Annotated in this window: 47 protein-coding genes, 1 pseudogene and 1 riboswitch (2 of these 49 only partly in view); of the genes and pseudogenes, 30 read left to right on the plus strand and 18 right to left on the minus strand. The window is 52.3% G+C overall.

Annotation, left to right across the window (positions count from 1 at the left end; genetic code table 11):
• The 3 genes from ppx to GZ59_RS15305 form a co-directional block, all read left to right on the plus strand.
• Positions 1 to 994, plus strand: the 3' portion of a protein-coding gene (ppx, locus tag GZ59_RS15295; RefSeq protein ID WP_011094687.1) for an exopolyphosphatase. The gene continues 542 nt to the left of window position 1, outside the view; only the last 994 of its 1,536 coding nucleotides appear in the window; its start codon lies off the left edge, out of view; it ends in the stop codon at positions 992 to 994.
• 235 nt (positions 995 to 1,229) lie between these two features.
• Positions 1,230 to 1,418 (plus strand): YjfB family protein, encoded by a 189-nt coding sequence (locus GZ59_RS15300; RefSeq protein ID WP_011094688.1) that lies wholly within the window; start codon positions 1,230 to 1,232, stop codon positions 1,416 to 1,418.
• Positions 1,419 to 1,653: 235 nt separating this feature from the next.
• The gene (locus GZ59_RS15305; protein ID WP_039292957.1) at positions 1,654 to 1,869 is read left to right on the plus strand and encodes a YfgG family protein; all 216 of its coding nucleotides are present in this window, start codon (positions 1,654 to 1,656) and stop codon (positions 1,867 to 1,869) included.
• A gap of 190 nt (positions 1,870 to 2,059) precedes the next feature.
• On the opposite strand, the gene GZ59_RS15310 is transcribed toward GZ59_RS15305, so the two are convergent.
• Both GZ59_RS15310 and GZ59_RS15315 read right to left on the minus strand, forming a co-directional pair.
• The gene (locus GZ59_RS15310; protein WP_011094689.1) at positions 2,060 to 2,485 is read right to left on the minus strand and encodes an organic hydroperoxide resistance protein; all 426 of its coding nucleotides are present in this window, start codon (positions 2,483 to 2,485) and stop codon (positions 2,060 to 2,062) included.
• 192 nt (positions 2,486 to 2,677) lie between these two features.
• Positions 2,678 to 3,127: a MarR family winged helix-turn-helix transcriptional regulator gene (locus tag GZ59_RS15315; RefSeq protein ID WP_039292959.1), complete on the minus strand. Its 450-nt coding sequence runs from the start codon at positions 3,125 to 3,127 to the stop codon at positions 2,678 to 2,680.
• A 219-nt stretch (positions 3,128 to 3,346) separates the two neighbouring features.
• Between GZ59_RS15315 and mgtE the strand changes: the two genes are divergently transcribed.
• On the plus strand, positions 3,347 to 4,825 hold the full coding sequence (mgtE, locus tag GZ59_RS15320; protein ID WP_011094691.1) for a magnesium transporter: 1,479 nt from the start codon (positions 3,347 to 3,349) through the stop codon (positions 4,823 to 4,825).
• Between the two features lie 65 nt (positions 4,826 to 4,890).
• Here mgtE and galK read toward each other — a convergent pair whose 3' ends face one another.
• Positions 4,891 to 6,054 carry a galactokinase gene (gene galK, locus GZ59_RS15325; RefSeq protein WP_011094692.1) on the minus strand — a complete coding sequence of 388 codons (1,164 nt, stop codon included), beginning with the start codon at positions 6,052 to 6,054 and terminating at the stop codon, positions 4,891 to 4,893.
• 9 nt (positions 6,055 to 6,063) lie between these two features.
• Positions 6,064 to 7,104 carry a galactose-1-phosphate uridylyltransferase gene (galT, locus tag GZ59_RS15330; RefSeq protein ID WP_011094693.1) on the minus strand — a complete coding sequence of 347 codons (1,041 nt, stop codon included), beginning with the start codon at positions 7,102 to 7,104 and terminating at the stop codon, positions 6,064 to 6,066.
• A gap of 460 nt (positions 7,105 to 7,564) precedes the next feature.
• Here galT and galR point away from each other — a divergent pair, with 460 nt between their 5' ends.
• Positions 7,565 to 8,575, plus strand: a complete 1,011-nt coding sequence (galR, locus tag GZ59_RS15335) for an HTH-type transcriptional regulator GalR (RefSeq protein ID WP_011094694.1) — start codon at positions 7,565 to 7,567, stop codon at positions 8,573 to 8,575.
• A 485-nt stretch (positions 8,576 to 9,060) separates the two neighbouring features.
• Complete coding sequence (locus tag GZ59_RS15340) at positions 9,061 to 10,368, plus strand: maltoporin (RefSeq protein ID WP_011094695.1); 1,308 nt, start codon at positions 9,061 to 9,063, stop codon at positions 10,366 to 10,368.
• A 502-nt stretch (positions 10,369 to 10,870) separates the two neighbouring features.
• Here the strand turns inward: GZ59_RS15340 and GZ59_RS15345 are convergent.
• On the minus strand, positions 10,871 to 11,953 hold the full coding sequence (locus GZ59_RS15345; protein ID WP_011094696.1) for an ABC transporter ATP-binding protein: 1,083 nt from the start codon (positions 11,951 to 11,953) through the stop codon (positions 10,871 to 10,873).
• Between the two features lie 493 nt (positions 11,954 to 12,446).
• On the opposite strand from GZ59_RS15345, the gene GZ59_RS15350 reads away from it, so the two are divergent.
• The 6 genes from GZ59_RS15350 (at position 12,447) to GZ59_RS15375 (ending at position 19,984) form a co-directional block, all read left to right on the plus strand.
• Positions 12,447 to 13,679: an extracellular solute-binding protein gene (locus GZ59_RS15350; protein WP_011094697.1), complete on the plus strand. Its 1,233-nt coding sequence runs from the start codon at positions 12,447 to 12,449 to the stop codon at positions 13,677 to 13,679.
• An 87-nt stretch (positions 13,680 to 13,766) separates the two neighbouring features.
• Positions 13,767 to 15,083 (plus strand): carbohydrate ABC transporter permease, encoded by a 1,317-nt coding sequence (locus GZ59_RS15355; RefSeq protein WP_043878082.1) that lies wholly within the window; start codon positions 13,767 to 13,769, stop codon positions 15,081 to 15,083.
• Between the two features lie 12 nt (positions 15,084 to 15,095).
• Positions 15,096 to 15,944 carry a sugar ABC transporter permease gene (locus GZ59_RS15360; protein ID WP_011094699.1) on the plus strand — a complete coding sequence of 283 codons (849 nt, stop codon included), beginning with the start codon at positions 15,096 to 15,098 and terminating at the stop codon, positions 15,942 to 15,944.
• 35 nt (positions 15,945 to 15,979) lie between these two features.
• The gene (locus tag GZ59_RS15365; protein ID WP_039292966.1) at positions 15,980 to 17,200 is read left to right on the plus strand and encodes a glycoside hydrolase family 53 protein; all 1,221 of its coding nucleotides are present in this window, start codon (positions 15,980 to 15,982) and stop codon (positions 17,198 to 17,200) included.
• 229 nt (positions 17,201 to 17,429) lie between these two features.
• Positions 17,430 to 19,490 (plus strand): beta-galactosidase, encoded by a 2,061-nt coding sequence (locus GZ59_RS15370; protein WP_011094701.1) that lies wholly within the window; start codon positions 17,430 to 17,432, stop codon positions 19,488 to 19,490.
• A gap of 152 nt (positions 19,491 to 19,642) precedes the next feature.
• Positions 19,643 to 19,984: a PTS sugar transporter subunit IIB gene (locus GZ59_RS15375; protein WP_011094702.1), complete on the plus strand. Its 342-nt coding sequence runs from the start codon at positions 19,643 to 19,645 to the stop codon at positions 19,982 to 19,984.
• Positions 19,985 to 20,115: 131 nt separating this feature from the next.
• Here the strand turns inward: GZ59_RS15375 and dld are convergent, their stop codons facing one another.
• Positions 20,116 to 21,873, minus strand: coding sequence for a D-lactate dehydrogenase (gene dld, locus GZ59_RS15380; protein WP_011094703.1), 1,758 nt, complete (start codon positions 21,871 to 21,873; stop codon positions 20,116 to 20,118).
• Between the two features lie 70 nt (positions 21,874 to 21,943).
• Positions 21,944 to 22,909 (minus strand): aldo/keto reductase, encoded by a 966-nt coding sequence (locus tag GZ59_RS15385; RefSeq protein WP_011094704.1) that lies wholly within the window; start codon positions 22,907 to 22,909, stop codon positions 21,944 to 21,946.
• 262 nt (positions 22,910 to 23,171) lie between these two features.
• Here GZ59_RS15385 and GZ59_RS15390 point away from each other — a divergent pair, with 262 nt between their 5' ends.
• The 12 genes from GZ59_RS15390 to yegS all read left to right on the plus strand — a co-directional run bounded on the left by GZ59_RS15390 (position 23,172) and on the right by yegS (position 41,407).
• Positions 23,172 to 24,362, plus strand: a complete 1,191-nt coding sequence (locus GZ59_RS15390; RefSeq protein WP_086935248.1) for a NupC/NupG family nucleoside CNT transporter — start codon at positions 23,172 to 23,174, stop codon at positions 24,360 to 24,362.
• A gap of 246 nt (positions 24,363 to 24,608) precedes the next feature.
• Positions 24,609 to 25,844 carry an MdtA/MuxA family multidrug efflux RND transporter periplasmic adaptor subunit gene (locus GZ59_RS15395; RefSeq protein ID WP_011094706.1) on the plus strand — a complete coding sequence of 412 codons (1,236 nt, stop codon included), beginning with the start codon at positions 24,609 to 24,611 and terminating at the stop codon, positions 25,842 to 25,844.
• Positions 25,844 to 28,966 (plus strand): MdtB/MuxB family multidrug efflux RND transporter permease subunit, encoded by a 3,123-nt coding sequence (locus tag GZ59_RS15400; RefSeq protein WP_011094707.1) that lies wholly within the window; start codon positions 25,844 to 25,846, stop codon positions 28,964 to 28,966. Before GZ59_RS15395 ends, GZ59_RS15400 begins: the two co-directional genes overlap by 1 nt.
• Positions 28,963 to 32,043, plus strand: a complete 3,081-nt coding sequence (gene mdtC, locus GZ59_RS15405; protein WP_011094708.1) for a multidrug efflux RND transporter permease subunit MdtC — start codon at positions 28,963 to 28,965, stop codon at positions 32,041 to 32,043. The genes GZ59_RS15400 and mdtC overlap by 4 nt, the downstream gene beginning before the upstream one ends.
• Positions 32,044 to 32,445: 402 nt before the next feature.
• The gene (gene mdtD, locus GZ59_RS15415) at positions 32,446 to 33,846 is read left to right on the plus strand and encodes an MFS transporter (RefSeq protein ID WP_011094709.1); all 1,401 of its coding nucleotides are present in this window, start codon (positions 32,446 to 32,448) and stop codon (positions 33,844 to 33,846) included.
• A 7-nt stretch (positions 33,847 to 33,853) separates the two neighbouring features.
• Complete coding sequence (gene baeS, locus GZ59_RS15420; RefSeq protein ID WP_011094710.1) at positions 33,854 to 35,221, plus strand: envelope stress sensor histidine kinase BaeS; 1,368 nt, start codon at positions 33,854 to 33,856, stop codon at positions 35,219 to 35,221.
• 33 nt (positions 35,222 to 35,254) lie between these two features.
• On the plus strand, positions 35,255 to 35,983 hold the full coding sequence (gene baeR / locus GZ59_RS15425; protein WP_011094711.1) for an envelope stress response regulator BaeR: 729 nt from the start codon (positions 35,255 to 35,257) through the stop codon (positions 35,981 to 35,983).
• A 21-nt stretch (positions 35,984 to 36,004) separates the two neighbouring features.
• The gene (locus GZ59_RS15430; protein ID WP_011094712.1) at positions 36,005 to 36,658 is read left to right on the plus strand and encodes a Vat family streptogramin A O-acetyltransferase; all 654 of its coding nucleotides are present in this window, start codon (positions 36,005 to 36,007) and stop codon (positions 36,656 to 36,658) included.
• Between the two features lie 54 nt (positions 36,659 to 36,712).
• The gene (locus GZ59_RS15435; protein ID WP_011094713.1) at positions 36,713 to 37,264 is read left to right on the plus strand and encodes a GNAT family N-acetyltransferase; all 552 of its coding nucleotides are present in this window, start codon (positions 36,713 to 36,715) and stop codon (positions 37,262 to 37,264) included.
• A 169-nt stretch (positions 37,265 to 37,433) separates the two neighbouring features.
• A complete protein-coding gene (locus GZ59_RS15440; RefSeq protein ID WP_011094714.1) occupies positions 37,434 to 38,393 on the plus strand; it encodes a glutathione S-transferase family protein in 960 nt (319 codons plus the stop codon).
• A 195-nt stretch (positions 38,394 to 38,588) separates the two neighbouring features.
• On the plus strand, positions 38,589 to 39,953 hold the full coding sequence (trhP, locus tag GZ59_RS15445; protein ID WP_011094715.1) for a prephenate-dependent tRNA uridine(34) hydroxylase TrhP: 1,365 nt from the start codon (positions 38,589 to 38,591) through the stop codon (positions 39,951 to 39,953).
• A gap of 554 nt (positions 39,954 to 40,507) precedes the next feature.
• Complete coding sequence (gene yegS, locus GZ59_RS15450; RefSeq protein ID WP_039292977.1) at positions 40,508 to 41,407, plus strand: lipid kinase YegS; 900 nt, start codon at positions 40,508 to 40,510, stop codon at positions 41,405 to 41,407.
• Between the two features lie 13 nt (positions 41,408 to 41,420).
• On the opposite strand, the gene psiE is transcribed toward yegS, so the two are convergent.
• From psiE to thiM, 3 genes are all read right to left on the minus strand, one after another.
• Positions 41,421 to 41,828: a phosphate-starvation-inducible protein PsiE gene (gene psiE, locus GZ59_RS15455; protein ID WP_005970095.1), complete on the minus strand. Its 408-nt coding sequence runs from the start codon at positions 41,826 to 41,828 to the stop codon at positions 41,421 to 41,423.
• Positions 41,829 to 42,027: 199 nt separating this feature from the next.
• Positions 42,028 to 42,831, minus strand: coding sequence for a bifunctional hydroxymethylpyrimidine kinase/phosphomethylpyrimidine kinase (gene thiD, locus GZ59_RS15460; RefSeq protein ID WP_039292980.1), 804 nt, complete (start codon positions 42,829 to 42,831; stop codon positions 42,028 to 42,030).
• Positions 42,828 to 43,622 carry a hydroxyethylthiazole kinase gene (gene thiM / locus GZ59_RS15465; protein WP_039292983.1) on the minus strand — a complete coding sequence of 265 codons (795 nt, stop codon included), beginning with the start codon at positions 43,620 to 43,622 and terminating at the stop codon, positions 42,828 to 42,830. The genes thiD and thiM overlap by 4 nt, the downstream gene beginning before the upstream one ends.
• 35 nt (positions 43,623 to 43,657) lie before the next feature.
• A riboswitch (TPP riboswitch) is annotated at positions 43,658 to 43,754 on the minus strand.
• Between the two features lie 367 nt (positions 43,755 to 44,121).
• Here thiM and ahr point away from each other — a divergent pair.
• The 3 genes and pseudogenes from ahr to GZ59_RS23925 form a co-directional block, all read left to right on the plus strand.
• Complete coding sequence (gene ahr, locus GZ59_RS15470) at positions 44,122 to 45,141, plus strand: NADPH-dependent aldehyde reductase Ahr (protein WP_011094719.1); 1,020 nt, start codon at positions 44,122 to 44,124, stop codon at positions 45,139 to 45,141.
• 153 nt (positions 45,142 to 45,294) lie between these two features.
• Complete coding sequence (locus GZ59_RS15475; RefSeq protein ID WP_039292985.1) at positions 45,295 to 46,218, plus strand: GGDEF domain-containing protein; 924 nt, start codon at positions 45,295 to 45,297, stop codon at positions 46,216 to 46,218.
• Positions 46,219 to 46,388: 170 nt separating this feature from the next.
• Positions 46,389 to 46,469: pseudogene (locus GZ59_RS23925) on the plus strand (hypothetical protein); the annotation flags it as partial.
• Between the two features lie 203 nt (positions 46,470 to 46,672).
• Here the strand turns inward: GZ59_RS23925 and GZ59_RS15480 are convergent.
• Positions 46,673 to 47,725 carry an alpha/beta hydrolase family protein gene (locus tag GZ59_RS15480; RefSeq protein ID WP_011094721.1) on the minus strand — a complete coding sequence of 351 codons (1,053 nt, stop codon included), beginning with the start codon at positions 47,723 to 47,725 and terminating at the stop codon, positions 46,673 to 46,675.
• A 44-nt stretch (positions 47,726 to 47,769) separates the two neighbouring features.
• Positions 47,770 to 48,537 carry a sulfite exporter TauE/SafE family protein gene (locus tag GZ59_RS15485; protein ID WP_039292989.1) on the minus strand — a complete coding sequence of 256 codons (768 nt, stop codon included), beginning with the start codon at positions 48,535 to 48,537 and terminating at the stop codon, positions 47,770 to 47,772.
• A gap of 229 nt (positions 48,538 to 48,766) precedes the next feature.
• Here GZ59_RS15485 and GZ59_RS15490 point away from each other — a divergent pair, with 229 nt between their 5' ends.
• Entirely contained in the window at positions 48,767 to 49,669 is a 903-nt protein-coding gene (locus GZ59_RS15490; protein WP_011094723.1) for a LysR family transcriptional regulator, read from the plus strand.
• A 15-nt stretch (positions 49,670 to 49,684) separates the two neighbouring features.
• Here GZ59_RS15490 and GZ59_RS15495 read toward each other — a convergent pair whose 3' ends face one another.
• Entirely contained in the window at positions 49,685 to 50,458 is a 774-nt protein-coding gene (locus GZ59_RS15495; protein ID WP_011094724.1) for a DUF3750 domain-containing protein, read from the minus strand.
• Between the two features lie 204 nt (positions 50,459 to 50,662).
• Complete coding sequence (locus tag GZ59_RS22450) at positions 50,663 to 51,010, minus strand: hypothetical protein (protein WP_051122307.1); 348 nt, start codon at positions 51,008 to 51,010, stop codon at positions 50,663 to 50,665.
• 342 nt (positions 51,011 to 51,352) lie between these two features.
• Between GZ59_RS22450 and GZ59_RS15505 the strand changes: the two genes are divergently transcribed.
• Positions 51,353 to 52,483, plus strand: coding sequence for a linear amide C-N hydrolase (locus GZ59_RS15505; RefSeq protein ID WP_039292992.1), 1,131 nt, complete (start codon positions 51,353 to 51,355; stop codon positions 52,481 to 52,483).
• A gap of 98 nt (positions 52,484 to 52,581) precedes the next feature.
• Here GZ59_RS15505 and GZ59_RS15510 read toward each other — a convergent pair whose 3' ends face one another.
• The 4 genes from GZ59_RS15510 to guaB form a co-directional block, all read right to left on the minus strand.
• A complete protein-coding gene (locus tag GZ59_RS15510) occupies positions 52,582 to 52,797 on the minus strand; it encodes a helix-turn-helix domain-containing protein (RefSeq protein WP_011094727.1) in 216 nt (71 codons plus the stop codon).
• 300 nt (positions 52,798 to 53,097) lie between these two features.
• Positions 53,098 to 53,952, minus strand: coding sequence for a PA4780 family RIO1-like protein kinase (locus GZ59_RS15515; RefSeq protein WP_039292996.1), 855 nt, complete (start codon positions 53,950 to 53,952; stop codon positions 53,098 to 53,100).
• A gap of 364 nt (positions 53,953 to 54,316) precedes the next feature.
• Positions 54,317 to 55,894: a glutamine-hydrolyzing GMP synthase gene (gene guaA, locus GZ59_RS15520; protein ID WP_011094729.1), complete on the minus strand. Its 1,578-nt coding sequence runs from the start codon at positions 55,892 to 55,894 to the stop codon at positions 54,317 to 54,319.
• A 106-nt stretch (positions 55,895 to 56,000) separates the two neighbouring features.
• Positions 56,001 to 57,467, minus strand: coding sequence for an IMP dehydrogenase (gene guaB / locus GZ59_RS15525; protein ID WP_011094730.1), 1,467 nt, complete (start codon positions 57,465 to 57,467; stop codon positions 56,001 to 56,003).
• Between the two features lie 172 nt (positions 57,468 to 57,639).
• On the opposite strand from guaB, the gene xseA reads away from it, so the two are divergent.
• Positions 57,640 to 57,671, plus strand: the start of a protein-coding gene (gene xseA / locus GZ59_RS15530) for an exodeoxyribonuclease VII large subunit (protein WP_039292999.1). The gene runs 1,357 nt beyond the window's last position; 32 of the gene's 1,389 nt are visible here — the first part of the coding sequence; its start codon is at positions 57,640 to 57,642; the stop codon falls past the right edge of the window.

The following is a 57,671-nucleotide window of genomic DNA, read 5'->3' on the forward strand; positions in this document are numbered from 1 at the left end:
AAATGGTGAAATTAGCGAAGCCAACTTCAAGCGCGCCCGACTGGCTGCGGCACAAAAACTGGAGACGCTGTCCTGGGAATACCGTATCTATGGCTGGAAATTCGCCCTTGGTGCGTCAGGAACGATCAAAGCCACGCATGAAATTCTGGTAGAAATGGGGGAAAAAGACGGCCTGATTACCCCCGAGCGGCTGGAAATGTTACGCACGCAAATCTTGCAATTTAAGCACTTCAAGGCGCTGAGCCTGCCGGGGCTGTCCGAAGACCGTCAGTCGGTGTTAGTGCCAGGTCTGGCTATCCTTTGTGGCATTTTCGATGCGCTGGCGATCAAAGAGTTACGCCTGTCTGATGGTGCATTGCGCGAAGGCGTGCTGTACGAAATGGAAGGTCGTTTCCGCCATCAGGATATTCGTATCCGTACTGCGCAGAGCCTGGCGACCCATTATAATATCGACCGTGAGCAAGCGCGACGCGTACGAGAAACCACGCAACAGCTTTATGCTCAATGGGCAGAGCAAAATCCTAGTCTGGTACACCCACAGCTTGAGGCCATCTTAAACTGGGCTTCCATGCTGCATGAGGTCGGATTGGGCATTAATCATAGTGGCATGCATCGCCATTCCGCCTACATTCTGCAAAATACCAACCTGCCCGGCTTCAATCAGGAACAGCAGCTTGTGCTGTCGATGATCGTGCGGCTACACCGTAAAGCTATCAAGCTGGAAGAACTACCACGGCTAAATCTGTTCAAAAAGAAACAATATTTGCCACTAGTGCAACTCCTGCGCCTTGCCACGCTGTTGAACAACCAGCGTCAGGCAACAACAACGCCGGAATCGCTACAGCTACATACCGATGACAATTATTGGACGCTGACGTTCTCACACGACTTCTTTACCAACAACACGCTCGTACAGTTAGATTTGGAACGCGAACAGGAATATTGGCAGGACGTCACCGGCTGGAAGCTGGTGATTGAAGAAGAAAAAGCCTGATTGCTGAAAACGTTGCGTGGATAATCCGAGCCTACGCAGGACGGTCCAGCGGCGGAAAAACGTGCAATTGGGCCTGCCAGTTAGGGGCGATTAGCGTAAAGTTTACAGGGATGGTGCCGATACCAAAATGATGGTTGGCAAGAGTTTTTGCTAATATCATCATGCAACTTCGGCGGAAAGGTACGCTTCCTTTCCATGCCGGATATGGATCCAACTCAGTATTAAGGAGAGTAAAATGGATGTATCACAGATTGCATCATTCGCTGCCGACCTCAGTACGATGCGTACCAGCAGCGAGGCGAGTGCAATGATGGTGAAAAAATCAATCGATAATCAAGAAGCTGTCGTTTCCGGTATTTTGAAGGCATTACCACCTCTGCCAGCAAATCCGGCGATTGGGCGTAACGTCAATACCACGGCGTAATTCCCTTGCACCACACAACCCGCTTATTGGTTTTTGAGCGGGTTTTTGGTGCACCCTTGCCACCACCTCATACCCTTTCCTCTTCGCGCGAGTCCCTAATCCCACTCCCCTTGCACCGAACGTGCGAAAACCGGATCAACCATCATCTTTTTCACTTCGGCAGATTGACCTCGCCTACTGCTTGTGCCTAAATAAACAACAGCGAATGTTCGCTTTCACAGAGGATTAACTGGTAATGTCCACGCTTACCCACAAACGGCGATTATCGATACGCCCACGACGAAGTGGCTCTCGGATAGCTAGTGCCGTTTTGCTCATCAGCTTCATCATTCTTTTAGGCCGTTTTGCTTACTCCACCATCACCGCGTTTGGTCATCACCAAGACAAACAGCAGCAGCGTGCTGAACAATTACTGCTTCCTACCAGCGTACTCATCAAACAGAAAGAGTAGCACTTAACTAATCCGCCCTTGATATGCGTTTTTTCCTCATAAGGTTTATTACCTTCGTATTTTCGTGCCCGTTATTCACGCCTGCACCAACTGCCCATTCAGGATATATCGTACAAATAAAAAAACGGCAGTGCGAATCTTCGCAGCCACCGTTTTCATCGATCGGTAATACGCTTACTTCACGCCGGACTTAGACGACAGTCAGGGTCACGTCGATGTTGCCACGCGTTGCATTAGAATATGGGCAAACGATATGGGCTTTCTGCACCAGATCTTCAGCCACTGCGCGATCCAAGCCTGGCAGGGAAATTTTCAATTCAACTTCAATACCAAATCCTGTTGGGATGGCACCGATGCCTACGCTACCGTTTACCGTGGTATCAGCAGGTACAGCGATTTTGTCACGGGCACCGACAAACTTCATCGCACCGAGGAAACAGGCAGAATAGCCAGCGGCAAACAGCTGCTCTGGGTTAGTTCCCTCACCGCCTGCGCCGCCCAATTCACGTGGGGTTGTCAATTTAATATCAACCGCGTTATCGGAAGACACCGCACGACCATCACGACCACCGGTAGCCTGGGCATGAGCAACGTATAATACTTTTTCAATAGACATAATGTGACTCCAGATTGTTAGGAAATGGCCTAAGGCAATAGCGATACTGCTCAGGTTTTATTTACATAGCGAAAAATCAAATCGCACACTACTTAATTGATTGAAAATGAATCGATTAATCAAAAATAAACTGCTTAAAAGCAAGATGCTAACTAACATTCTTCTCGGTGCACAAGGCAACCACTAAAATCGTCAAAGATTCCCGATAAGGCTCTTACGCAGCGTCTCTAAATCTTTTTTGATCGTCTGTAACTGTTCAAGATGACATTCCGTCGCACAAAACACGCTTTCAGGAATCGCTCGCGCCTGTTGCTGAAGTGCCCGTCCAGCTTCGGTTAACCCGATCAGCACCTGACGTTCATCTTCTGTTCCCCGATTACGCACCACTAACCCTGCGCTTTGCAACCGCTTGAGCAATGGTGTTAGCGTGGCGGAATCCAGATACAGCCGCTCACCCAGTTCAGATACCGTCAACCCATCACGTTCCCACAGTATCAGCATGACCAAATATTGGGGATAAGTCAGATTCAACTCAGACAGCAAACGGCGATACAGCTTATTCATTGCCAGATTGGCTGAATACAGTGCAAAGCACAGCTGTCCATCCAGTTTGTAAGCGTTGTCGTTCATCGTCTCTGCCATGGGTGTCTGTTACGTTTCTGAGATTGACTCTATATCGCCAAATATTAAATAGCAAACGATTTAGTTTTGCGTTAGGTAAAAATCGCCATAAAAAACACGCAAGAACGACATCAATACTTTTTTCAGACTGCAATTCGCCGGTAATCCTATTCTTAATCTACTGATTTTGCGCTACGTTTAATCAAACACGGATAAAAAACAGATCGAGCACAAAACGTTATGTCGAGTGTAAAAAAACTTACCAACCTCCGGCGCCGTATCTCCCTTCTGCTGTTGGAAAACAAAGAACTGGTTGAAGACATTATCAACCGGCAACCGCGTATAACAGAACGCGACGACGCGAGGCTAAACGACGAGACAGCGTCTAGCAAAAAAACGACGCTACGCGACAAGAGTATTTTTCTCGACCAAACTGCAGAAATAAGTCAACTTATCATTGATTTACATGCTGCCGACCTGGCCGATTTGCTGGAATCGTTACCACAGGATGAGCGTCTGGCGCTCTGGCGGCTGATTCCGATAGCGAAACGTGGCCGCGTGTTGATTGAGGCCTCCGACAGCATTTCCGACGATCTGATCGGTGATATGCAGGATAAGGAAATTCTGAGGGCAGTTCGGGTACTGGATGTGGATGAACAGGCTCAACTTTCTCGCCTCGTCCCTCGTCATCTGCTAGGCCGAATACTGACCTCACTTGAGCCGAAGCAACGTGCGCAGCTACGTGCCGCCATTAATTATGATGAAGACTGCCTCGGCCACATGATGGATTTCAAACTCATCACCGTGCGCGCCGACGTCACGCTCGCGACAGTACAGCGCTATCTGCGCTACCGCAAAAAGATTCCCAACTCCACCGACAAACTGTTCGTAACCGATCGTAAAAACACGCTGATCGGTGAGCTGTCGCTGGCCAATATCTTGCTCCACTCGCCTCAGGCTTTAGTGACTGACGTTATGGATGCTCAGCCGTTGAGATTTCAGCCTGAAGATAAAGTCGAAGAAGCCGCCGGGGCTTTTGAACGTTACGATTTAATCTCCAGCGCCGTGGTAGACAGCAAAGGGAAACTCATGGGGCGTCTGACGATTGAAGATATCGTCGACGTTGTGAATCGGGCAAGCGACAGTAACCTGCGACGCTCAGGGGGATTAACGCCTTCTGAAGATGTCTACGCGCCCGTGTATAAATCGTTCCGCAATCGCTGGGCGTGGCTAGCCGTCAACCTTTGTACCGCGCTCATTGCCTCGCGGGTTATCGGCCTGTTTGAGCACACGTTATCCCATTTAGTAGCACTGGCGACGCTTATGCCAATTGTCGCGGGTATCGGTGGGAATACCGGCAACCAAACAATCACCATGATTGTACGCGCACTGGCACTGCATCAGCTTGAACACGGCAAAAAATCGTATCTGCTGCTCAAAGAATTAGGCGTTGCGCTGGTAAACGGGGTGATATGGGGCACGATTATGGGCGTGGTGACCTTCCTGCTCTATGGCAACCCCGCTATGGGTGGCGTGATGATGTTGGCTATTCTGCTGAATTTACTGCTCGCTGCGCTGATGGGGGTCGCCATCCCACTGGTCATGATGAAACTCGGCCGCGACCCAGCCATCGGTTCCAGCGTGATGATTACGGCAATCACCGACACTGGCGGCTTCTTTATCTTCCTTGGGCTGGCAACGGTGTTCCTGTTGCCTTAAGCCGGATCAATGTAAAAAGGGCTTTACGCATAAAGCCCTTTTCGCTTGCTATTATCGGCCGAGACTTAATTCAAGCGACCAGCACCGTCTGATGCGTGGCACAGGTAGATTGACGGCTGAAGCCCGGTACGCGCCGGATATTCACGCTCGATCACCTGTTTGACTTCGTCGGTTAACGCCGAAGGAATCAGGGCAACAATACAACCACCGAAACCACCGCCGGTCATGCGCACGCCGCCCCGTTCTCCAACATAATCCTGAATCAGATCCACTAACGTATCGATCGGCGGCACGGTAATTTCAAAATCATCACGCATGGAGACATGCGATTCCGCCATCAGCGTAAATAAGCGGTGAGCATCCTGACGAGCCAGCGCATCGGCTGCTTCCAGCGTGCGGCGATTCTCGGTAATAACATGTCGCGCACGGCGAACGGCTACCGGATCCAGCCCCTCGATTCCCGCCTCAAACTGCGACAGTGATACATCACGCAGCGCCTTGACGTTAAAGTGACGCGCAGCCGCTTCACACTGCTGGCGGCGCGTGTTGTATTCGCTATCCACCAATCCACGGCGCACATTGGAATTCACGATGAGGACGTCGACACCGTCAAGCATACGCACAGCACGTCCCTCCAGAGAGCGACAGTCGATCAACATCGCCTGACCCGCGCGTCCCTGAGCGGAAATAAACTGATCCATAATGCCGCAGCTACAGCCGACAAAATGGTTTTCCGCCTGCTGGCCGTTTAACGCCACGTCCAACTGGCTAATGTCCAAGTTATTCAGTTCTTTAAACGTTTGCCCGATCGACACTTCCAGCGAAGCCGATGAACTCAGTCCAGCGCCGGAAGGCACGTTACCGGAGACAACCATATCCATGCCGCTAAGGGGTAGACCGCGCGCCAGCAAAAACTTCACGGTTCCACGGATATAGTTTGCCCAGACGTATTCAGAATGAGGCACGATCGCTTTGGCAAGATCAAACTCATCCTGCTGGTTGTCATAATCCACTGCCACTACCCGCACGATGCCATCCTGACGCACCGCCGCACTGACGACCGTCTGGTAATCGATAGCACACGGCAACACAAAACCATCGTTATAATCGGTGTGCTCACCAATCAGATTGACCCGGCCGGGTGCCTGAATCGCAGCGTGCGGCGCATAGCCAAATAATCGGACAAAAACAGACTCGGTTAACTGACGTAGAGAATCAATACGGCTCATAAAATGACCTCAAATTTGCTCACGGAAATGGATATCACTCACGCTGCGTAAGCGTTCAGCGGCTTGCTCTGCCGTCAGGTCACGCTGTGCTTCGGCCAACATTTCATAGCCGACCATAAATTTGCGCACGCTGGCGGAACGTAATAACGGGGGATAAAAATGGGCATGCAACTGCCAGTGCGCGATGTCCCCGTCCTTAAACGGTGCACCATGCCATCCCATCGAATAAGGGAATGAACACTGGAACAGGTTGTCGTAACGGCTGGTCAGCTTTTTCAGAATCAGAGCCAGATCGTCACGCTGAACGTCATTTAGCTGTGGTAATCGCTGCACCGCGAATTTGGGCAGTACCAGCGTTTCAAACGGCCACGAGGCCCAGTAAGGAACAACCGCTAACCAGTGCTCGGTTTCCACTACGATGCGCGCACCGTCAGCCTGCTCTCGCTGCACGTAGTCCAGCAATAACGGCGAGCCATGGCGAGTAAAATAGTCCCGCTGCTGTTCATCTTCACGCAGCACTTCGTTCGGCAGAAAATCATTTGCCCAAACTTGCCCGTGTGGATGGGGATTAGAACACCCCATCATCGTCCCTTTATTCTCAAATACCTGCACCCATGGATAGCGCTTGCCCAGCTCCGCGGTTTGCTCGCTCCATGTATCGATCACAGCTTTCAGCGCTGACAGCGAAAGCTGTGGCAGGCTTTTACTGTGATCGGGAGAAAAACAGATCACACGACTGACACCACGGGCTTGCTGCACGCGGAACAGTTCATCATCACCCGACGGGGCATCCGGCGTGTCTTCCATCAGTGCCGAAAAATCATTCGTAAAAACAAACGTACTCTGATACTGCGGGTTGATATCGCCAGTAATACGTTTGTTGCCCGCGCATAGATAACAAGTCGGATCGTAAGGCGGTGGTGTGGCACGATCGGGTTCATCCTGCTGGCCTTGCCAGGGGCGCTTGGCCCGATGTGGAGAAACCAGAATCCACTCGCCTTTCAGCGGGTTAAAACGGCGATGCGGATGTTCAGTTGGCTCAAACTGCATAAGCTATTCCTCAATACAAAACACGAATTCGGTACAGCGATGGCGACAACCCCAATGGTGTGGCGCTAACAACCCGTCGGCGGGATGGAAGAGACGTTGGGTACACCTGTACATCTAGCCAGAAAAACCCATCAATGTAATCAGTTTCACTATATGCCATGGATAAAACAGCTGTAATAATGCTGAATAAAGATAGGAAGCTATCGTTTAGCTATCATATAAGTGTAATCGGTTACCCTAAATTTAAACCTCAGATTGATATTTTGGAAGAGAGAAATGGCCGATGATTGTTGATAGCGATCACATAAGTACGGTCTGGATCAAAAAGGAAAGGAGGTCGGATAGGTAACATCCGCAAAAAACCTGTACATTTATAAATATAAGTAATCGATTTTTTCTTTTAACTTGCGCGTTAGGCTGCGGTCCGCCTCACCACGCATTTGACCGTTCAGGAATGCCAATGGCCACAATAAAGGATGTTGCTCGTCTATCAGGGGTATCAGTCGCTACGGTTTCGCGAGTAATCAATAACTCACCCAAAGCCAGTACAGCCTCAAGGGAAGCCGTACACAAAGCCATGGAGGAGCTGCGATATCATCCAAACGCCAATGCCAGAGCGCTCGCACACCAAAGTGCAGAGACAATGGGGCTGGTCGTTGCGGATGTATCCGATCCATTTTTTGGTACGATGGTCAAATCTGTCGAACAAATTGCACAGGCAACCGGCAATTTCTTGCTGATTGGTAACGGCTACCACAATGCTGAGCAGGAAAAGAAAGCTATTGAGCAGTTGATTCGCCACCGCTGCGCGGGACTGATCGTTCACGCCAAAATGCTTTCAGATGAGGAATTGGCAGCGCTGATGAGCCATATTCCGGATATGGTGCTCATCAACCGCACCTTGCCCGGTTATGAAAACCGCTGCGTTGCGCTTGATGACCGCTATGGTTCCTGGCTGGCGACACGTCATTTAATTCAGGAAGGCCATCAGAAGATCGGTTTTCTCTGTTCTAATCACCAAATTTCCGACTCCGTCGACCGCCTGCAAGGCTATATGGATGCGCTGCAAGAGCACGGCATCGCACGAGATGAACGCCTCATTGCACGCGCATCACCAGATGAACTAGGCGGTGAAGCCGCCATGATGGAGCTCCTCAGTCGGGGCGGCAACATGACGGCAGTGGTGTGCTACAACGACTCTATGGCGGCGGGTGCACTTTCCGTCCTGAGTGATAACAGCATCAACGTACCGCAAGATATGTCGGTGATAGGATTTGATGACGTATTGATCGCTCGCTACCTCCGCCCTCGCCTGACCACCGTACACTACCCGGTGTCCGCCATGGCCATTCAGGCAGCAGAATTAGCTATCGCGTTATCCCACGGTAAACAACTCAACGAAACCACGAATATGTTTAGCCCGACGCTGGTACGCCGTCATTCGGTAAGCCCCCCTATCAGCAAGAAATAACGGCCTTTCATCAATGCTGCTTGCCTGATGCGATATTCCGCGTCAGAACAGGCAGCGGCGCCATTGCGTTCCTGAATTCACACACCTTGTTTCCTCTCTTCCTTCAGCAGACACGCTTTCCTTCTATTCCAGAAATATTTCCTATTCAGCATCGCATTACACCTTTTATGTAACGTTTCCGATTCTGGTATAAAAAAATTTTATGCTGCATTTGAGGCACACAAGCAAAATGTGTAACCAGTTACACACCATTAGATAGCGAATAACATCAGGTTAACGTTAATAAATAAACCGAAAGTGGCCTATAGCACCGTTAACTTAGTGTAATTTTTGGTGTAACTCTTTTGCATTTTGTGAGAGCAATCATGTCACGCCGCATTTTATTCCCCCATAATCCTTCGCCATGAGTGGAAACGTTTTACCTCCGTTCACGTCATGTTATTTGGAACATCCACATTCTTACCCGAATAAGCGAAAGGTATATTATGAAAAGAAAACTGCTGACGACATCCATTGCCCTGAGTTTGGCAATGCTGGCAACCCCTTCTTATTCTGTCGATTTTTCAGGATACTTCCGTTCTGGCGTGGGTGTTTCAAACCACGGAAAACAACAGACAGCCGATAAGAGTTATGTGGGAAGATTAGGTAACGAGGATGACACCTACGGCGAAATCCAGTTAGGGCAGCAGTTGTATAACGAAAATGGGAAAACGTTTTACTTCGACAGCATGATTTCCATGTTCTCTAACAGCTCGAACGATAATGAAACCACAAAAAATGACGATGCCGAGTTTGGGCTGCGCCAGTTAAATCTTCAGGCGAAGGGCTTTGTACCTGGCCTACCGGATGCCACCGTCTGGGCAGGGAAACGCTATTATCAGCGTCATGACTTGCACATCATCGATACCAAATACTGGAATATCTCCGGTGCGGGCGCTGGGATCGAAAACGTCAAAGCGGGCGAAGGTGCGTTCTCTTTTGCCTGGATCCGTGCCGATGCCGAAAACATGGACGTCGACTGTGGCAATAGCCTGAACAGTCAGGAGTGTTCTTCCAGAGAAGATACCTACAATGATCTGAATATCAACTATCTGGACGCACGCTATGCAGGCTGGAAACCGTGGGACGGCGCGTGGACAGAGTTCGGTATCTCCTACGCGATGCCAAATGAAGCAGATACGCAGAAGAACATTTTCCTCGCGGAAGGGCAAAAATTCGATCCTAAGAACTCGATGATGATCACCGGCGAACTCAGCCACTACTTTTCCGGCCTAAAGTCCAACCAAAAACTGGTGCTGCAATACGCCGACAAAGGTCTGGCGCACAACATGGTCGATCAGGGCGGTGGCTGGTATGACGTCTGGAGCATTAATGACAGCGCCAAAGGCTATCGCGTCATTCAGGCTGGTGACCTGCCAATCACCGATCATATCTCTCTCAGCCATGTTCTGACTTATGGTAAAGCAGATGAAATCAGCCGCTGGCGCGACAGCACCGAATTATTGTCTGCGGTAGGTCGCGGCCAATATGCCTGGACCAAGAACCAGAAAACCTATTTGGAAGCGGGCACATACCAGAAAAAAGACAGCTGGAAAGCCGGAACAGAAACCAAATACAGCGGCCAGAAATACACGCTGGCACACGCTTTCAGCGCCGATATTCCTATGCTGACACGCCCAGAACTGCGCTTCTTCGTTTCTTACCTCGACGGTGGGAATGAAAATAGAAACCGCTTCAACGACGACCGCAGCAATACTGTCAATTTCGGTATCCAAGCGGAAGCCTGGTGGTAATACAGCACTAACCCTCAGCTCGACGGGCTCATCATTCCCGTCGGGTATTTCCCAAAAGGCTTTCTGCGGAGAGCCTTTTTCCGTTATAGATTATTATACGAATGCTTACTTCTATGCTGGTGCTGCGTATCGGTTTCGTGCGTGTTAAACACCGTATTTCTCTGTGATATCGTCACACGCCCGACAAGGCGCGCTCAGTCGCCGCAGCGCCTTGACCACTGGCTTTTCGGCGTGATTCGCGCCGCTATGCGGTTCCTTCGGTGTCCATGTCCGCTGCTCGGACCGCCTGCGACGTGCTCCCAGCACGGCGCAGGCTTTCGCGGCGTCCATGCCGCTCATCCAACGGCCATGTACACCTCAGCGCGAATTTTTACGCTTGGAACACACAGAACAGCGGCATATGTCGCAATAGATGATTTTATCAGTGCGGGATCAGCGCCCGCTAAGGGCGCTGTTTAGTAGGGGGATTTTGCTATTTAAATTTAGCGATTCAGTCGCTTAACTAAGCGCTGATACGCAAACCATCGGCGTTGAATACCAGACAGTTAGTGGGAGAGAAGAAAACCTCGATGTGTTCATAGGGTTTGAAGGCGCTGTCGCCCGCCAGCAGAAGTTTGAAATTATCAATGCCGCAGCATTGGCCGAACAGGTAGGTGCTATTGCCTAAACGCTCGACGACTTCACAACCAAATGACAAACGAATCCCCTCACCTTCCGGTGAAACGTGTTCCGGTCGCAGCCCCAGCGTTATCGTACTGCCAACACTCAGTTCACTGGTACGAACCGGCAGCTCAAGCTGTAGCTGTTCGGCGACATTGACCGTCAGGCTATCCGGTGTCCAATTGATGACCTGCGCAGGCAGGAAGTTCATTTTTGGCGAGCCGATAAACCCCGCAACAAACTGGTTAACCGGATGATAGTAAAGCTCCATCGGTGATCCAACCTGCTCGACTTTACCGTAATTCATCACCACGATTTTATCGGCCAGCGTCATGGCCTCGACCTGATCGTGCGTTACATAAACCATGGTCGTTTTCAATTCCTGATGCAGCTTGGCAATGTGCAACCGCATATCCACACGCAGCTCCGCATCAAGGTTCGACAGCGGTTCATCAAACAGGAAAACTTTCGGGTTACGCACGATAGCGCGCCCTATCGCCACGCGCTGCCGCTGACCACCTGACAGCTCTTTAGGCTTGCGTTCCAACAGTTGAGAGAGTTGCAGCGTCTTCGCCACCATCTCGATTTGGTGCTTAATCTGGTCTTTCGGGACGCCGTTAACGCGCAGGCCGTAGCCCATATTCTCGGCGACGGTCATGTGCGGATACAACGCATAAGATTGGAACACCATGGCAACACCACGATGCGCAGGGGCAACATCATTCACTACCGCATCATCAATCATGATGTCACCGCCCGTGACATCTTCCAGTCCGGCAATCATTCTCAACAGCGTCGACTTACCACAGCCAGACGGCCCAACAAAAACAGCGAACTCTCCATCTGCAATTGTTAGATTCACATCGTGAAGCGTAATCGTTTTGCCAAAATGCTTACTCACTTTATCCAACTGGATCGACGCCATAACGGTAACCTCTTGATAATTTTGCTTTTAAGAATATAAGCGCTGAGTCACAACGGCCTGATGGTCATCGACTCAAAATGGCTCGGCAGCCCCTACAGACGTATCAGTATCCGGCCAGGCTTACCTGCACGCTGGTGCATAATCGCAATATAACAGCATGGTGTAACCGTTTGCACAAACAGGGGGTTACTTTTGTGCATAAGATCACAGCCTTTACATGTTTCGCTGGCAGACGTGGCGCACTCTGCTTAATGTAATCGCCACTGGTGTAACCGTTACCCTAGATTATGGGAAACGCGCAATAAAGCGTCACGTGCCACACAGCGACGATCACCAAACAACGCGTACGCTTAGATGCCTCATTCCCTGCTGTGTACTGCCGTGCGATGTAACGTTACACCAACATCGCACAAGGATGACAAAAACGGTGAGAGCGGCAAGTACGCAACGATTTCCTACCATGATGGGCCCACCAGGGCTTTGAGGACTAATGATGAAAATGAAAACACTGACCACCGTCATTATGATTTCACTGGGTATCACCGGCGTGCTCAGCAAATCAGCGCTGGCAGCCGACAAAGAACTTCTGGTATGGGAAGATATCAAGAAATCCGACGGTATCGCCGATGCGATCAAAGCCTTTGAAAAACAGAATAATGTCAAAATCAAAGTACTGGAAACGCCTTACGCTCAGCAGATTGAGAAACTCCGTCTGGATGGCCCAGCCGGTATCGGTCCGGATGTAATAGTGATGCCACACGATCAGGTTGGCACCGCCGTGGTTCAGGGGCTGATTAGCGAACTGAAGCTGGATCAGACTTTCCTGTCGAGTTTCACCAAACCCGCACTGGAAGCGCAAACCTATAACGGTAAGCTGTACGGCGTACCGAAAGCAGTTGAAACCACCGTACTGGTGTACAACAAAGACCTGATGCCACAACCGCCGGAAAAATTCGACGACCTGTTCGCCTTTTCCAAACAGCAGCGTGCCGAAGGTCGCTATGGTCTGCTGGCGAAATTTGACGAGATTTATTACGCCTATGGCGTCATCGCTGGGATGGGCGGCTACATTTTCGGCCAGAACAGCAACGGATCACCGAATGTAAAAGACATCGGTCTGGATAAACAAGCCACCATCGACGCCGTCAACTACATCAAGAAATTCTACGCCGATGGCCTGTTCCCGCCCGGCATCGTTGGTGAAACCGGTGCTAACGCCATCGACTCCCTGTTTACCGAGAAAAAAGCTGCTGCCGTGATTACCGGTCCGTGGGCATTCCAACCGTACAAAAACGCGGGCGTAAACTATGGCGTTGCCCCCCTGCCGCTGCTGCCAAACGGCGAACACCCGCGTTCACTGCTGGGCGTGAAAGGCTACAGCATCTCCACTTACTCCAAAAACAAAGAGCTGGCACAGAAATTCATTGAGTTCATCAATCAGCCGGAGTACGCCAAAATTCGCTTCCAGTTGACTGGTGAAATCCCGCCGATCGCCGCACTAGTTGACGATCCGCTGATTAAGGATGACGAAAAATCCCGTGCTGTCGCGATCCAGTCTGGCTATGCAGTCCCTATGCCGAGCGTACCAGAAATGCAGGAAGTTTGGACGCCAGCCAACAGCGCGCTGCAACTGAGCGTGACGGGCAAACAAGACACCAAAGCGGCGCTGGAATCAGCCGTGAAGGTAATAAAAATGCAGATCGACGCTAACCACAGTAACCAGTAAACCACTGCACCACCTGGGTCAACATGGGATCCCCTTGTTTATCCCCACTCGGTTTCGGGATGTGGGGATACCCATGTTTTTAAGAAAATGGAGGTAGATGTGACCGTCAACGCCAGCAGCCTTACGCCACAAGAGAGAGAACGTCGCCACGCCAGAACGGCTGTATTGCTGGCGCTCGTCCCCGGACTCGGACAGATTTATAATCGCCAGTTCGTCAAAGGTGCGCTTTTCTTTATCGTCATGGTCTGCTTCATCGGCATATTCCATGATTTCCTGCGGAACGGCGCCTGGGGGCTTATCACGCTAGGCACCGAACTGCCGCGCGATCACTCTATTTTTCTGCTGGCAAAAGGCATTATCAGTGTGATCGTCGCCGCCTTTGGTGTCGGCGTCTACTATTACAGCCTGCGCGATGCCTACGTCTGCGGCACCAGACGTGATAAAGGCCTGCCGTTGAACAGCGTGAAGAAGCAATATCAGATGCTGTTGAGCGAAGGTTTCCCTTATCTGATGATCACGCCCGGCTTTATCCTGCTGGTGTTTGTCGTGGTTTTCCCGATTATTTTCGGCTTCTCCATTGCCTTTACCAATTACAACCTCTACCACACGCCGCCAGCCAAGCTGGTCGACTGGGTGGGGATGACGAATTTCATCAACATCTTCCGACTCGACCTTTGGCGATCCACGTTCTTTGACGTGCTGCAATGGACGGTAATTTGGACGCTGATTGCGACCACACTCCAGTGCGCCGTGGGTATCCTGCTGGCGATTTTGGTGAACCAGAAAGGCCTACGTTTCAAACCGCTGATCCGCACCATTCTAATCTTGCCGTGGGCGGTACCGGGCTTCGTCACCATTCTGGTATTCGCGGGCATGTTTAATGAAACGTTTGGCGTGATTAATAACGGTATTCTGGCCGCACTGGGGATTGAGCCTAAGGCGTGGATGACCGATCCGTTCTGGACCAAAACCGCGCTGATCCTAATGCAAACCTGGTTAGGCTTCCCGTTTGTGTTCGCCATGACCACCGGCGTATTGCAGGCTATTCCTGACGATTTGTACGAAGCGGCGACCATTGACGGTGCCAGCAGTTGGTACAAGCTGACCACCATCACGCTGCCGCTGGTGCTCTATTCCATTGCCCCCATCATCATCACGCAGTACACGTTCAACTTTAATAATTTCAACATCATTTATCTGTTCAACAACGGTGGTCCGGCGGTGATCGGCTCTAACGCGGGTGGGACGGATATTCTGGTGTCGTGGATTTATAAGCTGACGATGTCTTCATCCCAATATGCGATCGCGGCCAGCATCACGATTCTGCTGTCGATTTTTGTCGTGGGAATCGCGCTGTGGCAGTTCCGCGCAACCAACTCCTTCAAACAAGACAACATGGCATAGGAAAGCGCGCAGATGAAAAAACACAGCGTAAAACGCCAGAATTTTATCAAACTCGGTCTGACCTACCTGCTGTTGACGATAGTGGCCGTCATCATTATTTATCCGCTGATCTGGACGGTAGGCGCGTCGCTTAATCCGGGCAGCAGCCTGCTCAACACGTCGATCATTCCGGATAACTTCTCTTTTATTCACTACGAGGAGTTGTTTAACGGCCAGATTGACTATGCCGCCTGGTACTGGAATTCGATGAAAATCAGTTTCCTGACCATGATTTTGACGCTTGTCAGCGTCAGTTTCACCGCGTATTCATTCTCTCGCTTCCGCTTTCGCGGTCGCCAGAACGGGCTGATGCTGTTTCTGCTGTTGCAGATGATTCCGCAGTTCTCCGCGCTGATTGCCATCTTCGTACTGGCGCAGATGCTGGGGCTAGTGAACAGCCATATCGCGCTGGTGCTGGTTTACGTCGGCGGCATGATCCCGATGAACACCTATCTGATGAAAGGCTATCTGGATGCCATTCCGAAAGATCTGGATGAGTCTGCACGTATGGACGGCGCGGGCAACTTCCGCATTTTTATCGAAATTATTATGCCATTGTCCAAGCCAATCATCGCGGTGATTGCCCTGTTCTCGTTCACTGGTCCGCTGGGTGACTTCATTCTCTCCAGTACCATATTGCGCACGCCAGACCAGTACACGCTACCTATCGGGCTTTATAACCTGGTCGCGCAGAAGATGGGCGCTAGCTACACCACCTACGCCGCCGGTGCCGTACTGATCGCGGTGCCGGTCGCCATTCTTTATCTTTCATTGCAAAAGTACTTTGTCTCCGGCCTGACGTCAGGCGGAACCAAAGGGTAATAACTCAACATCTGTACCTACTCCAGGAACGTAAAATGAAAATGAAAAAACGCGTACTGATGGCCGCCATGCTGGCAACTGGCCTGTTGACCGTCTCCCTGCCGCAAACCCTGTATGCCGCAGAGAATGTGACGATCAACACGTTGACGAACATCCCTGCCGACTTCATTAAAGGCGCGGATATCTCCATGCTGAATGAAGTAGAAAAGCACGGCGGAAAATTTTATGACGAGCATGGCAAACAGAAAGACGCCATGCTGATTCTGAAAGAGAACGGGATTAACTACATTCGTCTGCGCATCTGGAACGATCCGAAAGATGCCGCGGGCAACGGTTATGGCGGCGGCAACAACGATTTAGCCACCACACTGGCGCTGGCTAAACGTGCCAAAGCCAACGGCATGAAAGTGCTGCTAGATTTCCACTACAGCGATTTCTGGACCGATCCAGCCCACCAAAACAAACCCAAAGCGTGGTCTGGCCTAAACGTGGCACAGCTCACCACTGCCGTACATGACTACACTAAAGCCACCATTAGCGAATTCCAGAAAGCAGATGTCATGCCGGATATGGTGCAGATTGGTAACGAACTGAACGGCGGGATGCTGTGGCCGGAAGGAAAAAGCTGGGGTCAGGGTGGCGGCGAGTTCGATCGCCTCGCTGGGTTACTGAAAGCCGGTATTCAGGGCGTGAAGGACGTACAAGGCGCTAATAACGTCAAAATCATGCTGCATCTGGCAGAAGGCACCAAAAACGACACCTTCATCTGGTGGTTTGATGAAATCGTCAAACGCAATGTCCCATTCGATGTGATCGGAGCCTCGTTTTACACCTACTGGAATGGCCCTATCAGCGCGTTGCAGTACAACATGAACGACGTCACCAAGCGCTACAATAAAGACATCATCGTGGTTGAAGCCGCCTATGCTTATACGCTGGAAAACTGCGATAACGCCGAAAACAGCTTCCAGCAAAAAGAGCTGGATGCAGGCGGCTATCCGGCTTCCGTACAGGGTCAAGCCAATTACCTGCACGATCTGATGCAAAGCGTCATCAACGTGCCCAACCAGCGCGGCAAAGGCATCTTCTATTGGGAGCCAATCTGGCTGCCTACCCCCGGCGCAACCTGGGCTACGAAAGCTGGCATGAAATATAACAACGATGAATGGAAGGAAGGCAACGCACGCGAAAACCAGGCGCTGTTCGACTGCAAAGGCAACGTCCTGCCTTCCATCAAAGTGTTCAATCAGCGCTAAGCACGCAAACCGAATTCAACACGTTGACAACCCGTTTAACTGAACAAGAGCGGCGATAATGGGATAGAAGAGTAAAGCGTTTGCGCCAGGGATGGCGCAACTCGAGCGTACAGGGATGTATTCACAGCGTCTTTACGATCTACCCATCATCGCCGTGTAAAGCACATTGTCGCTATCTCGAATACGTAAACCGAATTCAACACGTTGACAACCCGTTTAGGAGAGAACGATGTTCAAATTCCCCCCACTAAGCAGCAAGGTGCCCGTTCTGCTGCACGGTGCTGACTATAATCCTGACCAATGGCTAGACAACCCAGAGGTACTGGAAAAAGACATTGAGATGATGAAGCAGACCCAGTGCAACGTCATGTCCGTGGGCATTTTCAGTTGGTCTGGGATTGAGCCGGAAGAAGGTCGCTACGAATTTGGCTGGCTGGACAGCATCCTCAACACGCTGTATGCCAATGGGATCTTCGTTTTTCTGGCAACACCCAGCGGTGCTCGTCCAGCCTGGCTATCGCAAAAATACCCGGACGTGCTGCGCGTGGGTAGCAACCGTGTACAGGCGCTGCACGGCGGTCGCCACAACCACTGCCTGAGTTCGCCGAATTATCGCGAAAAAGTAAAACAAATGAACACCCAGTTGGCAAAACGCTACTCGCATCATCCTGCGGTGATCGGCTGGCACATTTCCAACGAATACAGCGGCGAGTGCCACTGTGATACCTGCCGCAGCACTTTCCAGAGCTGGCTGAAAGCGCGCTACGGCACGATAGAGGCGTTGAATAAAGCGTGGTGGAGCACCTTCTGGAGCCACACCTACACCGACTGGTCACAGTTAGAACCGCCGTCACCGATTGGTGAAGTCTCTATTCACGGCCTGAATCTGGACTGGAAACGCTTTAACACCTCACAGGTTAGTGATTTCTGTGCCGCAGAAATTGCGCCGCTAAAAGCCGAAAACCCGTCTCTGCCAACGACGACGAACTTCATGGAATACTTCTATGATTACGACTACTGGCAGTTGGCGAAGGTGATCGACTTTATCTCTTGGGACAGCTACCCGCTGTGGCATAACGCGGAAGATGACTGCACGCTGGGCGCCTATACCGCGATGTATCACGATCTGATGCGCACGCTGAAAGGTGGAAAGCCCTTCTACCTGATGGAATCAACGCCGAGCCTGACCAACTGGCAGCCGATCAGCAAGCTGAAAAAGCCGGGTATGCACATTCTGTCTTCGCTTCAGGCGGTCGCGCACGGTTCAGACTCCGTGCAGTATTTCCAGTGGCGTAAGAGCCGCGGTTCCGTCGAGAAATTCCACGGTGCCGTCGTCGATCATGTCGGGCACATCAATACCCGCGTCGGGCGCGAAGTACAGGAGTTGGGTGACATACTCAATAAACTCGCCCCTGTCGCAGGCAGCCGAGTTGACGCAAAAGTCGCCATTATTTTCGACTGGGAAAGCCGCTGGGCGATGGATAATGCTCAAGGACCGCGCAATGCAGGGCTGTTCTATGAAAAAACCGTCACCGATCATTATCGGACGTTCTGGGAACAGGGCGTGGCGGTGGACATCATCAACGCCGATGTCGACCTCAGCGGTTATCAGGTCGTGATTGCACCGATGCTCTACATGGTGCGCGATGGTTTTGCCGAACGTGTCGATGCCTTCGTCAAACAAGGTGGCCGCTTCGTCACCACCTACTGGTCGGGCGTCGTTAACGAAACCGATCTGTGCCACCAAAACGGTTTCCCTGGCCCACTTCGTCCTATCATGGGGATCTGGGCGGAAGAAATCGACGGGCTGTACGATCATGAAAGCAACAGCATCAGCGGTCTGGATGGTAATGAGCAACGTCTGGTTGGCCCGTATCAGGTCACCCATCTGTGCGAGCTGATTCATCTGGAAGGCGCGCGGGCACTGGCGACCTATGACAGCGATTTCTATGCAGGACGTCCAGCCGTTACGGTCAATGATTATGGCAAGGGTCAGGCCTATTACATCGCGTCGCGCAACGATCTCGCCTTCCAACGTGATTTCTTCACCACGCTGATAAAGACGCAGGATCTACCGCGTGCGCTGCCGACCGATCTGCCTTACGGCATTGTCGCTCATCGTCGCGATGACGGGGAAAGTGAGTTTATCTTCGTACAGAATTACACGGCAACACCGCAGTACATTACGCTGCCTGCCGCCTACGAGGAAATGACCACGGGCAGCACGCTTTCAGGGGCGCTCGACCTGTCAGGCTACGGCTGTCGGATTCTCCGCCGCGCACTACAGTAAAGCTCATGCTTGTCAGTTAAGCATCGCAATATTAGGCGGCCACCGTGATGGATGTTTCGACGAAACCTCATCACCGTGTGTCGCCTAACAGTAATGTTAGGTGAGCGGCATTATCATACGCACGCTGATAAACAAACGAAGAGGTGACTACGATGGGCAAGATTCACAATTTTCGGAAATTGTTCGCATCAATGTTGGGTAAGCAAATTACCGAGATTGAAATCGCTTCACCGCTAGACAAAGAGAATTTGCAGCAGTTGGTGAACGCCTTTGGCGGCAAAGAAAATATCGTCAGTCTGGATGCCTGCATTACCCGACTGCGGGTCGAGGTTCACAGCCTGCGTCTAGTCAACAGCGACAGTCTGCAAAAGCTCGGTGCTATCGGCGTGATTATTGTCGGTCATCAGGTGCAGGCTATTTTCGGCACCCAGTCAGATAACCTGCGGCGCGAACTGGCTGCCTGGTTTGAAGACGACGGCGCAGAGGCACACTAACGACACGTTTTCGTCCCGATCGGTGACCCATTCTGACCTGTCACGCAGGACAGCCGACGGGCTAAAAACGGTGAAACGCATTAAGCCATCCCGCTAACGGACACAACACGCCCGTTAGCGGCATCAGCTATTTAATGGTTGGTATGGTGCTCTTCACAGCCGGTACAGCCCCAGTTTTTCAGCTTAGTGGTTTTGCCTATTCCTGGGTTCAGGCTATTGGTAGGATCGCTTTTCTGATAAAACGCTTTCAACTGTGGTTTGGCCTGATAGAGATGACCAACATTGTGCTCTGCCGGATATTCCGCCCCGCGCTGATCGAGTAAGGCCAGCATTCTCTCTTTCAGTTCATGAACATCCACGCCTTTCTTCACAATATAATCCTGATGAAAAACATGGCACATGAAGTGACCGTAATACAACCGATGTACCAGCATATCGCTAATATCCGCCGGTAAATGCTCGAACCATTCACGGTCGTTACGCCGCAGAGCGATGTCCAGAGCCAAGATATTTTCCACGTCATTGCTGTGTACTGCATGGTAACGGATCGCGGCTCCCGCTGCTGCGAAGCGATGCAGAAAGGCCTTCGCACCTTCTTCCGGCGTACAGACAAAAAACTCGCCGTCGGCATCATGAAAATATTCTTCCAGCCAACGATGTGCTTCATCAATGCCGTCGCCCGCCATTTTCACCATCAAATGGTGTTCGAAACGGTCACGATACGTTTTCATCCGCGCCGGTAGATGAGAAGGCAGCAGGCGGCCGAGAAACTGCATGGTACGATCAACAAGATGCGACGGAAGGAAAGGCACTTTGCTAAAGATCGTGTCCACCTGCCCTTTCAGGTTAAAAAATAAGGGCAATTTATCCGTACCCAGTTTATCGATCATCATAAACGTATCTTTGCCGTATGTTTCGGCGATATCGAATATATCGCGGTGCATATACTCACCCGCCACCGGCAGATTTTTAAAATCTGCGAGCATATGACGGCGTAATTCCGTCAATACCTGCGGCTGATTAGTCCCAATATAAAAAACCTGTTGGGATTTTTCCGCCGGAAACGTATCCAGACGCACGGCAAAAATCGACAGTTTTCCTGCACAGCCAGCGGCCTCAAACAAGCGGCGTTCATCGGCGTTAAAGCGCGACGGCGTGTCTGCATCCACATCCCGCACACGTTCAATATAGTCGTGGTCAGATGCCTGACGCTCGTCATAAATCACGTCCTTCACGTCATACTGTTGCGATTCCAAACGGGTCAGAATCGCTTCCGGCGTATCACCCAAATTGATCCCCAGATGGTTGATCAGCTCCACCTGACCTTGCTCGTTAACCCGGCCGTAAAGTGCCATTTCGGTATAGGCTGGGCCACGATGAACCAAAGAACCACCGGAGTTATTACAAATTCCCCCAATCACCGATGCGCCAATACACGAAGAGCCGATCACAGAATGCGGTTCACGCCCAAGCGGTTTCAATACGCGCTCAAGATGCCACAGAGTACTTCCCGGCAGCGCTACAACCTGTCGTCCTTCATCCAGCAGTTGAACGCTATCCAAGCGCAGGGTATTGATGATCACGATTTCCCGATCGTAATCATTACCGCTCGGGGTAGAACCCTCAGTTAATCCCGTATTAGCGGCCTGCATCAGCACAATACAACCCGCTTCAATACTGGCTTTAAATACCCGCCACTGCTCAAGTAGCGAAGCGGGAAAAACCACCGCCAGTGCCTCCCCGCTACCCGAGCGAAAGCCTTTGCGATAACGCTCTGTTTTATTTTTATCGGTTAAGATATGGGGCTTACCGACAATGCGGGTTAGCGTTCTGATAAGATCGTGAGAATCAATGGAAATGCGACTTTCTGAGGTTACATCGTCCTTCATAGCGGTCTGTCCTGTTAATTAATTTAACAAGTACGATAAAAAGACTCGTATTCAAAAAACGTTCTATTTATTAGTAACGACTTGCGCGGTTCAGTAGCTCAATATCTTCTACTGGCAACACCAGCCGCGTCGCGCTTGCCAGCTCAGCGACCTGCTCCAGCGACGTCGCACTGGCGATCGGGGCCGTAATGCCTGGACGTGCAATCAACCATGCCAGCGCGACCTGCGATGGCGTCGTCTGATGCGCATTCGCCACGCTATCCAGCGCTTCCAAAATAGTGCGACCGCGCTCGTTCAGGTATTTTTCCACTACCCCCTGCCCGCGTGCGCTTTTCGACGCATCCTTCGGCTGACGATACTTTCCTGACAGAAATCCGCTAGCCAGCGAATAATAGCTAATGACCCCGACGCCTTGCTCACGCACCAGCGGCTCTAACGCAGCCTCGTAGCCTTGCCGATCGTACAAGTTGTATTCCGGTTGCAGGGTTTCATAACGCGCCAGATGATTGGCTTTACTGACTTTGAGCGCTTCGTCCAGACGCGCCGCACTGTAGTTGGACGCCCCTATCGCGCGTACCTTACCCTCTTTAATTAACGCATCAAACGCAGCCAGCGTTTCTTCCAGCGGCGTATCTTTGTCGTCAGTATGTGCCTGATAGAGATCAATATAGTCAGTTTGCAAGCGTTGTAATGAGGCCTCGACCGCCTGCCGAATATAGCGAGGAGATAGCCCCTTCTTCCCATCGCCCAAATCTATGCCGACTTTGGTAGCGAGAATGACCTTGTCGCGCTGTCCGCTTTTTTTCAGCCAGTTGCCGATGATCGTTTCAGATTCACCGCCTTGATTGCCGGGTGCCCAGCGCGAATAAACATCAGCGGTATCAATGAAATTTAGCCGATGCGCTACCAGTGCATCCAGCAGGCTGAACGACGTCGCCTCATCGACCGTCCAGCCAAAAACATTACCGCCGAAAGAAAAGGGCGGAACCACAATTCCTGAACGTCCAAGCTCGCGTGTGGTATTTGATACTGACATAATCACTCTCCTTTTGAATCATGCAGAAAACATCATGAAAAAACCGCCAGTCTGCAATCCAAAGTATGGCGGCGTAACTTTCTGTGTGGAATAAGAATAATGAATGAACAGAAATGCGCAAATAACGAGACGTAGCATTTAGTTTAGATAAAATCCCAAGCTATAATTGTTTTTTTGCGTCCTTCCTCTCATTTTTAGTGCACGCGTTACATAAAATGACGTGGAAAATTTGGCCTGCCTCATATTTGGAGCACACATGTCCTTGTCCCATATTGCGCAATTTATTCTGGCGCTGGTTGTTGTTACGGCGCTGGCGCTGCTTGTCTGCCGCGATCGTAAAAGCATTCGTATTCGTTTCATTATTCAGCTACTCGTCATCGAAATTCTGCTCGCTTACTTCTTCCTGTACTCAAACGTTGGGTTAGGTGTCGTCAAAGGGTTCGCAGCAGTCTTCGACAAATTACTCGGATTTGCAGGCCAAGGGACAGACTTCGTATTCGGTGACATGGTGAATAGTGAGAAGAACCTGATTTCCTTCTTCTTCAAAGTGCTCTGCCCTATCGTCTTCATTTCCGCGCTAATCGGTATTCTGCAACACATCAAAGTGTTGCCGATCATCATCCGCGCGATTGGTACCGTCCTGTCCAAAGTGAACGGCATGGGCAAACTGGAATCATTTAACGCGGTCAGCTCATTGATTCTCGGCCAGTCCGAAAACTTCATTGCCTATAAAGATATTCTGGGCAAAATGTCCGAAAAACGCATGTACACCATGGCCGCTACCGCCATGTCCACCGTTTCGATGTCCATCGTCGGTGCGTATATGTCTATGCTGGATGCCAAATTCGTCGTTGCCGCGCTGATTCTAAACATGTTCAGTACCTTCATCGTGCTGTCGCTGATTAACCCCTACAAAGTCGGTGAAGAGCCGGAATTGCAGTTGGGTACTCTGCATGAAAACCAGAGCTTCTTTGAAATGCTGGGCGAATACATTCTGGCGGGCTTCAAAGTGGCCGTTATCGTCGCCGCCATGCTGATCGGCTTCATTGCCCTGATTGCCGCGGTCAACGCGATTTTCAGCGCCATTTTCGGCGTCAGCTTCCAGGAAATCCTTGGCTACGTGTTCTACCCGTTCGCTTGGATCATGGGTATCCCGTCTCACGAAGCCCTTCAGGTTGGTAGCATCATGGCGACCAAACTGGTTTCTAATGAATTTGTCGCGATGCTGGAACTGCAAAAAGTGGCAGGCGAACTGTCTCCGCGCAGCGTGGGCATTCTGTCTGTGTTCCTGGTGTCCTTCGCCAACTTCTCGTCTATCGGTATTATTGCCGGTGCGATTAAAGGCCTGAACGAGCAACAGGGCAACGTGGTTTCCCGTTTTGGCCTGAAGCTGGTTTACGGTTCCACGCTGGTGAGCATCCTTTCCGCGTCTATCGCCGGTCTGGTGCTGTAACCCTTCATCGCGTTATAAAATTCTTATCTCGGTCCGGCAGTCTTACACTGCCGGATTTTTTTTCCTACAAACCCTGACACATCTTCCATATTTCCTTCATTTTTGTCCGGCATCCACTGTTTAAACTAGTAAAATGCGACCACTGGTCTAATAACGTGCTGGGTATGACAGCCAACGCACATGCAGCGTGAAGTATGACGGGTAGATCGTACTTCCCGCGCAACCTGGAGAGAGTAATCCATCACTATGAATGCCAAACGTATCCGAGGCCTGCTGATACTTGCCGCCGTTATCGCTATTGCCGTCCTGATCTGGCGCCATTTTACCCAGACGACGCCTGCCGCCCCCGGCACGAGCGAACAGCACGCCGCCCGTACGTCACATTCGGAAAATAGTGGCAGTGGCGGCGGACGCCGTGCTGCCATGCGCACGCTGGCTCCGGTGCAGGCTGCACTGACGCAATCCGCTTCCGTACCTCATTACCTGTCCGGTTTAGGCACCGTGACGGCGGCCAATACCGTGACGCTACGCAGCCGGGTGAACGGGCAACTGATGGCGCTACACTTTCAGGAAGGGCAACAGGTTAAGGTTGGCGACCTGCTGGCGGAAATCGACCCGCGTCCTTTTCAGGTTGAGCTGACGCAGGCACAAGGGCAGTTGGCAAAAGATCAGGCCGCACTGCTTAACACCCGACAGGATTTAGCACGCTATCAACAACTGGTGAAAACCAATCTGATCTCCCGTCAGGAGTTGGATACGCAGACCGCCGCCGTTCGTCAGGCGGAAGGCGCGTTAAAAGCCGATGAAGGTGCCGTAGCCAGCGCACAGCTTCAGTTGGATTACAGCAAGATCACTGCCCCAATCAGCGGTCGGATAGGTTTAAAACAGGTCGATGTGGGCAATTACATCACTAGCGGCGATACCAATGGTATTGTCGTAATTACGCAGACGTATCCGATCGATGTGGTCTTTACCGTACCGGAAGCGGAAATCTCCACGATTCTGAATGCGCAAAAATCAGGTCAGCCGCCGGTGGTGGAAGCTTGGGATCGCGCCAATCAAAAGAAACTCTCGCAGGGCATCCTGCTGAGCATGGATAACCAGATCGATACCACCACCGGCACGATCAAGCTCAAGGCACGTTTTGATAATCTGGATGATGCCCTATTCCCGAACCAGTTCGTGAATATCCGCATGAAGGTCGATACGCTGAAAAATGCCGTCGTCGCGCCTTCTGCCGCCGTACAAATGGGGAATGACGGCCGCTTCGTCTGGATTCTGAATAATAAGAACGAAGTCAGTAAGCGTCAGGTGACCACCAGTATTCAGTACGGTCAGTTAGTTGTGGTTACCGCTGGGCTAGACGCCGATGTTCAGGTCGTGACTGACGGCATCGACCGCCTGACAGAAGGCGCGAAAGTGGAAATCGTGCCCTCAGCGTTGACGGAGAAAACGCCCGCAATCGCTGGGGAGAAATCCTGATGCAGGATAACGTTCCAGCCAGCGGCGGCGGACCGTCTCGCCTGTTTATTCTGCGACCGGTCGCCACCACGCTGCTGATGATCGCCATTCTATTGGCCGGTATTATCGGCTATCGGGCACTGCCGGTTTCAGCACTGCCCGAGGTTGATTATCCGACGATTCAGGTCATTACTCTGTATCCGGGGGCTAGCCCCGACGTGGTGACCTCAGCGATTACCGCACCGCTGGAGCGGCAATTCGGCCAGATGTCCGGGCTAAAACAGATGTCGACGCAGAGCGCAGGCGGCGCATCAGTCATCACGCTTCAGTTCCAACTTGAGCTATCGCTGGACGTCGCCGAACAGGATGTGCAGGCCGCTATCAACGCGGCAAGCAACCTGCTGCCGAACGATCTGCCCTACCCACCGACCTACAGCAAAGTGAATCCGGCGGATCCGCCGATTATGACGCTGGCCGTCACCTCCAGCGCCATGTCGATGACGCAGGTGCAGGACATGGTAGACAATCGCATCGCGCAGAAAATCTCGCAGGTGGCGGGTGTCGGGTTGGTGTCATTAGCCGGTGGACAACGCCCCGCCGTGCGGGTAAGGCTAAACGCGCCAGCGCTGGCGGCTTACGGCCTGACCAGCGAAACAATCCGCACTGCGATTACCGCTGCCAACGTGAATTCCGCCAAGGGTAGTCTGGATGGTCCGACACGTTCGGTAACGCTCTCCGCCAACGATCAGATGAAGTCCGTTGATGATTATCGCAAGCTGATTGTCGCGTGGAAGAATGGCGCACCGGTAAGGCTTCAGGATGTCGCCACTATTGAGCAGGCCGCCGAGAATATTTATCTTGGTGCCTGGGCGAACCGGCAGCAGGCGATCATTATCAACGTTCAGCGCCAGCCGGGTGCCAACGTCATTACGACCACGGACAGCATTAACAAGATGCTGCCTGCGTTAAAAGCCAGCCTGCCGAATTCCGTTGAGGTCGCCACGCTGACCGACCGCACCACCAGCATTCGCGCCTCGGTCAAAGACGTCCAGTTCGAGCTGCTGCTGGCTATTGCCCTCGTCGTAATGGTGATTTATCTGTTCTTGCGTAACGCCGTCGCCACGCTAATCCCAAGCATTGCCGTACCGCTGTCGCTGGTTGGCACCTTTGCCGCTATGTATTTTCTCGGTTTTTCCATCAATAACCTGACGCTGATGGCGCTCACCATCGCCACCGGTTTCGTGGTGGATGATGCCATCGTGGTGATTGAAAACATCGCCCGCTATATCGAAAAAGGGGAAAAACCGCTTAACGCGGCGCTAAAAGGCGCGGGAGAAATTGGCTTTACCATTATTTCCCTGACGTTCTCCCTCATTGCCGTCTTGATCCCACTGCTGTTTATGGGCGATATCGTCGGACGCCTGTTCCGCGAGTTTGCCGTCACGCTGGCGGTATCTATCCTGATTTCCGCCGTCGTGTCGCTCACGCTCACTCCGATGATGTGCGCCCGGATGCTAAGTCATCAGTCGCTGCGTAAACAGAACCGCTTTACCCGCGCCAGCGAGCGTTTCTTCACGCGCCTGATTGATACCTACGGCACGTGGCTGCGTAAAGTACTGAACCATCCGTGGCTAACGCTCAGCGTTGCACTCGGTACGCTGCTGCTGACCATCCTGCTCTATATCTGGATCCCGAAAGGCTTCTTCCCGATACAGGATAACGGCATTATACAGGGCACCGTGCAGGCACCGCAGACGGTCTCGTTCAGCAATATGGCCGACCGCCAACAGCGCGTTGCGTCCATTATCATGAAGGATCCGACGGTGGAGAGCGTGTCCTCGTTCATCGGCGTTGACGGCACCAACGCGGCGCTGAACAGTGGTCGATTGCAAATCAACCTGAAACCGCTCAGTGAACGTAGCGAACGCATTCCAGAGATTATCAGTCGCCTGCAACAGCAAACCGCACAGATTCCCGGTATTCAGCTGTATCTGCAACCGGTGCAGGATCTCACCATCGACACCCAGATTAGCCGCACGCAATACCAGTTTACGTTGCAGGCGATGTCGCTGGACGAACTCAGCGTCTGGGTGCCGAAGCTGATGACCGAATTGAAAAAGCTGCCGCAGCTAGAGGATGTCAGCAGCGACTGGCAAGACGGTGCCGCAGTCGCCTATGTCAACGTCGATCGTGACAGCGCCAGCCGTCTGGGTATCACGATGTCGCAGGTTGACAGCGCGCTGTACAACGCCTTTGGTCAGCGGTTGGTTTCCACCATCTATACGCAGGCAAGCCAGTACCGCGTGGTACTGGAACATGATACGACCAACAACACGGGGCTGGACGCGCTAAACGATGTGCGCCTCATCAGCAGCGACGGTGGTACGATTCCGCTCAGCAGCATTGCCACCATTGAAGAGCGTCAGGGGCCACTGGCGATCAACCATATCGACCAGTTCCCGTCGACGACGATCTCTTTCAACGTCGCCAGCGGCTATGCACTGGGCGAAGCGGTTGATGCCATCACTCAGGCCGAGCAGCAGATGAATCTACCTGCGGATATCACCACCCGTTTTCAGGGCAGCACGCTGGCGTTCCAGTCGGCGCTGAGCAGCACCGTGTGGCTCATCGTCGCGGCGATTGTCGCCATGTATATCGTGCTCGGCGTGCTGTACGAAAGCTTTATCCATCCGATCACGATCTTGTCTACGCTGCCAACGGCGGGGGTCGGCGCGCTACTGGCACTGATGATGGCGGGGAAAGATCTGGATGTGATCGCCATTATCGGGATCATCTTGCTCATCGGGATCGTGAAGAAGAACGCCATCATGATGATCGACTTCGCGCTGGCGGCAGAGCGAGAACAGGGTATGAAACCCTATGACGCCATTTATCAGGCTTGTCTGCTGCGTTTCCGGCCGATTTTGATGACCACGATGGCCGCACTGCTAAGTGCACTGCCGCTGATGCTCAGTACCGGCGTTGGCGCTGAGCTACGCCAGCCGCTAGGGGTCTGTATGGTCGGTGGCCTGATCATGAGCCAGATTCTGACGCTGTTTACCACACCGGTGATTTACCTGCTGTTTGACCGCTTAGCGACACGCTTCCGTCGTGTACCGCGTCAGGAGGAAGAAACCGAGTGAAGTTCTTCGCCCTGTTCATTCACCGCCCCGTCGCCACCCTGCTGCTGACGCTGGCCATCGCGCTCTGCGGGGTCTTGGGTTTCCGTCTTCTGCCAGTGTCTCCGCTGCCGCAGGTGGATTTCCCGGTGATTTCAGTCAGCGCCTCGCTGGCCGGTGCCTCGCCGGAAACCATGGCCTCTGCCGTCGCGACACCGCTGGAACGTGCGCTCGGCAGGATCGCAGGCGTTAGCGAAATGACGTCCACCAGCTCACTCGGCAGCACGCGCGTCATTCTGGTGTTTAACCTCGACAGGGATATCAACGGTGCGGCGCGCGATGTACAAGCGGCAATCAACGCAGCACAGAATCTGCTGCCATCCGGCATGTCGAGTCGCCCTACCTATCGCAAAGTCAATCCGTCCGATGCGCCCGTCATGATCCTGACGCTAACCTCGGACACCTACAGTCAGGGGCAGTTGTACGACTTTGCCTCGACCCAACTGTCGCAGAAAATTTCTCAGATGGAAGGCGTCGGCGATGTCTCTATCGGCGGGAGTTCGCTCCCCGCCGTGCGCGTTGCGCTAAATCCGGTGGCGCTGTTTAATCAGGGCATTTCTCTCGATGAGGTACGGCAGGCTATCGCACAGGCGAACGTGCGCCAGCCGCTGGGAAATGTGGAAAACAGTCAGAAACGCTGGCAGATACAAACCAACGATGAGCTCAAAACCGCCGATGCGTACGCGCCACTGATTATCCACTATAGCAATGGAGCCGCCGTCCGCCTGAGCGATGTGGCGACGGTGGAAGATTCGGTGCAAAACTCCCGCAACGCCGGGATGGCGAATTCGAAGCCCGCGATTCTGGTCATGATTCGCCGCGCGCCGGATGCCAACATTATTACCACAGTAGACAATATCCGTGCTGCCATGCCGGAGCTACGTGCCAGCCTGCCTGCCGAAATTCAGTTGGATGTCGCACAGGATCGTTCGCCCACTATTCGCGCCTCACTGGCGGAAGTGGAACAATCACTGATCATCGCCGTCGCGCTGGTGATTCTAGTCGTCTTCCTGTTCCTGCGTTCGTGGCGGGCAACGGCTATTCCGGCACTGGCCGTCCCCGTATCGCTTATTGGCACCTTCGCCGCGATGTATCTGTGTGGCTTCAGCCTGAACAACCTATCGCTAATGGCACTCACCATTGCCACCGGTTTCGTGGTGGATGACGCTATCGTGGTGCTGGAGAATATTTCCCGCCATATCGAGGCCGGAATGAAGCCGCTACAGGCGTCGCTGCAAGGTGTGCGAGAAGTCGGGTTCACCGTTTTATCCATGAGTCTATCGCTGGTTGCGGTATTCCTCCCGCTCCTGTTGATGGACGGCTTGCCGGGGCGGCTATTCCGCGAATTCGCCGTGACGCTGTCGGTAGCGATCATGATTTCCCTGCTGATCTCGCTCACGCTGACGCCAATGCTGTGCGCACGACTGCTGCGTGCCGTTCCCAAACGCAGCCAGCCGCGCACTCAAGGGTTTAATCGTGTATTGCTCGCCATGCAGCAAGGCTACGGGCGATCGCTGAAGTGGGTACTCAACCATGCGCGCTGGGTTTTACTGCTATTGCTGGGGACCATCGCGCTCAACGTTTGGCTGTATATCAGCATTCCGAAAACCTTCTTCCCTGAGCAGGACACGGGCAGGATGATGGGTTTCATTCAGGCAGATCAGAGTATTTCTTTTCAGGCCATGACGGTGAAACTCCAGAATTTCATGACCATTGTCAGCAGCGATCCGGCGGTGGATAACGTTAACGGTTTTACCGGCGGATCGCGCACCAACAGCGGTTCGATGTTTATCTCACTGAAGCCGCTTTCCGAGCGCGATGTTTCAGCCCAGCAGGTGATCAGCCGCCTGCGCATCAAGCTGGCAAAAGAGCCGGGTGCCAACCTGTTTTTAATGCCGGTGCAGGATATCCGAATCGGCGGGCGGGAAGCGAACGCGGGCTATCAGTACACACTGCTGTCTGACGATTTGAACGAGTTGCGTACCTGGGAACCCAAGATCCGTGCAGCTTTCAGCAAACTGCCTGAGCTGGCCGATGTGAACTCCGATCAACAGGATAAAGGCGCGGAAATGGCGTTAACCTACGATCGTGATGCGATGGCACAGCTAGGCATCAGCGTCTCTGCCGCCAATGCGCTACTTAACAACGCCTTCGGACAACGTCAGATTTCGACCATTTACCAACCGTTAAACCAGTACAAAGTGGTGATGGAAGTGGATGACGCCTATACGCAGGATGTCAGCTCGCTGGACAAGATGTTCGTGATAAATAGTGACAACAAACCGATCCCGCTGTCTTATTTCGCCAGTTGGAAGCCGATCAACGCACCGCTGTCAGTGAACCATCAGGGGCTGTCCGCTGCCTCAACCATCTCTTTTAACCTGCCGGAAGGCACCGATCTTTCCAGCGCGACGGCGGCGATAGAGAGAACCATGACGTCGCTGGGCGTGCCGTCATCGGTTCGCGGCCAGTTCTCCGGCACGGCACAGGCGTTCCAGCAATCGCAGTCTTCCCAGCTGTTGCTGATTCTGGCGGCGATTATCACCGTGTATATCGTGCTGGGCATACTGTATGAGAGCTATGTACATCCGTTGACCATTCTGTCCACCCTGCCCTCGGCGGGCGTGGGGGCACTGCTGGCGTTGGAGTGGTTCGGCGCGCCGTTTAGTCTGGTGGCACTGATTGGTATCATGCTGTTGATTGGGATCGTGAAGAAGAACGCGATCATGATGGTGGATTTCGCGCTGGTGGCACAGCGTAGCGGTAAACTGAGCGCGCAGGATGCTATTTTTCAGGCCTGCCTGTTGCGTTTCCGCCCGATTATGATGACCACCTTAGCCGCGCTGTTTGGCGCACTGCCGCTAGTACTGACCAGCGGCGACGGCGCAGAGCTGCGTCAACCGCTCGGCATCACGATTGTCGGCGGGCTATTGATGAGCCAAGTCCTCACGCTGTATACCACTCCGGTGGTGTATCTGTTTTTCGACAAACTGAGGACGATTCGGCGCAAAGCACCGGAGAAGGATTTGTCACTGTCGTGATAACAATCAATATGTCATTTCTGGAGAGGTTTCGTGCGCTTAACGTTCGCTGTTTTTCTAGTAGCGCCCCGAACGCGCCCGACCAAGGGCGGCTCAATCGCCGTCGCCCTTGGAACCCTGGCTTTTTGGCGGGAAATTATGCCGCTATGCGGTGCCTTCGGGAAAAGCATCCTCTTTACGGACCGCCGTTGACGCGTTCCCGACGCGACATCGGCTTGCGCGGCATCCATGCCGCTTATCCGAGAGTCTGCCTTTCCCTCAGCATAATTTACGCCAAGGGAAATGCTCAGCGCACGAAACCTCCCCTAAATAGCAGTATTCGTGATTTAAAAACACCATGCGCAATGTGAGGACACCACCGACTATGCCCAATGTATTCAACAATCCAGAGGGTCATGGAATATGACCCAACCGGCCTCTGTCCGCTGGCAGCTCTGGATTGTTGCCTTTGGCTTTTTTATGCAGACGCTGGATACCACCATCGTGAATACCGCGCTGCCTTCTATGGCCGCGAGTCTGAATGAAAGCCCGCTGCATATGCATTCGGTGATCGTTTCCTATGTGTTGACCGTGGCGGTGATGCTGCCCGCCAGCGGCTGGCTAGCCGATCGCATCGGCGTGAAGAACATCTTTTTCGCCGCGATTCTGCTGTTTACGCTAGGGTCGCTGCTGTGTGCCCGTTCGGAAACGCTGGATGAACTGCTGATTTCACGCGTGATTCAAGGCATTGGCGGCGCGATGATGGTGCCGGTAGGACGTCTGACGGTGATGAAGATCGTCCCACGCGATCAGTATATGGCGGCGATGACGTTCGTGACGCTGCCCGGCCAGATTGGCCCATTACTGGGGCCCGCGCTCGGCGGCTTTCTTGTGGAATATGCCAGTTGGCACTGGATTTTCCTTATCAATCTACCGGTTGGTATTATCGGCGCGCTGGCAACCTGGTTCCTGATGCCCAATTACACCATGCAAACTCAGCGCTTCGATATCAGCGGTTTCGTTTGGCTGGCTGTCGGCATGGCGACGCTGACGCTTGCGCTCGACGGTAACCGTAGTCTCGGCATTCCGCCGATTGCCATTTTCGCGCTGATTGCCATCGGGCTCATCGCGCTGTTGAGCTACTGGCTACACGCCCGTCGTAACGAACGAGCGCTGTTCAATCTACGTCTGTTCGACACCCATACCTTTTCTATCGGCCTGACCGGCGGGCTTTTGGCGCGTATCGGCAGCGGTATGCTACCGTTTATGACACCGCTGTTTTTGCAGTTAGGAATGGGGTTTTCCCCGTTCCATGCTGGGCTAATGATGGTGCCAATGGTACTTGGCAGCATGGGAATAAAACGCGTCGTGGTGCAGATCGTCAATCGGTTCGGCTACCGCCGTGTGCTGGTCGCGTCTACATTATTGCTGGCACTGGTCACCGCGCTATTCGCACTGGTCGCACTTATGCAATGGATTTGGATGATCCCAGTGGTTCTGTTCTTCCTCGGCACAGTGAACGCCATTCGCTTCTCCACCATGAACACGCTGACGCTGAAAGATCTGCCGGATCCCCTCGCCAGCGGCGGCAATAGTCTGCTGTCGATGACCATGCAGCTCTCCACCAGCCTGGGGGTTAGCATCGCGGGTATTCTGCTGGGCATATTTTCTCAACCGCATATCGCGGCAGAAAGTGGAGCAACCCATACGGTATTTCTCTACACCTATCTCAGTATGGTCGTCATCATCGCTCTGCCTGCGTTGATTTTTAATCGTGTTCCGCCGGACACCCTAAAACAGTCAACGCTAGCGCGTAAATCGTGAGGTCGTTATGAAATTCGGAATCACCGCCAAGCTGTTTCTCGCCATTTTCGCGACCTGCATGTTGGTACTGGTCACCATGCACTGGGGCGTACGCGTCAGCTTCGAGCGCGGCTTTATCGACTACATTAAGCGCGGTAACGAACAGCGGGTTACGCAACTGCGTGATGCACTGGCGGAGCAATATCAGCTGCACGGCGATTGGTCATTTCTGCGTAACAATGAGCGTCTGGTATTCAAAATGCTGCACTCCATGGATCAGAACAACGACACCGATAACAGCATGCAAGGGTGGCGAGTGCGTCTCTGGGTGCTAGATGCAAACAAACGCAAATTGTTCGGATCGCCGGCACCGATACCCAATGAAGGCACCTCGCAGCCCATTCAGGTACAGAATCAGACCGTCGGCTGGATTGTCGCTTCGCCCGTTGAACGCCTGACCCGCAATGCCGACATCAGTTTCGATCAACAGCAACAGCGCACCAGTTGGCTGATTGTCGCCCTCTCAATGCTGCTCGCTATCATTGCCACCTGGCTGACCGCTCGCGGCCTGCTCGCGCCCGTCAAACGGCTGGTCAGCGGCATGCACAGCTTGGCGTCGGGAGATTTCAGCACGCGGGTGACGGCAAGCTCGCACGACGAACTGGGCAGGCTGGCACAGGATTTCAACCAGCTTGCCAAGACGTTGGAAAAAAACGAGCAGTCCCGCCGCGCGTTTATGGCCGATGTATCCCACGAGCTTCGCACGCCGCTGGCGGTGCTGCGCGGCGAACTGGAAGCCTTGCAGGATGGCGTGCGCAAGCCCGACGCACATTCTCTGCACTCGCTCCAGTCGGAGGTCGCCACGCTCACCAAGCTGGTGGACGATCTGCATCAGCTCACGCTGTCCGATCGCGGCGCGCTGGCCTACCGCAAAACGTCTGTAGACGTCGTGCAAATCCTACACATTGCTATCGCCGCGTTTCATGAACGCTTCCAGAAAAAACAGATTATGCTCACCACCGATTTTCCGGCTCAGGCTGGCGTTTTTGGCGATCCAGACAGGCTAAGTCAGTTATTTAATAATTTGCTGGAAAATAGCCTGCGTTACACCGATGAACAGGGCCAGTTGGCTATTACCGTGGTTCAGCAGCATAAACGCTGGGCCATTATCTGGCAGGATAGCGCCCCCGGCGTCACCGACGAGCAGCTTACGCTGATTTTCGAGCGCTTTTACCGTGCAGAAAGTTCGCGCAACCGCGCCAGCGGCGGTTCCGGTCTGGGGCTGGCTATCTGCAATAATATCGTTGAGGCGCATAGCGGACGTCTGTATGCTGAACATTCGCCATTAGGGGGAGTGATGATTACCATTGAGCTTCCGTCGCACGTACCTGATTAAGCGCCACTCCTGAAACCGAAACTAAGCAGAGCTATGACAACCGCATCCGATTTCGCTATGGCGTCACCTATTCTGATCGTCGAAGATGAGCCCAAATTGGGGCAACTGCTGGTGGATTATCTTCAGGCCGCAGACTACGCCACACAATGGCTGCCTAACGGCAACGATGTCGTCGAGTGGGTACGGCAGCACTCCCCTTCACTCATTTTGCTGGATTTGATGTTGCCGGGCTGCGACGGTCTGACGCTCTGCCGCACCATCCGCCAGTTCTCCAACGTGCCCATTATCATGGTCACCGCCCGCATCGAAGAGATCGATCGCCTGCTGGGGCTGGAAATTGGTGCTGACGATTATATTTGTAAACCCTTCAGCCCGCGCGAAGTCGTCGTGCGTGTCAGAACGCTGCTACGCCGCTGTGGCTGGCAGAACGACGGCGTGAAAGCCGCAGAGAAAAGCGAAACGGCCCTGTTGATTGATAAAAGCGGCTTTCAGGCCAGCTATCTGGGGCAGAACCTCGACCTGACGCCAGCGGAGTTTCGTCTGCTCAAGACGCTCTCCACCGAACCGGGTAAGGTATTTTCCCGCGAAGCGCTGCTGGATAAGCTCTACGACGATTATCGCGTCGTGACCGATCGCACCATCGACAGCCACATCAAAAACCTGCGCCGCAAGCTGGAGCAGTTAGATGAAGAAACCTCATTTATCCGCACGGTGTATGGCATCGGCTATCGCTGGGAAGCCGCGCCCTGCAATGAGGTATAAAGCCCACCGTCTTATGATGTTATGGAGCCCATTTTGAACGGACCCGATCCTGATAACCGCTACCCCATGGCCGGTTTCCCCCAAGTGTGTTTTATCAAGAATATTGTCACCAACCCGAATATTGAGATTGGCGACTACACCTATTATGACGATCCCGATGGCGCGGAAAATTTCGAGCAAAATGTGCTCTATCACTATCCGTTTATCGGCGATAAATTAATCATCGGTAAGTTTTGTGCTATCGCTCGTGGCGCAAAATTTATCATGAACGGCGCTAATCATCGGCTTTCCGGCCTGTCGACTTACCCCTTTCAGATTTTTGGCAACGGCTGGGAGAAAGTGACACCTAAGCCAGAAGATTTACCTTATAAAGGCGACACCGTGATCGGCAATGATGTCTGGATTGGCTATGACGCGCTGATCATGCCCGGTGTCCACATCGGAAATGGTGCCATTATTGCTTCACGCGCCGTGGTCACTGCCGATGTGCCCGCGTATACGGTCGTCGGTGGCAATCCGGCAAAAATCCTGAAGCCGCGTTTTGCACCGGACGTCATCGAGGCTCTGGAAACACTGTGCTGGTGGAACTGGCCGATAGAAAAAATCACACGTCATCTGGAAACCATCGCTGCGGGTGATATTGCCGCACTGCAAGCCAGTCATCTGTCAAAGTAACCGTCTTTCATTGCACACCAATCCATTTCCCACGAAGAAGAGGCTTTCACGATAATGACTGCGCTATTTTCCGAAACCACCAAAATCCAGACGCCTCGCCTGCTGCTACGCCCGCTCTATCGTGATGATGCACCTGCGCTGTTCGTTTTTATGTCCGATCCGGTTGTCATGCGTTTCTGGAATCACCCACCTTGGCAACAGATCGAACAGGCCAATGACGCGATTGACGAATACTGGAGCGCGCTGTGTGCCGGGCTGTATATGAAACTGGGTCTGGAAGTCAAAGAGAGCGGCGAATTGATCGGCACCTGCGTGCTGTTCAACCTTGAGATTGAGTCTAAACGCGCAGAGATCGGCTACTGTCTGGCGGAGAGTGCGCAAGGGAAAGGCTATATGGCGGAGGCACTCTCTGCCCTGCGGGATTTTGCCTTTGAAACGGCGGGCCTCAGCCGGTTGGAAGCCGAAATCGATCCCCGTAATGTGGCCTCAGCCAAATCGCTGGAACGACTGGGGTTCACGCAGGAAGGGTTGTTAAAGCAGCGTTGGATCGTAGACGGCGAAGTGTCTGATTCTGCGCTCTACGGCCTGCTGGCGGCAGATCGCTAACCGCTACCTTCCCGTGCCAGTCAAAAATACTGTCCGACTTAATGAAAATTTTGTCATGTTCTCTTTTCCCACGGCTGTTACCATTTTAGACCTACAATAATGACAGGTATCCATCCGCACTCGATGCGGATCATAGGTCACCTGCAAAAAACAGGTAAGGGAAAAGCATATGTCAGGCTTAGTGAATGGCAAGTGGGTTAACGGCGATGTCGCGGCGGAAGAGATCAAAAACGGCGCGTTCCACCGCGAAGAAACCAAATTTCGGCAAACCGAGCTGGTACCAGAGGCCGGTCGTTACCAGCTTTTTGTTTCCTATCTCTGCCCGTGGGCATCACGCACGCTGATATTTCGCAAGCTGAAAGGACTGGAGAACATTATTTCGCTCTCGATTGCTAATCCGCGTATCGCAGATAACGGCTGGGAATTTGCAACGCCGCAGGATGCCGGTGAACATGCAGGCGAGATTCACTATCTGCACCAGTTGTACACCGCCAGCGTACCCGACTATACCGGAAAGGTGTCCGTGCCCGTGCTGTGGGACCGGGTGGAAGGCCGTATCGTGAACAACGAATCGGCGGATATCATCCGCATGCTGAACAGTGAATTTAACGACCTGACTGGCAACCACCTCGATTTCTACCCGTCGGAACTGCACAGCGAGATCGACCGCTGGAACGAAACCGTCTATCACAACGTCAATAACGGCGTGTATAAGACCGGGTTCGCCAAAACGCAGGAACACTATAACGATGCGGTCACCACACTCTTCACCACACTGGACGAACTAGACGATCATTTGGGCAGCCATCGTTACATACTGGGCGACACGCTGACCGAAGCCGACTGGCGCTTGTTTGTCACGCTGATACGTTTTGACGTGGCCTACCACGGCGCGTTCAAATGTAATCTTAAACGTATTGCCGACTACCCCAATCTGTCGAATTACCTGCGCGAACTGTATCAGTGGCCAGGCATTGCAGAGACGGTCAATATCGACCATATCAAAGCCGGTTATTACAGCATTGCGTGGCTGAATCCGACACAGATTGTGCCGGTTGGCCCACAGGTTGATTTATACCAGCCACACAACCGAGAAATCCTCGGTACATCGCGTATCGCCACGCGTTAATACGATGAGATCTGGCCTGATCCGTTTATGGCAGGCCATTCTTTATTTAGGTCAAAAAAATTGATTTACGTCAAACAATAGGCCCACTTTTCGTGTGTCGTCTACTGCAATTCCCCCCTATTAGCGCTAGAATCCTCCGCCTTTACTGTTCCCACCGTGGAGCAGCCTGACTTGTGATCAGAATCGAGAGATACCATGTTTAAACCGGAACTGCTTTCTCCGGCCGGTACGCTGAAAAATATGCGCTACGCCTTTGCCTATGGCGCGGACGCTATTTATGCCGGTCAACCTCGCTACAGCCTGCGCGTGCGCAATAACGAATTCAACCATCAGACGCTGGCGCAAGCCATTAACGAAGCGCACGAACTGGGCAAGAAATTCTATGTGGTCGTTAACATCGCACCACACAACGCCAAGCTAAAAACCTTCCTGCGTGACCTGCAACCCGTCATCGAAATGGGGCCGGATGCGCTGATCATGTCCGATCCGGGTTTGATCATGCTGGTGCGGGAAAACTTCCCACAGATAGATGTTCACCTTTCCGTTCAGGCCAACGCGGTCAACTGGGCGACAGTGAAATTCTGGCAGCAGATGGGGCTAACGCGTGTGATTCTGTCGCGCGAACTGTCGCTGGAAGAAATTGCGGAAATCCGCCAGAACGTCCCAGAGATGGAACTGGAGATTTTCGTTCACGGTGCGCTGTGCATGGCCTATTCTGGCCGCTGCCTGCTGTCCGGCTACATCAACAAACGCGATCCAAACCAAGGCACCTGCACCAATGCCTGCCGCTGGGAATATAAGGTTCAGGAAGGTAAAGTGGATGAGGTCGGGAACATCGTCCATCAGCACGAACCTATCGCGGTAAAAAATGTTGAACCTGCGTTGGGCATCGGCCAACCGACCGACAAAGTCTTTATGCTGGAAGAAAGTATGCGCCCCGGCGAGTACATGAGCGCATTTGAAGACGAACACGGCACCTACATCATGAACTCCCGCGATCTGCGTGCGATCCAACACGTTGAGCGCCTGACGCAAATGCAGGTCCATTCGCTGAAAATCGAAGGCCGCACCAAGTCATTCTATTATTGCGCTCGTACTGCACAGGTGTATCGCCGCGCCATCGACGATGCTGTCGCGGGTAAACCATTCGACCCGACATTGCTGGAAACGCTGGAAGGTCTGGCGCACCGTGGTTATACCGAAGGCTTCCTGCGTCGCCATGTGCATGAAGATTACCAGAACTACGACTACGGCTATTCCGTTTCCGATCGTCAGCAGTTTGTCGGTGAATTCACCGGCGTTCGTCGCGACGGGCTGGCAGAAGTCGAGGTGAAGAACAAGTTTTCCTGCGGCGACAGCGTGGAAATGATGACGCCAAACGGCAATATTCAATTCACCATCGAATCGATGCAGAATGTCAAAGGACAGCCGACCGAGGTTGCCCCAGGTAACGGCCATATCGTTTATCTGCCGGTGCCGGACGATGTCTCGCTGGACTATGCACTATTGCTGCGCAATCTACCGGGCGCCACCACCACGCGCAATCCTAACGCGGAATAAATTAGTCATACTGCCGGATGCACAACCATCCGGCGGTACACTTAGCAAAACGCCGCTTCCTTACGGTATGCCCCCCCACCATCGCCTTTTCTCTGTCACATATAAGCGCGCTAACAGCCAGCGGGTATCGTTACAAAGCTCAGGGTTTTTTAACGAATATTAGAAACAGATCACATCAATTCGCTAGCCTTGTGGTTAATATTGCGTCGCTGAGAAAACATAGAACAAAAAATAAGCGTAGTGATACTACTAGGAACCACCTCCTTGGCCAGCTCAATCTCCCTTGAGCTGGCTTTTCTTTTTCTGTCGATCACGTATTTCCCCACCGCAAACATACCCTAAATAATTCGAGCTTCAGGAAGGCGGCAAAAGAGGGAATCCCGATGAGCTTACTCAGGTAAGTGATTCGGGTGACGTAGCGCAGCCAACGCACATGCAACTTGAAGTATGACGGGTATATTCACCGATTCTTCTGATGTCTACATGCCGATTTAATGACTATGATTAACTGCAACGTTTCCGTATTAACAACATCGTAGCCAGAGAAAGACGACATGGAAAAAAATCCAATCACACTGCTGATTTTGAATGGGAAAAGTGCGGGTAATGACGAACTTCGCGAAGCCATCGGCGAGCTACGCAAGGATGGCTATACGCTACATGTCCGCGTAACCTGGGAATACGGCGATGCCAAACGCTATGTGGAAGAGGCTATCCAGCTCAAAGCCGATAACGTGATCGCGGCGGGTGGCGACGGCACCGTCAATGAAGTTGCCGCAGCGTTAGCCGTGCAGCCGGAAGCGGTTCGCCCATGTCTGGGAATTGTGCCGCTGGGCACAGCCAACGATTTCGCCACCAGCTGTCAGATTCCGATGGAGATGCACAATGCGTTGACGCTGGCGATCAAAGGCCGCGCCACGGCGATTGATATCGCTAAAGTGAACGACAGCCACTATTTCATCAATATGGCGACGGGCGGATTTGCCACGCGCATTACCACTGAAACACCCGCCAAGATGAAAGCCGCGCTGGGGAGTGCCTCTTACGTGCTACACGCGCTCTTTCGCATGGATATGCTGCAAGCCGAGCGCTGTGAGATTCACGGGCCGGATTTTCACTGGTCGGGCGATACACTGGTTATCGCGGTAGGGAATGGCCGTCAGGCAGGCGGCGGACAGCAGCTTTGCCCTGAGGCGCTGATCAACGATGGGCTGCTGGAACTGAGCGTGCTGTCGGCAACGGAGTTGCTGCCTAATATGCTTCAGGCCTGGTTTACCGGCAGCGAAAACCAGAACATGATTTCCGCGACCCTGCCTTGGCTGGAGATCACCGCCCCGGACGATATGACATTTAATTTGGACGGCGAGCCGCTCACCGCCAAACGCTTCCGCATTGAGGTGCTTCCCGCAGCGATTCACTGTCGGTTACCGCCCCAGTGTTCGCTGCTGGAATAGCGGCGCGTTTAGATTACTCTCGCTTCAGGCGATTACTGTTTGCCAGATACAGCGTCACTACCAGCAACAGGATCGCCGCGGAATACACCAGCGTATCCGACGGGCTTTTGTGATCGACAATAATCAGGCGAATGATGGCCGTAATGCCGATGTAGATAAAATAGCGCAGCGGGAAATGATAGCCAGACTGGAAATACTTCACGATCAGCGCAATAAACTCAAAATAAAGGAAATAGATCACGATGCCTTCTATCAGCTGATAGGAGGAATCTTTCTCGCTGGAGATCAACAACACCTTCGCCAGATGAAACGTTTCCTTAACTAAAAAAATCACCAGAATGGTTGCCAGCGCCAACAGGCCGATATTGAGTATCGTCTGAAGCGCCTTGGCAGCCATCGCACTGCGAGCAGAACCTGCCATATGTTATCCCCACACCCTATTTCATATTAACGCCAAGATTTCAGAGCAAAATAACCGGACACACTCGCACTGTCACGCCGAAATACGCTTAATTTAGTTTGAAATTACTGACAAAGATGTCGCGCAAAGTACAAGTCGATTTACTTATACCCGTCATACGTCAAACGATAGGAAAGCCGCAGCTCGAATTATTTAGGGCTCACCACCAGTGATGGAAGTGATGAACAGGGCCGATTCCGTGCCCGACCTCCAGCGTGTCGGCCTGCTGTAACGCCTGCTGTAAATACGCCTTCGCCACCTTAACCGTCTCGCCCCAGCTATCGTGACGTGGCCGCAGTGCCGCCAGCGCGGCAGAAAGCGTGCAGCCAGTGCCGTGCGTATGACGCGTATTCACGCGCGGGGAGCTAAAGCGCTGCGGTTCATCCTGTCGACTGAACAGCCAGTCCGGACTTTCCGCTTCACTAAGGTGACCGCCTTTCATCAACACCGCCTGACAACCCATCGCCAGCAGCGCTTCCCCCTGCTCACGCATTTCCCGCTCGTTAGCGGCGGGTGACGTATTCAGCAGCGCTGCGGCTTCCGGCAGGTTGGGCGTAATCAGAGAAACCAGCGGCAGCAGCTCACGACGGATCGATTCTACCGCCTCCGGCGCGAGTAGCGGATCGCCACTTTTCGCCAACATAACGGTGTCCAGCACCACGAAAGGCACGGCGTAATGGCGCAGGCGTTCAGCAACAGTTTCGACAATATCAGTCTGCGCCAGCATCCCAATCTTGGCGCTATCGATACGCACATCACTCAGCACGGAATCTAACTGCGCTGCGACAAAATCCGGTTCAATCCGGTAGACGGACTGCACGCCACGCGTATTTTGTGCCACCAGTGCGGTAATGACCGACGTGCCATAAGCGCCCAACGCGGAAAACGCTTTTAAATCCGCCTGAATACCCGCCCCACCGCTCGGATCGGTACCCGCAATCGTCAACGCATTGATACGCTTCATGCCAGCTCCTCCGCGCGTAGGGTATAGAGTCGATCGAGGAAATTAGGGATAAAACTTCCTGTGCCTTGTGACACTGAAGCCGCCTGCTGCCCCGCTAATGCCATGACATAGCATGCTGCCGCCACGTGGGATAAGCGGTCACCTTCCAGAGAAGAAAACCCCGCGACCACCGCCGACAGTGCGCAGCCCGTACCGACCACGCGCGTCATCATGCTATCGCCGCCGGTTACCGCGATATCACGCTCACCGTCCGTGACATAATCCACCGCGCCGGTCACCGCAACAATCGTCCCCACCTGCCGAGCTAACTCTCGCGCTGCAGGGAGTGCTACCAGTGAATCATCAGCACTATCCACGCCCCGTCCTTGTGCAGCTAACCCAGCAAGCACCATGATTTCAGACGCATTACCGCGAATCGCCGCTGGTTTCCATGTCAGCAATTCTCGGCAAAATTCAGTACGAAAGGTTAAACCGCCTACGGCAACCGGATCGAGCACCCACGGCGTACCCGCCTGATGTGCGCTGTTTACGGCCGCACGCATCGCTTCAGCGCGCGTACGCTCTAGCGTCCCGACATTAATCAGCAGCGCATCCGCCACCGCGCTGAACTGCGCAGCTTCTTCAGGATCGACTACCATTGCAGGCGACGCATTCAGTGCCAACAGCACATTAGCAGTAAAAGATTGCACCACATCGTTGGTCAAGCAGTGCACCAGCGGAGCAGCAGAACGAAATTGGGTAAGTGATGTTGCTGCCTGAGCGGCAGAAAAGTCGGCGGGTTGCGTGTTCATAGGTCTCCCAACCGGCGTGGAAGAAGGCGGCAACCGGTGGGATACCGTGACTTCCCTACGCTGGCATTATCCAGATCAGGTGGTACGGGTATTTCTCAGCCTTCACAAAGAAGGGCACCCCGAGTCATGTACTTAGAGCCATCCCAGTAGGCGTTATTGGTGCAGCCAGTTTGGACGCGGACAGCGCGCAGAAACCGGAGCGTACACGTAGTACGTGAGGATTATTCGCTACACTCACCCTTCGGGCCGCCCCAAGGGGCGTTCAAACGCAATTGCGTTTGTGCGAGCACTGCCCAGGTTCAAAATGGCAAACGAAATAGCCCTAATGGGATAGGATCTTACGCTTTGCAGCATAAGTAAGTGCCCCCCGTAAAGCAAGCGCTAGCCCGCTCTACTCCGGCGTTGACACAAAATGAAAAACCACAGGCACGTTGTGACATAGAGAAAAACGTCATAACCCTTTAGACTGGTTAATCAAACCCATACTGAGGAAATTGTGATGACGATAATCAAGAGTTATGCCGCACCGGAAGCAGGCGCAGCGCTGGAGTTGTATGAGTTTGATGCGGGTGAACTGCAGGCGGAAGATGTCGAAGTCGTGGTTGATTACTGCGGCGTGTGCCATTCCGATCTCTCGATGATCGATAACGAATGGGGAATGTCGAGCTATCCGCTGGTTGCCGGGCATGAAGTAATTGGTCGTGTGCACGCGTTGGGTGACGCGGCGAAGAACAAAGGATTAAAGATTGGTCAGCGCGTCGGCATTGGCTGGACGGCACGCAGCTGTGGGCACTGCGATGCCTGTATCAGCGGCAGCCAAACCAACTGTCAGCAAGGCAGCGTGCCAACGATTCTGAACAAAGGCGGTTTTGCCGATAAGATCCGAGCGAACTGGCAATGGGCTATCCCGCTTCCTGATTCCATTGATATCGAATCGGCGGGTCCGCTACTGTGCGGCGGCATCACCGTCTTCAAACCGCTGTTAATGCACCATGTCACTGCGACCAGCCGCGTCGGCGTGATCGGTATCGGCGGTCTGGGGCATATTGCGATTAAGCTCCTGCATGCGATGGGCTGTGAGGTCACGGCGTTCAGCTCAAACCCGTCCAAAGAGCAGGAAGTGTTGGCGATGGGTGCCGATAAAGTCGTCAACAGTCGCGATCCGCAGGCGCTGACCGCACTGGCAGGCCAGTTCGATCTGATCATCAACACCGTGAGCGTCGATCTGGAATGGCAACCCTACTTCAACGCGCTCGCCTACAACGGGAAGTTCCATACCGTCGGCGCAGTAATGAAGCCATTTAGCGTTCCAGCCTTTACGCTCATCGCGGGCGACCGCAGCGTTTCTGGTTCTTCTACTGGCTCACCGCATGAGCTGCGTTCTCTGATGAAGCTCTCCGCACGTGCCAACGTGAAGCCACAGACGGAACTGTTCCCAATGTCGAAAATCAACGATGCTATCCAGCACGTACGTGACGGCAAAGCCCGTTATCGCGTTGTACTGAAAGCTGATTTTTAATCGGTAAAGACGCCTGAGCGATCGGGCGTCTGCTTTTTGCACATGAGTCAGATTAACGTCATTCTCTTGGCAACACCGCTCGGCACCACGCTACTGAATGTATTCAACAGGTTTCATGATAGGATTGAAAGGTGATACAAGAGGAGATCCGCAATGCCTTTTAAAGAGTATGACCATGATTTTATCGATAAAAATAAGAAGGCGTCCTCGTCAGTAAGGCTTGCCCTTTTATTGTCTGTGTTAATCATTATATTTAATCTCCTGTTCTTCAAGCACCGCGACTTTCAGGAGCAGTTGCACAATAATCCAGGGTCTTATACCGATTTGATTGCACTGGTTTTTCTTTTTTTTATTTTGTCGTGTACCAGTAAAATATCACTTAACCATACCTCAGCTTTATCTATTCGACTCGGACTACATGTCTGGATATGCTCAGCCACGTTTGACTTCATGGATGAGTTTATCTATCAGCCCAAACTAGTTGGGTATTATGTTGAGGATATGCTGAGAATTATTGGTATGTTTGGCGTCGGATTCGGTGTCTATACCCTGATACAGCAAATCAATAATAAGTATGTTGAAGCCAGAATACAGTCATTCAGCGATGAACTCACGCAGCTCCCTAACCGCCGGTTTTTTATTAATGAATTAAAAAAACCCGAAGCGAAAACGCCCTATTTATTTATTATCGACATCGATAATTTCAAAGTCATCAATGACAAATATGGGCATACGAAAGGTGATGAAATATTAAGTAAGTTCGGCCATATCCTTTCCCGTTTTGATAACAGTGAAGTGGTCGCAACCCGAATAGGTGGCGAAGAATTCGCGATTATTTTGTATGCCGGGACACAGGATCGGGCAGAGAAGCTGGCAAGAGAAGTATTAAAAAATGCGAACAAAATCATTATTAAAAATATGCATCATCTTTCTGTCAGCATTGGGGCGGGTAAAAAGCAACCTCAGGAACCCACAGAACACTTTATGAAACGCGTGGATGTTGCACTTTACCAAGCCAAAAATACCGGTAAAGGCAAAGTGGAATGGGCTCTGGAGCCGAAAGAAAAAACGCAGTAACTCAACGCAACCTCATCCGATAACACGGCCGCACGGACGCGCCCCCTCCCTTAATCATCATAAAAACTACTGAAATCGGCATTCCCGCCACAGAAAACCATCTTTCTAGCCACCTATCATTCTGTAACAAAATTAAACACTTCCTGATCAACCAACTCACTGACCAGCGTGTACTCTTTTATAAAGCGGTGAAAGTCTCGCAAATCAAGCTGGGGCAGTGGATCGCCATTTATGGCCTGGGCGGATTGGGCTTCAGAGAGGACGTCGACCCTGATTCGTTCGGGCCGTTCCAACAACGGTCAGGAATCTGAGAAAAACCATCAGTCTGGCCGCATGACTTCCTACCTATCAACGGAGAAAGTACTGAAAAATTTAGGCTTAATGCCTATCTATTTAAAGGAGTAAGTAGGAATGAAAAGCACTAAATATGAACGTTGGATGCATTTACACGTTTTCACTCAGGCAAGTGAGAGCCGCGTGACCCGTCATTACTAACCTCAGCCGTTATCCACTCTGTCATCTGCCTAATGGCTCCAGGTGCATAGGCCTTCCTGCCCAGAATCATGAAAGCCACCTTCTTCCACTGTGGCCATTCCGCCGTCAGTTGGTCATTGAACAGCGGCGCGCGCAGTAATCCATGCGTCGCGTCTGGCACAATCACCGCTTGCTGATGAAGACGGACAGTCAAGAGTTGCTGATACCTCGCTGCATTCTGCTGTGGATCGACATTGAGATCGTCGCTCCCCCATAGTGCTAACACCGGGCCGGGCATTGCGTTAACGTCCTCCGTCGCATCCGCCAGATAGTTACGGGCAATGAAGGCAAATCGGCGCGGTTCGATATCCGGCCGTCGGGCCGGGTCAGCGATCTCAGGCTGGCCAAAAACGGCGTCATTGGCTGTTAACTCGGCGCTGACCTGCCGCTCAATTTCCGCTTCCGCCATTCCGGCGCGCGTCAGTTTCTGACGAGTATAATAGACACCCTGCTCTCTCCAGTTGAGCGCACTACCCACCATCACCGAGAACGCAGGATGAAACTGGCTGGCAGCAGATGGGATGACCCAGCCTGCCTGAGAAAACCCGAGAAATCCGATCTTGCGCCGATCCATTTCAGGAAGTGCTCTGACTGCATTCAGCGCTGCACCCGCTTCATCAGCACGATCCTGCATGGATTGATTCAGCCAATCACCTGAGCTTTCCCCGACGCCGGGTTTATCCCAGGTAAAAACACCAATCCCAGCGTCGATAAACTGGTCAATTAAAGGAAGATAGCCAGACTCGGAGAATCGATCTTGCGCCCCATCACCATGAACAATCAGCACAATAGGCGGAGACATCACGCCTTTTGGCACAATCAGAGAACCAGCCAAAACATTCTGCCCAGACGGAAAGCGAAACGGTGACACAGTGGCATTATCCAACTCGAAGTCAGATAGCCCGGAAAGCGTAAACAGCGCGGCCATAACGGCAATCGACAGTACTACAATCCACACTTTCCATTTTTTCATCTATCTGGTTCTCATTTCGCTGCAAAAGCGCATTGCTTTAGCGGTTATTTCAGCACCAGCATAGCGATTCCCACGCCGATCAGCATCAGACAAAACGCGCCGCGTAGATAAGCCACCGGCAGTTTATGGGCAACGGCGACGCCCCAGGACACGCTGACAATTCCCCCCAGCGCCAGTGGTAAGCCGATACTCCAGTCAACATTACCCGCCTGCGAATAGGATAGCAGCGCCGCCAGTGCGCCCGGCACTACAAGAATCAGCGCCATACCCTGCGCTTGCGTTTGTGCAAAAGCAAACAGCGTAACCAGTACTGGCACCACCACCAGACCGCCGCCGACGGTAAAAATACCGGACATAAACCCGCTCGCTACACCGAGTAGCGGCAGATATTTGGTCGACAGGACAATCTCCGACCTTTGGCTGCGCTTTTTGTTATACCACTGCCACATATAGTACGCCGCCAACACCAGCAGAAAAGTGGCAAAGGCGCGCTGAAGGTGGTGAACATCAATCGATGAAGCGATGTGAGCAGCAAGGTAGGCAGAGCCCGTCGCAAAAGCACACATCGTCAGCGCCACCCGCGTATCAATACGGTTACGCTGGCGATAGCGCAGAAAACCAATCAGTACGTTAGGCGTAATCATCACCAGCGCGGTTCCCTGTGCCATATGCTGATCCATCCCGAAGAGCACTCCCAAAATCGGAATCGCGATAAGCCCACCGCCAATCCCCAGCATTCCTCCGCAAAATCCCAGTCCGATACCCAAAAGCAAACACAACAAAATATCGCTGAACATCATTAAGCTAAACATAACGTAACCAAATAACCCATAAGGCAAAAATAGAGAGAGAACGACACCATCCTAGGTGCAGAGACGCATTTTGATAATCCCTGAATAGTCAATGACCCTTTCCTGTCAGGAAAACCTCCGAATGTGTTAACTTACAGCCTGACATAAGATATGCGACGACATGCTGCGCGGAATCAAACTGCCAGCTATTGCGCAGTTTTCCAGCCCTGCAGAGGACTCTCGATAAACCATGATTAATCCTGCGCATTTTGACCTTCAGTCGCTCCGTATCTTTTTGCAGGTTGCCCAGTCGGGTAGCCTGACCAAAGCCGCAGAAAAGTTTCACATCACGCTTTCGGCTTTGAGCAAGCGTATCGCCGAGCTGGAACGTACCGTGGACTGTGCGCTGTTTATCAGAATGCCGCGCGGCCTGACGCTAACGCCCGCAGGTAAGGAATTGGTCAATCTCGCAGGCAATGTGTTGAGCAACGTGGAACGCATGGCGAGCGAAATGAATGACTACGCCGTTGGCGTGCGTGGTCACGTACACATGTGGGCGAATACCTCGGCGATTATTCAGTTCCTTCCGCAGGATCTCGCGTCATTCCTTCCGACACGACCGCTCATTCGTATTAACCTAGAGGAAAAGCTCAGCAAAACCGTAGTGACGGCTCTGGCGATGGGTGAAGCCGATATTGGCATCTTCGTGGATAATGTCGGCTCGCAAGGGGTCGAGAAGATTCCTTACCGTAAGGACAAACTTGTCGTACTCGTTCCGCCCCAGCACCCACTTTCCGCACTGTCAGACGTGAGTTTTAACGACACATTGGGCTACGATTACGTCGGCCTCAATAGCGGTAGCTCTTTGCTGAAACAGCTGAAAGACGCCTCGGATGAACTGGGAAGAGTGCTGCGCTTGCGCGTGCAAGTCAGCAGTTTTGACGGTATTTGCCGCATGATAGAAGCGGGGCTGGGCATCAGCGTCTTACCGGAAGGAGCAATTCGTCCGGAAGTACTTGGCACCGGGTTACGTGCCATCAACCTCACCGACGAGTGGGCTTCACGCCAGCTCTGGCTGGGCGTGAAATCCGGCGCAATTCTGCAACCCGAAGTGACCAATCTGCTGACGCATCTGCGGCAATGCGGAGCGTAAGGCGGAAATCTACTTTCAGCCTTCTTTGCTACCCGTTTTTTCATAGCCGAGGCGACCAATAAAAGGTAAACGCAGCGCGGGCGGATTTATATCGACACCCATGCTCAGCCCCAGAATATTGGCTTCAATGCCCTCTTCGACGCCCATCGTAATACCTAGTACGCCCAATAGTGAAATCTGCACGCCACTCCCTGATGGCGACAGCCCAACCGGTCGCGTTATCGGGCGGTAATCTTTACCAATCGCATTGGCTGGCATATCCAGCTTGAGCGCAGGTACTTCACGGCCAATGTGTGCCAGAAACGTATTGCTATTCGGCCCAGGCCAGGCGTGGTAGGTATTCGGCCACGGATAGCTTTTAATGGCGGCCTCAATCTGCGGGATCATGGCTTCCGCCCTGTCGCCACGGTGCGCCACCAACAGCTTCGGCATAGCCCCGTACCAGTAAGCATCTGCCGCCGAACGATTCAGACGAACAACGTTATCACTTCCCCAGCTTACAACCTCGTAGCGGCGATATTGGGTTTCCCCTGCTTTCTTGAAGATGATCCACGGATGCACCGCCACCAGCCCGCGCCAGCCGTAAGTCGGCGCAGCATAGACCTGCACGATAGCAGTCTGGCGAAATTGCACAGGGTTCGGCGCTAGCCCAGAAGAATCACGTTTGGCAGACCACCAGGTTTGCCCACTAAACGTCTCGCCGTTACGCGTCGACTGCGCCCAGCTTTGCCAAAAAGACAGCAACAACACACAAATAAACCCAATCCCCAAGAATTTGAGGTACGTCATAGGCCAAATAGCTCACTGAAAAGAGATGGAACGGAATCGATGCACATGCAGGCGAGCGCCCACAGTGAAAATCGGTCAAAAAATCATTCCACCAGTTTACTGCCAGTTGGCAGTAAGGTTAAAGCATTGGGTGAAACCTTGACCTACTTTTACGTTGTATTGAAACAGGCAGAAGATTTGCGAGCATCCATGCCCGAATGAGTACTAATTCCCATCGGCACCATCGATTCCATTTTTTCCATCGGCACCATTTTTACCCGCAATCCCCCCTTTTCCGCCCGATCCACCTTTCCCTCCGTTACCACCATTTCCTCCATTTCCGCCGTTACCACCCCGCCCACCCGGTGCATTCTCGAGACTCCCTCCGTCACCGCCGTTACCCCCATTCGCACCATGGCTTCGCCCTGCTTCAGGGTAATGATGATGTGAATGCTTTTTTTTAGGGTGGTAACCTGTTCCCTCTTCCTGATACGGCAAAACAGTCGGCGTTGCTGCCAGAATATAAACGGGGAACAAAACAGATAAAATAAACAGTGCTGATATGTCTTTCATCACAATTCACCTTTATTAAACCAACAGGGATAACGTATGGAACGGTGACAAGTCACACAGTGGCCACCGCTTTCCAGTCTTGATTTATTGTCATGAGAAAGAAACCGCTTTCAGAAAAAATTTTCATTCAAACTTCACTTTACTGTGAAATTTCATTGCAAAAATAATGGCGACAATGAAAATCCATTGCAGTGAATACATTTCATTAAAAATAATTAATTAAGGATAAATAAACACCACTCTATTTACCAAGAAGAATTAAAGGCAATAAAAAAACCACCATCTATAATAAAAAAATCTCTTATTACTCACCTTTAAAAACAGTAAAATTGGAGAAATTAAATGATAAAAAATAATAAGCGTATTAAGTCTACGGTATGTGCATTATCATTAGTGGCATTAACGTTAGGCTCCGCGGTTTCACTCGCCTGTACGCGGTTCGTTTATCTGGATCCACATAACCCTGATTACCCCATTACCGCCCGTTCAATGGACTGGGCCGATGATACCGAGACCAATCTCTGGATTTTCCCTCAAGAACTAAAGCGCTCTGGCGGAGCCGGTCAATATTCTCTGGAGTGGACATCAAAATACGGCAGTGTCATTGCCTCCGCTTTCGATGGTAGAAAAGGAATGGCTTCCACAACCGATGGGGTTAATGAAAAAGGGTTGGCAGCCAATGTGCTTTGGCTGGCGGAGTCTGAATATCCCAAAACCAAGCCGACAGCGAAAAAACCGGGATTAAGTGTCGCCGCATGGGCACAATACGTGTTGGATAATTTCGCTACCGTCGATGAAGCGGTGAAATCGCTACAACAGGAAAAATTTATACTGGTTACCAAGCAAGTGGAAGGGCAGAAGAGGCTAGCAACGCTGCATCTTTCGTTATCTGATTCGTCTGGCGACAGTGCGATTATTGAATATATCGACGGTAAGCAGGTCATTCACCATAGTAAGAATTATCAGGTAATGACCAATTCACCAACTTTCGATCAGCAGTTGACGCTTAATGCCTATTGGGATCAGATCGGTGGCAATGTGATGCTGCCAGGAACGAACCACGCTGCCGACCGATTTGTTCGCGCCTCATTTTATGTGAAAAATGTTAACCCCAATAAACTCATTCCTGGTGTAGCAGAAAAAGGAAAAATAGAAAAAGATAAAGCAGACTTAGCCACCGCATTCAGTATCATACGTAATGCTTCAGTCCCTTATGGTTATTCCTTACCAGATATGCCGAATATTGCCTCAACTCGCTGGCGTACCGTTGTCGACCATAAATCACTGCAATATTTCTTTGAGTCTGCCGTTTCGCCCAACATCTTTTGGGTCGATTTGAAGAAGATCAATTTTGCGCCACGCGGTGGTAGCGCCGCTAAACTGGATTTGGGGCCAAACCAAAGCACGATCTATTCCGGTCAGGCTTCAGGACACTTTAAACCTGCCCAACCGTTTGAATTCGCGGGGCTCTAGATGGGGAAATGATTTTCCCGTCCCTATTTATCCTAAGATAATTTTAAAGCGCCATGATCCCGTGGCGCTTTCTCGTTTATATCCCCTACTCCCTGCCTTCACTTCACGCCTGAATAACGCGACGGCCAAATCTCTTCCGCCCTTTTCCCCATAGCGTCTGCAATCAGGCGCTCTCCTTTCGGCCAGTGTCTGGTGAGCGCATTCGCCAGCGTAGATGATGCCAGCCCCGCCGCTCTGGAAACCGCCGCCAGCGTCGTCCCTTTTTTCCGTAATCCCGCGATGATATCCGCCGGGTGCCAGTCAGTGTGATTCATTCCATTTTCCTCCACCTATCAAAAATTATTTTTGATTTCCGAGTGGATAGAATCGCTTCTTCTGATGAGTAAGACCACGGACGATGAGTCACATCTTTAACGGGTTATTTTATGACTAGCTAAACAGCTGTTGCAGCTTTGGCGGAGCACGGGGATAAGGTTCCCGTGATCCGTCTCACGGTAGACCCGTGTATCTCTGGAATTAAAACAACATAGAAAACTGGCGTCTGGTGACTTTCAGGAATTCAGTTTTCACTGAATCCCTGAAAGCGCCATCAACGACTGATGTCGTTCCAACCATTATTCATCGTCGCGTTCTTTTTTTGCCCGCTGACGTTCGTAGAACTCATCTTCAGCTGCAATGATTTCATCAATCAGTGAACCCATATCCACTTCATGCACCGCTTCGACGAAGAGACCGGTTAGCGCGGTTTCTGGTGTTAATTTTCCGTCTTCATATAACATCCAGATTTCTTGCGCATACCGTGTTTGCAATAATTGTGGCGCGAACTGGCCGTAGTAAGCGGTGATGTTATTAACATCACGTGTAAACATTGATTCAGCATGGTTGTTGGCGGCGGCGTCCACCGCTTGTGGCAAGTCGATAATTACCGGTCCTTGCGCATCGATCAGCACGTTAAACTCCGATAAATCACCATGTACAATACCTACACACAACATGCGCACGATATTGCGGATCATCGTATCGAAATCAGCAATTGCGCTTTCTTCCGTCAGAATCACATCGCTAAGGCGTGGGGCAACAGCGCCGTCAACATCAGTGACCAGCTCCATCAATAACACACCGTCAATGCAAATATAGGGTTGTGGTACGCGAACACCGGCATTAGCAAGACGGAACAATGCTTCAACTTCCGCCGTTTGCCAGGATTCTTCTTGTTGCTTGCGTCCGAATTTTGAGCTTTTTTGCATTGCACGGGCGTTACGCGTATTACGGACTTTGCGTCCTTCCTGGTACTGCACTGCCTGTTTAAAGCTACGTTGCATTGCTTCTTTGTAAACTTTGGCACACTGGATTTTGTCACCACATAAAACAGTGTAAACGTCCGCCTCCTTGCCGCTTTTCAAGCGTTGGAGCACATCGTCTATGAGGCCATCATCGACCAGAGGTTGGAGTCTTTTTGGGATTTTCATGCGGCTTTATACCTTATTTCAGCCGCTTTTCGTATCAATAACAAAGACTGTGATACTGGAAAAAATGGCAGAGTCTGAAGAAAGATTTTAATTTTACCAATAATTACCCAATTTTGCCGACATGTTCCCCATTTATCAACATGACTTCCCCGCTTAGATCATCTTCTTTGCTTCATTCAGCCGTTCACATGCCTCTGAAAGCGTCATTCCACCAACATCATATCGACCAAAAGTGATAGTTTCTTATCTGCGGTGGATCGAGTCGTTGTAGCGAAGTGCCAGACCTAAAAAGCCGAAAGCCCGCGATTACGCGGGCTTCAGGGGATTTCTTGCTAGAGGGGGCCGATCAGTTTTGGACGCCCAATCATTCCCACTCAATCGTTGCCGGCGGCTTGCCCGATACGTCGTAAACGACGCGGGAGATGCCGTCGACTTCGTTGATGATGCGGTTGGATACACGGCCGAGGAAATCGTATGGCAAGTGTGCCCAGTGCGCAGTCATAAAGTCGATGGTTTCTACTGCGCGCAGCGCGACAACCCAATCGTATTTACGGCCATCACCCATTACGCCTACGGACCGGACCGGCAGGAAGACGGTGAATGCTTGGCTAACCTTGTTATACAGGTCAGCTTTGTGCAGTTCTTCGATGAAGATCGCATCCGCACGACGCAGCAGGTCACAGTATTCTTTCTTCACTTCACCCAGTACACGCACGCCCAGGCCTGGGCCAGGGAACGGATGGCGGTACAGCATGTTGTACGGCAGACCCAGTTCCAGACCAATCTTGCGCACTTCATCTTTGAACAGCTCTTTCAACGGCTCGACCAGACCCAGCTTCATCTCTTTCGGCAGGCCACCCACGTTGTGGTGTGACTTGATCACGTGCGCTTTGCCCGTCGCAGACGCCGCAGATTCGATCACGTCCGGGTAGATGGTGCCTTGAGCCAGCCATTTCACTTCGGCTTGCTTGTTGGCTTCTTCATCGAACACTTCAACAAACACGCGGCCAATGATTTTACGCTTGGCTTCTGGCTCATCTTCACCCGCCAGCTCGTTCAGGAAGCGATCTTCTGCCGCCACATGAACAATGTTCAGACCAAAATTATCGCCGAACATTTCCAGAACCTGATCGGCTTCGTTCAGGCGAAGCAGGCCGTTGTCGACAAACACGCAGGTCAGGCGGTCACCAATCGCACGGTGCAGCAGCATCGCGGTAACGGAAGAATCCACGCCGCCAGACAGACCCAAAATCACGCTGTCGTTACCCACCTGCTCGCGAATACGGTTCACCGCATCGTCGATAATCTTGGCTGGTGTCCACAGAGCTTCACACTGGCAGATATCAAGGACAAAACGCTCTAACATGCGCTGGCCCTGACGCGTGTGCGTCACTTCCGGGTGGAACTGCACGCCGTAAAAACGTTTCTCTTCGTTAGCCATGATAGCGAACGGACAGGTATCCGTACTGGCAACGGTCTCGAACCCTTCTGGGATCGCCGTTACTTTGTCGCCGTGGCTCATCCAGACATCCAGCAGCGGCGCGCCCGTGGCGCTCAACGCATCCTGAATATCACGCACCAGCGCGCTATTAGTTTTAACTTCTACCTGCGCATAACCAAACTCACGCTCGTTGGAACCTTCAACGTGGCCACCCAGCTGCATCGCCATCGTCTGCATGCCATAGCACACGCCTAATACCGGTACGCCAGCGTTGAAAACGTATTCTGGCGCACGCGGGCTGCCAAACTCGGTGGTGCTTTCCGGGCCACCAGACAGGATGATCCCGTTCGGATTAAAGCCGCGAATCTGCGCTTCCGTGACATCCCATGCCCACAGTTCACAGTAAACGCCCAGCTCACGCACGCGACGTGCAACCAGCTGCGTGTACTGCGAGCCGAAATCCAGAATAAGAATGCGGTGTTGATGAATGTTTTGAGTCATGAGGAGCGTGTTCCAAAAAGCTAAAAAATAAGTAAACCCGGCGAATAGCCCTAAAAAGATAGGAATAGTACCGGGTTTATCGGGTTAAATCAGCCCGCAAATTACCTTATGAACCCATACGGTAGTTTGGTGACTCTTTAGTGATGGTAACGTCGTGAACATGGCTTTCCTGAATGCCGGCGCCACTGATGCGCACAAACTCAGCCTGCGTACGCAGCGCGTCGATGGTGGCACAACCCGTCAAACCCATGCAGGAGCGCAAGCCGCCCATCTGCTGGTGAACGATCTCTTTCAGGCGGCCTTTATAGGCTACGCGGCCTTCGATACCTTCCGGCACCAGTTTGTCGGCAGCGTTATCGGTCTGGAAGTAACGGTCTGATGAGCCTTTGGACATCGCGCCCAGTGAACCCATACCGCGATAAGATTTAAATGAACGTCCTTGATACAGTTCGATTTCGCCCGGGGATTCTTCCGTACCCGCCAGCATAGAACCGACCATGACACAGGCTGCGCCTGCTGCGATGGCTTTAGCGATGTCGCCGGAGAAGCGGATACCGCCGTCGGCGATGACCGGAATACCCGTGCCTTCCAACGCTTCAACCGCATCGGAGATCGCAGTAATCTGCGGTACGCCCACGCCAGTAACAATACGGGTAGTACAGATAGAGCCAGGGCCGATACCGACTTTCACTGCGCTAACACCGGCTTCAACCAGCGCTTTCGCACCAGAGCCCGTCGCAACGTTGCCGCCGATGATTTCGAGGTTCGGGTATTTGGCGCGTGTTTCACGAATACGCTGCAATACGCCTTCGGAATGACCGTGTGAGGAGTCGATCAGCAGTACGTCAACGCCTGCGGCAACCAGCGCATCAACACGCTCTTCGTTACCTGCACCAGCGCCAACCGCCGCGCCTACGCGCAGACGACCGTGTTCGTCTTTACAGGCGTTCGGTTTACGTTCTGCTTTCTGGAAATCTTTTACCGTGATCATGCCGATCAGGTGGAATTTGTCGTCAACAACCAGCGCTTTTTCAACGCGTTTTTCGTGCATTTTTTGCAGCACAACATCACGCGCTTCGCCTTCGTTGACAGTAACCAGACGCTCTTTCGGCGTCATGAACGCGCTGACGGGTTTTTCCAGATCGGTAACAAAGCGCACGTCACGGCCAGTGATGATACCGACCAATTCGTTGTCTTTTGCCACAACAGGATAACCAGCAAAGCCGTTACGCTCGGTCAGCTCTCTCATTTCACGCAGCGTCGTTTCTGGCGCCACAGTCTGTGGATCGACCACAACGCCGCTTTCATATTTCTTCACGCGGCTAACTTCTTCAGCCTGACGCTCAATCGACATATTTTTGTGGATAAAGCCCAAACCGCCTTCCTGCGCCAGCGCAATGGCCAGGCCGGATTCGGTAACGGTATCCATCGCTGCGGACAGCATAGGAATATTCAGGCGAATGTTTTTCGTCAACTGCGTGGACAGATCGGCAGTATTAGGCAGAACAGTAGAATGAGCGGGAACCAGGAGGACGTCGTCAAACGTCAGTGCTTCTTTAGCGATACGTAGCATGGGCAATATCTCACCAAGGTGGATGTTAGGAATAGATAAAATATTGCCGTGGCATTATACAGAGCGTAATCGATTGCCTCCAGCATTATTTTACTAAAATGCTTGATTACCTGTTTCAGGTAGGTAGTATCAATCGATTAAGTGACTGTTTTAAAATTTGATCTGGCTCACAATGTCTCAATTTCCCTCCTCTGCAATTTTTAC

It is taken from the genome of Pectobacterium atrosepticum, assembly GCF_000740965.1.
Classification (GTDB): domain Bacteria; phylum Pseudomonadota; class Gammaproteobacteria; order Enterobacterales; family Enterobacteriaceae; genus Pectobacterium; species Pectobacterium atrosepticum.

Bases quoted from the DNA above. Each gene is read 5' to 3' on its own strand.
- GZ59_RS15300 (WP_011094688.1), top strand. From the start codon at position 1,230: ATGGATGTATCACAGATTGCATCATTCGCTGCCGACCTCAGTACGATG.
- GZ59_RS15305 (WP_039292957.1), top strand. From the start codon at position 1,654: ATGTCCACGCTTACCCACAAACGGCGATTATCGATACGCCCACGACGA.
- GZ59_RS15310 (WP_011094689.1), bottom strand. From the start codon at position 2,485: ATGTCTATTGAAAAAGTATTATACGTTGCTCATGCCCAGGCTACCGGT.
- GZ59_RS15315 (WP_039292959.1), bottom strand. From the start codon at position 3,127: ATGGCAGAGACGATGAACGACAACGCTTACAAACTGGATGGACAGCTG.
- mgtE (WP_011094691.1), top strand. From the start codon at position 3,347: ATGTCGAGTGTAAAAAAACTTACCAACCTCCGGCGCCGTATCTCCCTT.
- galK (WP_011094692.1), bottom strand. From the start codon at position 6,054: ATGAGCCGTATTGATTCTCTACGTCAGTTAACCGAGTCTGTTTTTGTC.
- galT (WP_011094693.1), bottom strand. From the start codon at position 7,104: ATGCAGTTTGAGCCAACTGAACATCCGCATCGCCGTTTTAACCCGCTG.
- galR (WP_011094694.1), top strand. From the start codon at position 7,565: ATGGCCACAATAAAGGATGTTGCTCGTCTATCAGGGGTATCAGTCGCT.
- GZ59_RS15340 (WP_011094695.1), top strand. From the start codon at position 9,061: ATGAAAAGAAAACTGCTGACGACATCCATTGCCCTGAGTTTGGCAATG.
- GZ59_RS15345 (WP_011094696.1), bottom strand. From the start codon at position 11,953: ATGGCGTCGATCCAGTTGGATAAAGTGAGTAAGCATTTTGGCAAAACG.
- GZ59_RS15350 (WP_011094697.1), top strand. From the start codon at position 12,447: ATGAAAATGAAAACACTGACCACCGTCATTATGATTTCACTGGGTATC.
- GZ59_RS15355 (WP_043878082.1), top strand. From the start codon at position 13,767: ATGGAGGTAGATGTGACCGTCAACGCCAGCAGCCTTACGCCACAAGAG.
- GZ59_RS15360 (WP_011094699.1), top strand. From the start codon at position 15,096: ATGAAAAAACACAGCGTAAAACGCCAGAATTTTATCAAACTCGGTCTG.
- GZ59_RS15365 (WP_039292966.1), top strand. From the start codon at position 15,980: ATGAAAATGAAAAAACGCGTACTGATGGCCGCCATGCTGGCAACTGGC.
- GZ59_RS15370 (WP_011094701.1), top strand. From the start codon at position 17,430: ATGTTCAAATTCCCCCCACTAAGCAGCAAGGTGCCCGTTCTGCTGCAC.
- GZ59_RS15375 (WP_011094702.1), top strand. From the start codon at position 19,643: ATGGGCAAGATTCACAATTTTCGGAAATTGTTCGCATCAATGTTGGGT.
- dld (WP_011094703.1), bottom strand. From the start codon at position 21,873: ATGAAGGACGATGTAACCTCAGAAAGTCGCATTTCCATTGATTCTCAC.
- GZ59_RS15385 (WP_011094704.1), bottom strand. From the start codon at position 22,909: ATGTCAGTATCAAATACCACACGCGAGCTTGGACGTTCAGGAATTGTG.
- GZ59_RS15395 (WP_011094706.1), top strand. From the start codon at position 24,609: ATGAATGCCAAACGTATCCGAGGCCTGCTGATACTTGCCGCCGTTATC.
- GZ59_RS15400 (WP_011094707.1), top strand. From the start codon at position 25,844: ATGCAGGATAACGTTCCAGCCAGCGGCGGCGGACCGTCTCGCCTGTTT.
- mdtD (WP_011094709.1), top strand. From the start codon at position 32,446: ATGACCCAACCGGCCTCTGTCCGCTGGCAGCTCTGGATTGTTGCCTTT.
- baeS (WP_011094710.1), top strand. From the start codon at position 33,854: ATGAAATTCGGAATCACCGCCAAGCTGTTTCTCGCCATTTTCGCGACC.
- baeR (WP_011094711.1), top strand. From the start codon at position 35,255: ATGACAACCGCATCCGATTTCGCTATGGCGTCACCTATTCTGATCGTC.
- GZ59_RS15430 (WP_011094712.1), top strand. From the start codon at position 36,005: ATGGAGCCCATTTTGAACGGACCCGATCCTGATAACCGCTACCCCATG.
- GZ59_RS15435 (WP_011094713.1), top strand. From the start codon at position 36,713: ATGACTGCGCTATTTTCCGAAACCACCAAAATCCAGACGCCTCGCCTG.
- GZ59_RS15440 (WP_011094714.1), top strand. From the start codon at position 37,434: ATGTCAGGCTTAGTGAATGGCAAGTGGGTTAACGGCGATGTCGCGGCG.
- trhP (WP_011094715.1), top strand. From the start codon at position 38,589: ATGTTTAAACCGGAACTGCTTTCTCCGGCCGGTACGCTGAAAAATATG.
- yegS (WP_039292977.1), top strand. From the start codon at position 40,508: ATGGAAAAAAATCCAATCACACTGCTGATTTTGAATGGGAAAAGTGCG.
- psiE (WP_005970095.1), bottom strand. From the start codon at position 41,828: ATGGCAGGTTCTGCTCGCAGTGCGATGGCTGCCAAGGCGCTTCAGACG.
- thiD (WP_039292980.1), bottom strand. From the start codon at position 42,831: ATGAAGCGTATCAATGCGTTGACGATTGCGGGTACCGATCCGAGCGGT.
- thiM (WP_039292983.1), bottom strand. From the start codon at position 43,622: ATGAACACGCAACCCGCCGACTTTTCTGCCGCTCAGGCAGCAACATCA.
- ahr (WP_011094719.1), top strand. From the start codon at position 44,122: ATGACGATAATCAAGAGTTATGCCGCACCGGAAGCAGGCGCAGCGCTG.
- GZ59_RS15475 (WP_039292985.1), top strand. From the start codon at position 45,295: ATGCCTTTTAAAGAGTATGACCATGATTTTATCGATAAAAATAAGAAG.
- GZ59_RS15480 (WP_011094721.1), bottom strand. From the start codon at position 47,725: ATGAAAAAATGGAAAGTGTGGATTGTAGTACTGTCGATTGCCGTTATG.
- GZ59_RS15485 (WP_039292989.1), bottom strand. From the start codon at position 48,537: ATGTTTAGCTTAATGATGTTCAGCGATATTTTGTTGTGTTTGCTTTTG.
- GZ59_RS15490 (WP_011094723.1), top strand. From the start codon at position 48,767: ATGATTAATCCTGCGCATTTTGACCTTCAGTCGCTCCGTATCTTTTTG.
- GZ59_RS15495 (WP_011094724.1), bottom strand. From the start codon at position 50,458: ATGACGTACCTCAAATTCTTGGGGATTGGGTTTATTTGTGTGTTGTTG.
- GZ59_RS22450 (WP_051122307.1), bottom strand. From the start codon at position 51,010: ATGAAAGACATATCAGCACTGTTTATTTTATCTGTTTTGTTCCCCGTT.
- GZ59_RS15505 (WP_039292992.1), top strand. From the start codon at position 51,353: ATGATAAAAAATAATAAGCGTATTAAGTCTACGGTATGTGCATTATCA.
- GZ59_RS15510 (WP_011094727.1), bottom strand. From the start codon at position 52,797: ATGAATCACACTGACTGGCACCCGGCGGATATCATCGCGGGATTACGG.
- GZ59_RS15515 (WP_039292996.1), bottom strand. From the start codon at position 53,952: ATGAAAATCCCAAAAAGACTCCAACCTCTGGTCGATGATGGCCTCATA.
- guaA (WP_011094729.1), bottom strand. From the start codon at position 55,894: ATGACTCAAAACATTCATCAACACCGCATTCTTATTCTGGATTTCGGC.
- guaB (WP_011094730.1), bottom strand. From the start codon at position 57,467: ATGCTACGTATCGCTAAAGAAGCACTGACGTTTGACGACGTCCTCCTG.